The organism is Saccharothrix sp. NPDC042600 (assembly GCF_040647305.1).
Lineage (GTDB): Bacteria > Actinomycetota > Actinomycetes > Mycobacteriales > Pseudonocardiaceae > Actinosynnema > Actinosynnema mutabilis.
This window is the reverse complement of the sequence record NZ_JBEZBW010000063.1, coordinates 1-48,251: the sequence shown is the minus strand read 5'-3', so window position 1 is coordinate 48,251 and position 48,251 is coordinate 1. Positions and strand designations below refer to the sequence as shown.

Here is a 48,251-nt window from a genome sequence, read left to right as displayed (position 1 = left end):
GGCGTGCGGGGCGGGGCGTGCGGGGCGGGGCGTGCGGGGCGTGCGGGGCGGGGCGGGCGGCGTGGCGTGGGCGGCGTGGCGTGGGCGGCGGCTCAGTGCACGTGTCGGGCGTGGTTGGCTGGCGGCGAGTTGCGCATCGAGCGGGCCCGGACTAGTTGCGGGCCGGACTAGTTGCGCGCCCAGGCTGGGGTGGTGGCCTTGGTGCGGGTTGCCGTTGTGCCGCGCTCCTTGTTTACGGGACGCGTGAGATGGGGTTTGGTCGCGGATCCTGTATGTCGCTCGATTTGGGTGATGTGTCGAGCGCGCGCTAGTAGGGGGTGGGGTAGGGGTAGTGGGGGTGGGTGGGCATGCCGCACGGCCCGCCCTCCGGGGAGGGCGGGCCGTGGGGGCAATGGCTTCCTACTCGTCCTCTAGGCGACGACGGAAACGCTCTTCCATCTTCTGGGAGAACGAGCTGCGGCTGGGGCGGCTTCCCTCTTCGCTGGGCTCGTCGGCACCCTGGTCACCACGACGCAGCGTCGTCACGGTGAGCAGCACGCCGAAGAACATCAACAAGAAGCCGACCACGCTCACCACCGGGATACCAGCGAGCTTCGGCAACATCACACCCGTCACCAGCAGAGCCACACCCACGGCGAACAGCGCGATGCCCTGGATGCGACGCCGTCGGGACGGCTTGCGCAGCTTGGCGCCGCGCACAGTGGATGCGAACTTCGGGTCCTCGGCGTAGAGCGCGCGCTCGATCTGGTCGAGCAGTCGCTGCTCGTGCTCGGAGAGTGGCATGGCTCCTCCTCCGGCACAGCGGTCGCGGGCGCCGGGTGTTCACGGTTGCCGCCGGTCCCGGCGGACGCCCCACCCTGGGGGCGTCACAACCAGGATACGATTCGCGAGGCTTGGCGACTACCCAGTCCGCGCCCCTAAGCGGTTCGTTCGGTCACCATCATCCTCACGGGTCAACGGTAGGACCTTCGTGAGGTCACGAAACGGACCACCCGGAGTCGCCGACGACGCCCAAGGTCAACTGTCAACCCCCTGCGCGACCGTCCGCGCCCGCCGACTCTATTCGGAACTCCGAAGTACCGGTGGGTGAGGGGTGTACTCGCAGCGACGGTCGAGGCACGGCGGTTCTGCCCGGCGGGGTTGGTGTGGCCGGTGGAGCGTCCGCGGCGGGCGAGGGCGAGGAGGCCTTCCCGGGGTGGGTGGCGGTGCGGGGGTGGGCTGCCGTGCGGATGCGGGTGGGGCCTGTCGGCGTGGTGGGGCGGGTGGGGGTGAGGGTGGTCAGGAAGTGTTTGATCTCTTCCCCTCGTTTTGACAGCAGGCGGGCGAGGTCTGACGGCGGGATGCCGCCTCGGTGAACGGCGTCCCGCAGGACAGCGCGGCGCGCGTGTGGGCACGTCAGGTGCCTTGTGGTGTCGGCTACCGCCCTCAGCAGCGGGGCCGTGGGGAAGCCTGCTCGCAGGCACGGCTCGACCGTGGTTCGGGGGCGTAGGGCCTTGACCTCGTCGGTGGGTTCCATCGGGCGGGGCGTCAGGAGCAGGACCTGACCGGTTGCCGGGACTGTGCGCAGGCCGTGCAGGTGCAGGGCGTCCAGACCGGTAAGCAGTGCGCCCGGGCCGGCGTAGCGGAGCGCCGCCTGCACCCGTTGGCGACGGGTCGCGGGTTTCCGGGTCAGCAGGAGGACGCCCGGGAGCAGGGGTTGCCACTCGCCGGACTGCCGCCTGGTCACCAGTTCCTCGTGGTCCAGCCCCAGGGTGATCAGGTCGGCCGCGGTCGCCACCTGGTGCGGGAACAGGGTGGCCAGGGCTTCCACGGTGATGCTGGTTCGGGTTTTGGTGTGCATGGGTCCACGATCGGGCCCGACGAACGACTCGGCGAGCAGCGAATGCCGGATTGTGGACAACTCCGGGGCTGTGGACAAACAAGCGGAAGAGGCCTTCTGCGGACCCGACCGCCCGCAGAAGGCCTCTGGGAGACGACGACCGCCCCTCGTCGGCCGCCGTGTGGCCCGCTAAAGCCGGACCAAGTCCTCGCGGATCTCCTCGTCCAACGTTCGCCGCCCCGCCCGCACGGTCTGCCACGCGTCGTAGACGGCGACCAGCGCACCCGACACCACCACGGCCACGGCCAGCGCGACCAGGCCGTTCGTGTCCAACTGGGTGATGATCACGGCCGCGGCCCACAGCTGGACGGCGGTGAAGACCAGGGTGCAAGCGAGGCGTTCGGTGAAGCGGCGGCGCGACCGGGCGGGTTCCTCGTTTCGGTTCATCTCTCCCCCTTCAGCTCGTCATGGCTCATTTGTAAGGGGAATGACGGACGCCTTCTGCGTCAGATGACGCACAACGAGGGGAATTCAGGTGGTCAGGTCGTACAGCCGGCTCACCTGGAGGATGTCGATCTTCTTGCGACCTGTCCTGATGATGCCCTGTTCGCGCAGTGATCGCAGCACCCGGACCAGCGATTCCCGGGACGTCCCGGCGATGCCCGCCAACTCCTCCTGGCTGAGCGACACGGCTCCCTGGTCGGCTATCCCGCGTTGCAGCGCCACGTCGATGAGCACGGCCGCGACGCGCTGGGTGGCGGTGCCGCTGAACTGGATGCGCTGCCGGTCGGTGTCCCGCTGCCGCGCCACGACCACCGTCAGCACGGCCCACGCGATGCGCGGCCGGCGTTGGCACAGGTCGGCGAACGCCGTGTCGGTCAGCACCAGCGCCCGCACGTCCACCAGGGCGCGCACGGTCGCCGACCGGGGTCGCCCGTCGATCGCGGACCGCTCCCCCACGATGTCGCCCGCGCCGCGCACGGCCAGCACCTTCTCGCCGCCGTTGGCGGTGGCGGCGGTGACCCGGAGCAACCCGCGCAGGACGACCAGGACGTGCCGGCTGACCTCGCCCTCGTGGCACACCACGGCCCCGCTGGCGTAGTCGCGCTCGGTGCCGGTCGCGGCCAGCACCGCGTGCTCGGCGGGCGTGAGGAGACCCCAGAAACGGTCCACGCCCGACAGGGTGGCCCATGATCGCCCCCGCTGTCCGGCACGACCACCCGAACGGCGCGCCTAGCGGTCCGGTTTGGGTTCGGGCAGGTTCGGCTGGGCCGGGGCGGAGGACAGCAGGGACGCGGGTTTCACGGCCGCCCGGCCGAAGCGTGTTCGCGCCTGGTCGGCGGCCTGCTCCGCCTCGCGCCAGCCGCGTTCGGGGGCGTCGAACATGAGCTGCTCGCCGTCGTCGCCCTCGACCAACTGCTCGATGCGCACGCCGATGAGGCGCACCGCGCCCGGCGGCACCTGCTCGTCGAGCAGGGTCGAGGCCGTCTGGTAGACCTCGCGGGTCACGTCCGTGGCCACGCGCAGCGTCTTGGACCGCGTGATGGTGGTGAAGTCGGCGAACCGCACCTTGATCGACACCGTGCGCCCGCGCAGCCCGCGCTGCCGCAGGGTGGCCGCCGACCGCTCGGACAGCCTCAGCAGCTCCCGCCGCAGCACCTCGCGGTCGTAGTGGTCGACCTCGAACGTCTCCTCCGCGCCGATCGACTTCTCCCTGGTGGACGGCACGACGGGGCGGTCGTCCAGGCCCTGCGCCAGGGCGTGGAGGTGCTCGGCCAGCGCCACGCCCAGGACGCGGCGCAACCGGGGCAACGGGGTGGCCGCCACGTCCGCCACCGTCTCCAGCCCCACGCGGTCGAGCTGCTCGGCGGTGCGCTTGCCGACGCCCCACAGCGCCGACACGGGCAGCGGGTGCAGGAACTCCAGCACGTCGGAGCGCGGCACCACCATCATCCCGTCCGGCTTGCACATGCCCGAGGCGAGCTTGGCCAGGAACTTCGTGGGCGCCACGCCGACCGAGCAGGTGACCCCCTGCGCCTCCTCCACCTGCCGGCGGATCAGTGCCCCGATCTGGGCCGGTGTCGCCTTCAGCCGCCGCAGCGCCCCGCTGACGTCGAGGAACGCCTCGTCCAGGCTCAGCGGCTCGACCAGGGGGGTGATGTCGCGGAAGATCGCCATCACGCCCCGGGACACCTCCTGGTAGCGCGCGAAGTTCGGCATCACGAACACCGCGTGCGGCGCGAGCCGCCGGGCGTGGGAGGTGGGCATGGCGGAGCGCACGCCGTACTCGCGCGCCAGGTAGTTCGCCGACGACACGACACCGCGGTTGGCCGTGCCGCCGACCACCACGGGCTTGCCGGCCAACTCCGGGTTGTCGCGGATCTCCACGGACGCGTAGAAGGCATCCATGTCGACGTGCAGCATCGAGCAGCCGGTGTCGTCCGGCCAGACGTCGCCCCGCGCCCGGAACCGGTCGACCAGGCCGCGCGGCAGGTTCGCGCTGCGGCCCATGAACCCTCCCCCCGGTCCGAACGCTTGTTCGACAGTCTAGTCCAAACGGTAGGCCCGGCGCGCGTTCTCCCACCCGATCAGGTGAGCGATGCGCACGGCGTCGGCCTCCGCGAAAGCATGCCTGCGCAGGGCCGAGAGCAGGAAGTCCGACAGCGCGCGCCGGAAGAACAGCGCGCCCAGGTGGTACAGCTCGGCCAGCGCGAACGCGTCCGTGGAGAACAGGAACTTGCCGTAGGGCACGATCTCCAGCGCCTCGGCGAGCACCCGTCCGGCCTGGTGACCAGCGTTGTGGGTGGCCAGCCCGACGTCCACGAACACGTGCGGGAACACCTGCGCCAGGTACCCGGCGGTGCGGTGGAACGGATAGTTGTGCAGCAGCATGATCGGCACGCCGAGCGGTTCGGTGGCCCGCAGCAGCGGCGTGAGCAGGGACGGGTCCGCCCGGTGCAGCGTGACGTCCCGGTCGCCGTAGCCCACGTGGAACTGCACCGGCAGCCCACGCTCCAGCGCCTCCCACACCAGGAACCGCGACAGCACCTCGTCCGCGCACCGACCGTTCCCGGCCCACCGCTCGCACGCGGCCACGACCTCCGCGTCGGACGGCCGTTCGGGGGCCAGGTCCAGGCCCACCCGGTAGGCGGCGATCGACTTGGCGGCCACGGCCGGCGTGCGTTCCAACGCGGCGCGGACCGCGTCCGGGAACGCCTTCGGGCCCTCCCCCACCGCCTCCTCGGCCAACCGCTCCAGCCGCAGCACCGGGAATTCACGTGATCCGGTGAACACCGACGGCCCGGACAACCGTTCCGGCCACAGGCCGCCGTCCACCAGGAACACCGAGATCCCCGACGCGACCAGGAACGCCCGGTTCACCTCGGCGGCCCCCAAGGACAGCCGCCGCGCCATGTACTCGTCGGCGGGCGCGTTAGGCGCCAAGTCGAGCAACGGGGCGCACCAACGGCGCACCGCGAGGCCCACGGCCGAGTCGAACAGCGATGTGCCCCACGGGCTGACCACGTCCGCCTCGGTCAGCAACTCCTCGAACCCGGTGCGGTCCACGTCGTCCCGCAGCACCCCGTGGCAGTGGTGGTCCACGAGGTTCAACTCGGCCACATAAGGCAGCAGCGGCTCCACTTGTTGAAGAGTAGTGACCTGGTGTAACCACGCACCTCATGGACACGGACGAACGGCAACGCCGGTACGACCGGGCCGCCGACCTCGTGGACGACCTCGCCGACCGGGACGTCATCCTCGTCGCGATCACCTGGGTCGACCACAGCGGCATCACGCGCGTGAAGTCCGTGCCGCTGCGCAGACTCCCGGACGCCGCCGCGCACGGCGTGGGCGCGTCCCCCGTGTTCGACGCCTTCCTGCTGGACGACTCGATCGTGGCCGGTCGGCACGCCGGCGGCCCGGTGGGCGACCTGCGGCTGCACCCGGACCTGGACCGGATCACCGTGCTGGCGGGCCAGCCGGGCTGGGCGTGGGCGCCGGCGGACCGCCACGACCAGGACGGCGTGCCGCACCAGCGGGACGAACGCGGTTTCGCGCGGGCGATGGCCGACCGCCTGGCCGTGCACGGCTACGACGTGCGGGCCGGGTTCGAGGTGGAGTGGGCGGTCGGGCAGCCCGGCACCGACGACTTCGTGCCCGCCGCGACCGGTCCCGCCTACGGGCACACCCGGCAGGTCGAGCTGTCGGACTACTGCGCCGACCTGGTGGCGGCGCTGGGCGAGCAGGGCGTGGAGGTGCTCCAGTTCCACCCGGAGTACGCGCCGGGCCAGTTCGAGGTGTCCACCGCGCCGGAGGACCCGGTGCACGCGGCCGACACGGCGGTGCTGGTGCGCGAGACCGTCCGGGCGATCACCGCGCGGCACGGGCTGCGGGCGTCGTTCTCGCCGAAGGTCGTGGCGGACGGGGTGGGCAACGGCGGGCACCTGCACGTCAGCCTGTGGCGGGACGGGCGGAACCTGGCCGGGTCGCCGGACGCGGAGTCGTTCGCGGCCGGGGTGCTGCGGCACCTGCCGGGGCTGTGCGCGATCGGCTGCCCGTCGGTGGCCAGCTACCTGCGGCTGGTGCCGTCGCACTGGGCGGGGGCGTTCGCGGCGTGGGGCGTGGAGAACCGGGAGGCGGCGCTGCGCGTGGTCGAGGGCCGCGACCTGGAGGTCAAGTGCTACGACCCCGCGGGCAACCCGTACCTGGTGGTCGGGGCGACGCTGGCCGCCGGGCTGGCCGGGATCGTGGACGGGTTGCGGCTGCCGGAGCCGGTGGACGTGGACCCGGTGCACGTGGCGGGCGTGCCCCGGCTGCCGCGGTCGCTGGAGGAGGCGGTGCGGGCGTTCGAGGCGGACGACGTGCTGGTGGAGGCGTTCGGCCCGGAGTTCGCGGCGACCATCGTGGACGTGCGGCGCGGGGAGGTCGCCCGGTTCGCCGGCGCGTCGCCCGAGGAGGTCGCGCGCGTCACCCGGTGGCGGCACTGAAGCGGGACATCTCCTTGCGCAGCCGCGACAGCGCGCGGTGTTGAGCGACCCGGACCGCGCCCGGCGAGGAGTCCACGACGGCCGCCGTCTGTTCGGCGGACAGGCCCACGACCACGCGGAGCAGCAGGATCTCCTGTTGCTTCTCGGGGAGGACTTTCAGCAGGTCGCCGACGTGGCGGGCGAGTTCGTCGCGCAGGGCGGCCTGCTCGGGGCCGTCCTCGTCGGTGGGGGCGTCGGGCAGCTCGGGGACGGGGTCGGCGCGGTTGCGCAGGGAGGCGCGATGGGCGTCGGCGACCTTGTGGGCGGCGATGCCGTAGACGAACGCCAGGAACGGGCGGCCGTGGTCCTTGTACGTCGGGAGCGCCGTCAGGACGGCTACGCAGACCTCTTGCGCGACGTCGTCGGCGGAGGCGAAGGACCGTTCCTGGCGGCCGACGCGGGCGCGGCAGTAGCGCACGACCAAGGGGCGGATGGCGCCGAGCAGCCAGGCGGTGGCGGTGCGGTCGCCCGCGACGGCCTTGCGGACCCCGTCGTCGAGGTCGGGGGTGTCGGCCATCAGGCGGCCTCGGCTAAGTGCGGGTCTCCCACTGCGGGCTCCTCGCGGGTAGGCGGCGGTTGCCTCCCGCGTTTCTACCGCAAGTTCGACGCCCCCGGTGGGTGGATGGCCGCCCGCGGCCGGGGGTCAGGCCGGCTTGCGGGCCAGGACGTGCAGGCGGGCGGCCACGTCGCGCAGCGGTGGGCGGGTGGCCGCGGCCAGTTCCAGCTCGGCCAGGGCGTCCGCCGCGCCGGGGTTCGACTCCAGGACCGCGCCGGGGACCAGGTCCGCCACCACGCCGTGCCCCTGCAGCAGCTCGATCTTCAAGCCGGCGTCCAGGACCAGCGCCTCCAGGCCCGCCACGTCGAAGCGGCGCTGGACCGGCTCCCGGGAACCCGCAAGCTGGCCCGCCTCGTCGTCCAGCAGCCTGCGGGCGTCCACCAGGCGGCCGGCGATGGCCCGGTGCAGCACGGCCGCGTAGCGGTTCGCCACCAGGATCGACACCGCCGCGCCGGGGGCCGCCGCCGCCGAGAGGGCGGCCAGGGCCGCCGGGGCGTCGTCCACGACCTCCAGCAGGCCGTGCCCGAGGACCAGGTCGGCCGAGGCGTCCGCGTCCAACGCGTCGGTGTCGCCCTGGATGGCCGTGATGCGGTCCAGGACGCCCGCCTCGGACGCCCGTCGGTTCAGGGTCGCCAGGGCGTTCGGGCTGGGCTCGACGACGGTCACCGTGCAGCCCGCCACGGCCAGCGGCACGGCCCACACGCCGCTGCCGCCGCCCACGTCGAGCACCCTGGGGGGTTCGCCGCCGCGGCGGTCGCGTGCGGCGGCCAGCTCGGTGTCGAGCACCCTGTGTACGGCGTCCGGTCGCATGGACGTAGAGCCTAGAGACCGTAGGCTGCACCCCGTGCATACGGTGGCGGTGCTCAGCCTCAAGGGTGGCGTGGGCAAGACGACGGTCGCTTTGGGTCTCGCGTCGGCCGCGCTCCGGCGCGGCGTCCGGACGCTGGTCATCGACCTGGACCCGCAGTGCAACGCCACCTCGACGCTGGAGCCCGAAGACACCGACGCCAGCATCTACGACGTCCTCCGGGAACCCACGGTGGACAAGCTGCGCGCGGCCGTCTCGACCAGCGCCTGGGGTGACGGCGTGGACGTGCTCTCGGGGTCCGAGGACGCCGAGCTGCTCAACCACCCCGATCCGGGCGAGTCCCGGCTGGGGCGGCTGCGCGAGGCGCTGCGGGTGCTGGCCGAGGAGGACGAGGAGCCCTACCAGCTCGTCCTGCTGGACTGCCCGCCGTCGCTGGGCCAGCTCACCCGGTCGGCGCTGGTCGCGGCCGACCGCGCGTTGCTGGTGACCGAGCCCACCATGTTCGCCGTCGCGGGCGTGCAGCGGGCGTTCGAGGCGGTCCAGGCCGAGCGCGCGCACAACGCCGACCTCCAGCCGCTGGGCGTCGTGGTCAACCGCGTCCGGCCCCGTTCGCACGAGCACCAGTTCCGCATCGACGAGCTGCGCGACATCTTCGGCCCGCTGGTGATGCCGGTGGCGCTGCCGGACCGGCTCGCGGTGCAACAGGCGCAGGGCGCGTGCATGCCGATCCACGAATGGGGCACCCCGGGGGCGCGGGAGGTGGCGTTGGCGTTCAACCTGCTGCTGGCGCGGATACTGCGGATCAGCCGCAGCCGCCGCCGGCCGGTGCACGCCGACTTCGACGACGAGGAGATCCAGGAGGCGGTGGAGGCGTGAGCACGACCGCCCTGCTGGCGTTCACGGTCGCCGCGCTGCTGCTGACCATCACGCCGGGCCTGGACACCATGATGCTGTTGCGCATGGTGCTGGGCGGCGGGCGCAAGGCCGGGATCGTCGGCGGGTTCGGCACGACCCTGGGCTGCCTGGTGTGGGGTGCGGCGAGCATCGCGGGCCTCACGGCGCTGCTCGTGGCGTCCCGCTTCGCCTACGACGTCGTGCGGTACGCGGGCGCGGCCTACCTGCTGTGGCTGGGCGGGTCGGCGCTGTGGCGGTCGTGGCGCGGGCGGGGGGTCGAGCGGCCCGCGGACGCCCCGGAGATCACGCCGGGGCAGGCGTTGCGGGTCGGGTTCACCACGAACCTGCTCAACCCGAAGATCGGCGTGTTCTACCTGTCCCTGCTGCCGCAGTTCCTGCCGACCGCCGGGGACCCGACGGGGTGGGCGGCGCTGCTGGTCGGCGTGCACGTCGGGCTCGGGCAGGTGTGGCAGCTCGGTGTGGTGTGGCTGGCCGGGCGGGCGGCCGTGGCGCTGACCAGGCCCCGCGTCCGGCGGTGGACGGAACGGCTGACCGCGTCCGTGCTGGTCGGCTTCGGCCTCAAGGTGGCGTTCGACACCGGTGCCCGAGGGTGACACGGTCTTCCTGACCGGCCGGCGGCTCAACGAGGCGCTGGCCGGGAAGACGCTGCTGCGCGCGGAACTGCGCCACCCGCGCCTGTCCACTGTGGACCTCGCCGGGCGGGAGGTCCGCGAGGTGGCGACGGTCGGCAAGCACATCCTCACCCGGTTCTCCGGCGACCTCACGCTGCGCAGCCACCTGCGCATGGACGGCTCGTGGCACCTGTACCGGCCGGGCGAGCGCTGGAAGCGGCCCGGTCACCAGGTGCGCGTGCTGCTGGAGGTCCCGGAGCGGTTCGCGGTCGGGTTCAACCTGCACGACCTGGAACTGGTGCCGACCGACCGCGAGGACACCCTGGTCGGTCACCTCGGGCCGGACCTGCTCGGCGACTGGACCCCCGAAGCCGAGGCGGAGGCCGTGAGGCGTCTCACGGCGCAGCCCGACCAGGAGATCGGCCAGGCGCTGCTGGACCAGCGGATCATGGCCGGCGTCGGCAACGTCTACAAGTGCGAGGTGTGCTTCCTGATGGGCGCCTCGCCGTGGAGCAAAGTGTCCGACGTGGACGCTGTGAAAGCCGTCAAGCTGAGCCGGAAAGTGTTGCTGGCCAACGCGAACACCGTCTTCCGCAACACCACCGGGCTCATGGGTCGCGGCAAGGAGTCCTGGGTGTACGAACGGGCCGGCCGGCCGTGCTTCCGCTGCGGGACCAAGATCCGCGCGGCCGGTCAGGGACCGGGCGTGCAGGAGCGGCCGACGTTCTGGTGCCCGCGCTGCCAACCGGGGCCGATCGCTTAGAGTTGCCGCCGTGGTCTACAAGAGCGTGGTGCGCAACGTCCTGTTCCGGATGCACGGCGGGGACGCGGAGCGCATCCACGAGACCACCCTGCGGGCGTTGAGCGCCGTCAGCCCGCTGGCGAAGGCGGTCCGCCGCAAGCCCGCCGCCGAGCGCACGGTGTTCGGCGTGCGGTTCCCCAACCCGGTCGGCCTGGCCGCCGGCCTGGACAAGAACGGCCGCGCGCTGCCCGCGTGGGGCGCGCTGGGGTTCGGGTTCGTCGAGGTCGGCACGGTGACCCGGCACCCGCAGCCGGGCAACCCCAAGCCGCGCCTGTTCCGCCTGCGCGACAGCGAGGCGATCATCAACCGGATGGGCTTCAACAACGACGGCGCGCTGGAACTGGCCAACCGGCTGGACCGGCTCGGGCCGCTGTCGGTGCCGCTGGGCATCAGCCTGGGCAAGTCGAAGGTGACGCCGGTCGAGGAGGCCGTCGAGGACTACCGCGCCTCGCTGCGCGCCCTGTACCGGCACGGCGACTACTTCGCGGTCAACATCAGCTCGCCCAACACCCCGGGCCTGCGCAGCCTCCAGGACCGGGGCGCGCTCACCGAGCTGCTGTCCGCGCTGGACGAGACGTCCGGCGAGCTGGCCGGTGCGGGCCGGCGCAAGCCGCTGCTGGTCAAGATCGCGCCCGACCTGACCGACCAGGCGATCGGCGAGGTGCTGGAGGTGTGCTCGGCGCACGGGGTGGCCGGGTTGATCGCCACCAACACCACCCTGTCGAGGGACGGGCTCACGCCGGCCGACCAGCCCAGGGCGGCCGAGGCGGGCGGGTTGAGCGGCCGTCCGCTGGCCGTGCGGGCGCGCGAGGTCGTGCGGTTCGTGAGCCGGGAGACCGACGGGAAGCTGCCGGTCATCGGCGTGGGCGGGATCTTCGGCCCGGACGACGCCAAGGCCATGTTCGACGCCGGGGCGAGCCTGGTGCAGGTCTACACCGGGTTCATCTACGAGGGTCCGGGGCTGGTGCGCCGGATCGTCAAGGCGCTCTAGGGCTGGGCGGGGCGCGCGGCGCGCAGCCAGCGCATGATCGGGTGCAGGATCACCACGAGCAGCGAGCCCCAGACCAGGCCGCCCAGTTCCAGGTCGCCCAGCTTCAACGTCAGGTCGCCCACGCCCGCCACCAGGGCCGCGCCGCCGACCAGGGCGTTGCCGGGGTTGGTCAGGTCCACCCGGTTGTCCATCCAGATCCGCACGCCGACCAGGCTGATCAGGCCGAGCAGGACCAGCGTCGCGCCGCCGACCACGCCCGCCGGGATGGTGGCCAGGGCCGCGGTCGCCTTCGGCGAGAACGCCAGGAGCACGGCGAACATGCCGGTCACCGCGTAGGCGGCCGTGGAGTACACCTTCGTCACGCCCATGACGCCGATGTTCTCCGAGTACGTCGTGGTGCCGGTGCCGCCGCCGAAGCCCGCCAACGTGGTGGACAGGCCGTTGGCGATGATCGAGTCGCCGACGCTGCCGTCCAGGTTGCGCCCGGTCAGGCCGCCGACCGCCTTGACGTGGCCGACGCTCTCCGCGACCAGGACGATCACCACCGGCAGGACCAGCAGGGTCACCGACGGGCGCAGCTCCGGCGCGTGGAAGTCGGGCAGGCCGACCCAGGCGGCGTCGCCGACGGCGTCGGTGTTCACCACGCCCAGCACGAAGCCGAGGACCCAGCCGACGACCACGCCGAGCAGCACCGAGAACCGGAAGAACAGGCGCCGGCCCAGCACGCCGCACAGCAGGATGATGCCCATCGTCACCACGGCGGGCAGCGGCTGCTCGGAGAACGAGTCGGTGGCCCGGTGGGACAGGTTGAGGCCGATGAGGATCACCACGGCCCCGGTCACGACCGGCGGCATCACCGACTCCAGGAGCCGGACGCCCAGGGCCTTGACCGCCACGCCGAGGATGATCACCAGCAGGCCGGCCGCGACGACCCCGCCGAGCTGGGCGGCGACGCCCTCGCTGCGCGCGGCCTCCAGCGGGGCGATGAACGCGAAGGACGCGCCGAGGTAGCTGGGGACCCGGTTGCGGGTGATGAGCAGGAACAGCAGCGTGCCCACGCCGGAGAAGAGCAGGGTGGTGCTGACGGGCAGACCGGTGGTGGCGGGGACGAGGATCGTGGCGCCGGCCATGGCGGCCAGGTGCTGGGCACCGAAGCCGATGGTGAGCGGCCAGCTCAGCCGCTCCTCGGGCGCGATGGCGTCACCGTCGGTGGTGCGCCCATCGCCGTGCACGGTCCACAACGCCACTCAATGCCCTCCCCGGCGACCCGGCCGAACGCCGTTGTCCGACCCACGGATCCTGCCACGCCATGTAGTGGGCGAGGCCAGATAACAGTCTGATAATCACACGATTGCAGCAAGGGATACCAGGCCCACTGCCACTTCAGCTCAACTCGACTACGCAACGTGATCCAACACCCGTTCGTGCGGATGGCCCCATGATGGCGCGACCGGGAACTTGACCTTCCACCAGGGGGAGGACCCAGGGTGGACCCCATGAGCGGCGACAACTCCCTCACCATCGGTGACCTCGCGCGACGCAGCGGCCTGTCGGTCAAGGCGGTCCGGTTCTACGCCGATCGTGGGATGGTGCCGCCGACGCACCGCGGACCGACCGGCCACCGCCGCTTCGACCACGCCGCCGCTGCCCGTCTGGACCTCGTTCGGACGCTGCGCGCCCTGGACGTGGACCTGGCGACCATCCGCCGCGTGCTGGACCGGGAGACGACCGTCGCCGAGGTCGCCCAAGCGCACGCCGACGCGCTCGACGCCCACCTCCGGGTGCTGGTGCTGCGCCGGGCGGTGCTGCGGAGGTTGGCGACGAACCCCGAGGAGATCGACGTGGTGCACGACCTGGCCCTGCTGTCCGCCGACGCCCGTCGGGAGTTGGTAGCGGGTTTCGTGGCGGAGGTGTTCGCCGGCCGGCCGGGCGTGGAGGGCGTCGCGCGGACCCTGACGCCCGAGCTGCCCGACGACCCGGAGCCCGCGCAGGTGGCGGCGTGGGTGGAGTTGGCGGCCCTGACCCGGGACGCGGACTTCCGGGCGCTCCTGGCCCGTCTGGCGGCCCGCTACGGGCACGGTGGGCTGCGGCCCGACGCGGTGGCCGTGGTCCGCGACCGCGTGCGCCCGCTGCTCGCGCTGGACCCGACGACACCGGAGGCGGGCGAGGTGGTCGCGGAGATCACCGACCGCTTCGGCGATGGCCTGGTCGAGCACCTGGAAGCCGCGAACGACCCGCGCCGCGAGCGCTACCTGACCCTGTTGGCCCAGATCAACGGCTGGGCCGCGCCGGAGAGCACCCGAGCCGAGGTGAGCTGGTTCCTCCGCGCCTCCCGCCACCACACGCGGTGAACTGTCGGTGCCGCGTGCGACGATCGAGCCGGGGGCCGGAGGCCGCGCCCAAACACGACGAACCGCCCGCCCCGCGCTCGACTCACGCCGCCCGCGCCGCGCTCGACGCAAGCCGGCCACACCGTGCTCAGCGCAAGCCGGCCACACCGTGCTCAGCGCAAGCCGGCCACACCGTGCTCAACGCAAGCCGGCCACGCCGCGCTCGACGCAGGCCGCCCGCGGCACACGACGCCAGTCGTCCAGCCGGCCGCGCGCCCCGGCAACAGGCGCCGGGCTCAGTTCCAGCGGGGTAGGTCGCGCATGGCCGAGGCCAGGCCGGCCAGGTGGTCGGTCGCCTCGCCCAGCACCTGCCGCGGGTTGGACGCCGTGCTCTCCGCCAGCACCCGCCCCGCCGCCGCCACCAGCCCGCAGTAGCCGTCCACGCCCTCGTCCAACTGCTCCCGCAGCCGCCGCACGCCCTCCACCAGCGGCGCGCGGTCCAGGGGCGGGGCCGTGTCGCGGGCGCGTTCCACCGCCTGCAACTGCTGGGACACCGCGCGCAGGGCCGACGCCGCCTCCGCGCCGGTCGCCCGCGCCTGCACGACCGAGTCGGTCGGCACGGACGTCAGCGCCGCCGAGTCGATCTGGTGCAGCAACTCGCGCAGCGTGTCCTCGGCCTCTTCCAGGCGCTCCATCGGGGCGCGGGCCGCCGACGACCGCGCTGGCAGGGGCGTGCGCACCGGGGCGATCGCCAACTGCTGCCGGGCCGTGTCGATCTCGCGCATCCTGGCGCGCGTGCGCAGCGCCAGCACGCCCGTGCCCGCCGCGCCGCCGAAGGCCACCACGGCGAAGGCCGCGTGCAGGCCCACCGCCAGCGCCAGGCCACCGACGACGGTCAGGATCGACAGCACGATCAGCCAGAACGTGAGCGCGCGGCTCGACCGGCGGTAGCGCCGGTCGAGCTTCGCGCGCGGGTCGTTCCACGCGGCGAACCGCCTCTTGACCTGGTCCGCGAGTTGACCTTGCAGCTGGGCGCCGACGATCTGGGCGATCTCGCCCGCCGCCTTCCGCGCGGGGTGCTCCATCGCGGACCCCACGCTCAGCTCTGGCTCGCGGGCGGGTTCTGCTGCGGCGCGTTCTGGGCCTGCTGCACGCGCTGCGCGATCTCCTGCTGGATGCTCGCCGCCGCGCTCTGCGACTGGCCGCTGGTCACCTCACCGGCGACCTGCCCGCCGCGCATCGACGCCCGGATCTGCTCCAGCCGCGACGAGCCCGCCATCTGCGTGGTGGACTGCTGGACCTCCAGCATCCGGCCCTGCACCGAGTTCTGCGCCAGCTCCGCCGACCCGAGCGCCGTGGTGTAGCGCTTCTCGATCTTGTCGCGGATCTCGTCCAGCGACGGCGTGTTGCTCGGCGCGGCCAGCTCGGTCATCTGGCGCAGCGAGTTGGACACCTGCTCCTGCATCTTCGCCTGCTCCAGCTGCGAGAGCAGCTTGGTGCGCTCGGCGAGCTTCTGCTGCAGCACCATCGCGTTGCGCTCGACCGCCGCCTTGGCCTGCTGCGCGGCCTGCAGGGACTGGTCGTGGAGCGTCTTGAGGTCCTCGATGCTCTGCTCGGCCGTCACGAGCTGGGTCGCGAACGACTGGGCCGCGTTCTCGAACTCCTGCGCCCGCTGCTCGTCGCCCTTGGCCCGCGCCTCGTCGGCCAGGACGAGCGCCTGGCGCGCGGACGCCTGGAGCTTCTCGACCTCACCGAGCTGCCGGTTGAGCTTCATCTCCAGCTGGCGCTGGTTGCCGATCACGGCGGCAGCCTGCTGCGACAGGGCCTGGTGCTGCCGCTGCGCCTCCTCGATGGCCTGCTGGATCTGCACCTTCGGGTCGGCGTGCTCGTCGATCTTGGACGAGAACGCCGCCATGAAGTACTTCCACGCCTTCACGAAAGGGTTGGCCATCTCCTACGCCTGCCTTCTCCGCACTTCCCTGGCTCGCGCTCGTGACTGGCAACGACCCGGTGCCGGTGTTGGTTCCATCGTGTCAGTTGTCCCGTGCCGCTTCCACCGACCTGGGGAGATATCCGGGTTCACCCTGAGTCACCCCTGAAACTTCGGCGTCGACATGGTCATCCTGCCGCTCCTGTGCCGGGGTGGACGCGGCGACCCCGCCCCCGGTTGCCAACTCGTTGCAGTGTGACGAAACCCATGCCGGGACGCAGCGCCGGCGCGCATGCGACGAAGCCGAGCCGGTGTGCCCGGCTCGGCTTCGAACGAGTGGTGCTCGGCTTACGCCGCCACCACGGCGCCGCGCGGCTCGATCGACGTGGACAGCCGGTGCGTGAGCATCGGCTGGATGCGCAGATCGGACAGGTCGTTGCCGATGACGGTGGGCACCAGGGTGCCGCCTTCGAGGCTTGGCGCGGTCGGACGCTCGGTCCGCTCGGCCAGCTCCGCGGGCGTGGGCACCGGCTGCGTCACCGCGCCGATGTCCGACGCGACGAGGTGCAGCAGCTCCGACAGGGGCAGGTCCAACGCCTCGCAGATGGCGGCCAGCAGCTCGCTGGACGCCTCCTTGCGGCCACGCTCCACCTCGGACAGGTACCCCAGGCTCACGCGGGCGGTCCTGGAGACCTCGCGCAGCGTGCGGCGTTGGGTGGTGCGGGCATGGCGGAGCCGATCACCGATCGCCTCGCGTAGCAGCACGGTCATCGCGCGCCTCCTTCCGGCCGGCCGTGCCACCACGTTACCGACCCGTCCCGTCGACGGGCAGTGACTTCGATGCACGTCCGCCACAAGCGAACGACCGAACCGGCCCCGTTGTTCCCGCGGGGCCGTCCCGGTGTGACCGGGATTGCGCTGCTCAAGTCACGCCTGAGCGATCTTCAGGTGGTCCTCCAGGAGATCGAGCGCCGCGATCACGGAAGCGTGGCGGACTTCGTGACGATCACCACCGACAGTGATGGTTTCGACCGCTGAACCGGACGGACCGGACAAACCGATGTGGACCGTACCCGCTTCGACCCCGTCCTGCGGGTCGGGCCCGGCCACCCCGGTCAGCCCGAGGCCCCACGTCGCCCCGCAGCGCGTCCGAGCGCCCTCGGCGAGCTGCCGGGCCACCTCGGGGTGCACCGCGCCGTGCTCGGCCAGCAGCGCCGCGTCCACGCCCGCCAGGGACGCCTTCAGGTCGGTCGCGTAGACCACGAGCCCGCCGCGCAGCACCGCGCTGGCCCCCGGCACGGTGGTGATCTCGGCGGCCACCAGCCCGGCCGTCAGCGACTCGGCGGTGGCCACGGTCTCCCCCCGCGCCTTGAGCGCGGCGACGACGTCCACGGCGCTCACGCCCCGGCCACCGCCCTCTTCCCGCGGGCGCGCAGCCGGAACGCGCGCACCACGTAGTCCACGCCGGTCACGACCGTGAGCACGACCGCCGCGTACATGGTGACCACCGCGACCAGCTCCAGGTTCGCGGGCAGCGGCAGCAGGTAGAGGCCGATCGCGACGATCTGCACCAGGGTCTTGGCCTTGCCGCCCCGGCTGGCCGGGATCACGCCGTGGCGGATCACCCAGAACCGCAGCAGCGTGATGAACAGCTCGCGCACCGCGATCACCACGGTGATCCACCAGGGCAGCTCGCCCAGCAGGCTCAGGCCGACCAGGGCGGCCCCGGTGAGCGCCTTGTCCGCGATCGGGTCGGCGATCTTGCCGAAGTCGGTGATCAGGCCGTGCTTGCGGGCGAGGTTGCCGTCCACGTGGTCGGTGACCGACGCGACGGCGAAGACGCCGAACGCCGCCAGCCGCCACCAGTAGGAGCGGCCGTCCTCGGCGAACAGCAGGTAGAGGAACACCGGCACGAGCACCAGCCGGGACATCGTCAGCACGTTGGCGATGTTCAGCACCGGCACGCGCGCGGGTTCTGTCACCTTTGGAGCACCTCGATCGCGGTGACCACCAGGTCCACGCCCTCGGCGGCGTCGACGCGGCAGCGCACCAGGTCACCGACCCGCAGGCCGTCGGCGTTGGTGATCACGCACTCGCCGTCGACCTCGGGCGCCTGGTGGGCGGCCCGGCCGACGCAGTCGTTGTCGTCGTCCTCCTCGGTCTCGACCAGGACGACGACCTCCTCGCCGACGCGGTCCTCCGCGCGCTGGGCGGTCAGCTCCTCGACCAGGTTCGAGATCCGCGCGACCCGCTCGGCGACGGTGTCGGCGTCGAGCTTGCCGTCGAGGGTCTCGGCCTCGGTGCCGTCCTCGTCGGAGTAGCCGAACACGCCCACGGCGTCCAGGCGGGCCTCGGTCAGGAACCGCTCCAGCTCGGCCACGTCCTCCTCGGTCTCACCCGGGAAGCCGACGATGACGTTGGAACGGATGCCGGCCTGCGGGGCGAGCGCCCGGATCTGCTCGATGAGCCCCAGGAACGACTCGGTGGACCCGAACCGGCGCATCCGGCGCAGCACGGCCTCGCTGGAGTGCTGGAAGGACATGTCGAAGTACTGGGCGACGTTCGGGGTCGTCGCGATGGCCTTGACCAGCGACGGCTTGGTCTCGGCGGGCTGCAGGTAGGAGACGCGGACGCGGTCCACGACCTGCGCCAGGCGCTCCAGCAGGTTCTCCAGGCCGCCCAGCTCGCGCGGCAGGTCCTTGGCGTAGGAGGTGGAGTTCTCCGAGACCAGGAACACCTCGCGCACGCCCTGCTCGGCCAGCCACCGCGCCTCGGCCACGACCTCGTCGGGGTGGCGGGACACGAACGCGCCCCGGAAGCTCGGGATGGCGCAGAACGAGCAGCGGCGGTCGCAGCCGGAGGCGATCTTCAGCGGGGCGACCGGGGTGTCCTCCAGGCGGGTGCGCAGCACGCGCGGGCCCCACCCGTGGCCCGGGACCTGCACGTCCTCGGCCGCCTTGGGCCGCTGCACGGGCGTGAGCGGCAGCAGCGTGCGGCGGTCGACCGGCTTGTGCGACTCGATGGTCTTGCCGTCCAGGACGTCGTCCAGGCGCTCGGCGAGCTTGTCGTAGTGGTCGAAGCCCAGCACGGCCTGGGCCTCGGGCAGGCTGTCGGCCAGCTCCACCCCGTACCGCTCGGCCATGCACCCGACGGCGACCACCTTCGCGCCGCTGTCGGCGGCGGCGAGCAGGGTGTCGACGGAGTCCTTCTTGGCCGACTCCACGAAGCCGCACGTGTTGACCACGACCACGTCGGCGTCGTCACCGTCGACCAGCTCCCAGCCGCCGGCGGTGAGCCGGCCGGCGAGCTCCTCGGAGTCGACTTCGTTGCGGGCGCACCCGAGGGTCAGCATGGCGACGCGCTTGGCCGTGGTGGGGGAAGACACGGTGCTCAGGGTAGCCGCCCCGGGTGTGAACGCCGGACGTCAGCGCCCAACTGCCGCTCACCCGATCACCGCCATCGGCGACCCCGATGCCCACGAGCGGCACGACGGGACCGCCGGGAGCTACGTTTGCACCGTGAACGACCCGATCAACGTGCGCCGGGCGCGCACCGGTGACGTGCGGGCCATGAAGGCGCTCATCGACCTGTACGCGGGCAAGGTGCTGCTGTCCAAACCGCTGGTCACGCTGTTCGAGGACATCCAGGAGTTCTGGGTGGCCGAGGAGGGCGGCGAGCTGCTCGGGTGCGGGGCCCTGCACGTGCTGTGGGAGGACCTGGCGGAGATCCGCACGGTGGCCGTGGCGCCGCAGGCGCTGGGGCGCGGGATCGGGCACCGGCTCGTCGGGCGGCTGATCGACACCGCGCGCGAGCTCCAGCTGTCGCGGGTGTTCGTGCTGACGTTCGAGACCGAGTTCTTCAGCCGGCACGGGTTCGTGGAGATCGACGGCACACCGGTGTCGCCGGAGGTCTACGAGGAGATCATGCGGTCGGCCGACGAGGGCGTGGCGGAGTTCCTCGACCTCTCGTACGTGAAGCCGAACACCCTGGGCAACTCGCGGATGCTGCTCCACCTCTGATTGTTCGAGTGTTCACTCGAACAGTGTTGACTCGTTGAGCCGCGCGCCGGAAGGATGGGCGCGTGCAGCTCACCGTGGACGAGCTGGCGGTCCGGGTCGGGCTGCCGGGCAGCACCATCCGCATGTACCAGACCAAGGGCGTCCTGCACCCGCCGCGCCGGCAGGGGCGGGTCGCCTACTACGACGAGTCCCACATCGAGCGGTTGACGCTGGTCCAGCGGTTGCAGGCGCGCGGGTTCTCCCTGCCCGCGATCGCCGAGCTGGTCAAGGCCCGCGAACAGGGCGCGAGCGTCGCCGCGGTGCTCGGCGTCGGGGACACCGAGGGTCCCGACGACTGGGTCCGCGTGCGGGTCCGCGACCTCAAGCGGCTGGTGCCGACCGGCGACATGCGGCCGGCCGTGCTGCGCCGCGCCATCCAGCTCGGGCTCGTGCGGTGGCGGCGGGGGTGGCCGCACACGCGGCGCTGGGCGCTGGAGGCCGGGAACCGGCTGGCGGGGCTGGCCGTGCCCGCCGAGGACGTGCTGGACCAGTTCGCCGGGCTGCGCCGGGCCACCGACGGCATCGCCGCGGACTTCGTCGAGGTGTTCGAGCGGCGGCTGTGGCCGCGGCTGGACGGCAAGTCCGCCGAGGAGGACCAGCTCGACCGGGTCCGCGCGCTGCTGGTGGAGCTGACCTACACCGCCGAGACGGTGGTCGTCGGCACGCTGCGCGAGTCGATCCGCGAGGCCGCCGAGGAGTTCGCGCGGCGGCACGGGCTGCTGCCCGGCGGCGACTTCCGACCCGCCTGGGCGGAGGAACCCGTGCCCATCGCCGAACGTCTCATCGACACCGAGAACGAGATACCGGACGAGACCACCATCCGCCGGTTCCTCGACCAGGGCGACGAGCCCTCCTGAACGTGCCAGGGGCGCACGAGCCGGTTCGGAGGGGTTCGGCTCGCGCGTCCGACGACGCGGCACGACGGTGCCCGGCGGACCGCGAGAGGCCCGCCGGGCACCGCGAACGTTCACCCGGTGTTGCCGTGGCGTGAGCCCATCGGGGCTGTCGGATGTCGATCAGCCACCGGTAGGAACGTTTTCACGGCCTTTCCTCACGAGGGGGAACACCTGTGAAAACCCTGCGCTCCGCCGCCACCGCGGTCCTGGCCACCGCCGCCTTCCTGCTCGGCGCGGGCAACGCCCAAGCCGCCATCGACGCGCCGGCCGTGACCGACGACTACCTGTTCAACCGCACGCTGGCCCAGTTCGGCTCGATCCGGTCGCAGGCCCCGTACGCCGACCAGCTCGACTGGTCCTCCGACGGCTGCTCCTGGTCGCCGGACAACCCGTTCGGCTTCAAGTTCCTGCCCGCGTGCCACCGGCACGACTTCGGCTACCGCAACTACAAGCGGCAGTCCCGGTTCACCGAGACCACGCGCCTGCGCATCGACGACAAGTTCAAGGCCGACCTGTACCACCAGTGCGCCGGGAACTGGGCGTGCAACCGGACCGCGGACCTGTACTACCAGGCGGTCCGCGAGTTCGGCGCGAGCTGAGACCGGGGGCGGGTCAGTCCTCGTCCGGGGCCGGCCCGCCCTTGATCAGGTACACCACCGAGTCCAGCTCGTCGGGCTTGATCAGCACCTCGCGCGCCTTCGACCCCTCGGAGGGGCCGACGACGCCGCGCGTCTCCAGCAGGTCCATCAGCCGGCCCGCCTTGGCGAAGCCCACGCGCAGCTTGCGCTGGAGCATCGACGTCGAGCCGAACTGGGACGTCACGATCAGCTCCGCCGCCTGCAGCAGCAGCTCCAGGTCGTCGCCGATGTCGGCGTCGATCTCCTTCTTCTCGCCCGCCTTCGCCGCGGTCACGCCGTCGGTGTACTCCGGCTGCGCCTGCAGCTTGGTGAAGTTGACGATCTCGGCGATCTCCTCGTCGCCGACGAACGCGCCCTGGATGCGCACCGGCTTGGACGCGCCCATCGGCAGGTACAGGCCGTCGCCCATGCCGATCAGCTTCTCCGCGCCGGGCTGGTCGAGGATGACCCGCGAGTCGGTCAGCGACGACGTGGCGAACGCCAGCCGCGACGGCACGTTGGTCTTGATCAGGCCGGTCACGACGTCCACCGACGGCCGCTGGGTCGCCAGCACCAGGTGGATGCCCGCCGCGCGCGCCTTCTGCGTGATGCGGACGATGGCGTCCTCGACGTCGCGGGGCGCGGTCATCATCAGGTCGGCCAGCTCGTCGACGATCGCCATGATGTACGGGTAGGGCCGGTACACGCGCTCGCTGCCCGGCGGCGCGGCGATCTCGCCGGAGCGCACCTTGCGGTTGAAGTCGTCGATGTGGCGCACCCGGTTGACCTGCATGTCCTGGTAGCGCTGCTCCATCTCCTCCACCAGCCAGGCCAGCGCGGCGGCGGCCTTCTTCGGCTGGGTGATGATGGGCGTGATCAGGTGCGGGATGCCCTCGTACGGCGTCAGCTCGACCATCTTCGGGTCGATGAGGATCATCCGGACCTCGTCCGGCGTCGCGCGGGCGAGCAGCGACACCAGCATCGAGTTCACGAAGCTCGACTTGCCCGAACCGGTGGAGCCGGCGACCAGCAGGTGCGGCATCTTGGTCAGGTTCGCCGTGACGAAGTGGCCCTCGATGTCCTTGCCCAGCCCGATGACCATCGGGTGGTTGTCCTTGACCGTGCTCGGCGAGCGCAGCACGTCGCCCAGCCGCACCATCTCGCGGTCGCTGTTGGGCACCTCGATGCCGACCGCGGACTTGCCCGGGATGGGCGCGAGCAGGCGGACGTTGTCGGTGGCGACGGCGTAGGCGATGTTCTTGGTCAGCGCGGTGATCTTCTCGACCTTCACGCCGGGGCCGAGCTCGACCTCGTAGCGGGTCACCGTCGGGCCGCGGGTGAAGCCGGTGACCTGGGCGTCGATGGAGAACTGGTCGAGGACGCCGGTGATCGCCTCGATCATCTGGTCGTTGGCCTTGCTGCGGGCCTTGGGCGCGTCGCCGTCCTTGAGGATGGTGGGCGGCGGGAGCTGGTAGTCGCCCTCGACCGCGCGCACGGCCATCGTCGGCTGCGGCTTCTCGGGCTCCGCCTTGGGCTTGGGCTTGGGGGTCGGGCGCGGTGGTGGCGGCGGCTGCTCCTCCGCGGGCGCCTCGTCCAGCGGGAGTTCGGGTTGCTCGTCGGTGACGGCGGCCTGGCGGCGGCGCGACGGGCGGCGCAACCGGGCCGGCTTCTCCTCCTCCGCCGGCTGCTCCTCCTCGCGCCCGAACCCTTCGAGCTGGTCGTCGGTCTTGCGGCCGGCGAGCAGCGAGCCGAGCTTGGCGGGCACCTCGCGGATCGGCAGGTGCGCCAGGACCAGCACGCCGTAGGCGAAGATCAGCACCAGCAACGGCCCGGCGACCCACGGCGTCAGGCCCTGGGCGAGGAACCCGCCGGCGAGGTAGCCCAGCGCGCCGCCCGCGCCGCGCCGCTCGACCGGGTCGGTCGGGAGCCCGCCGACGAGGTGGAACATGCCGAGGAAGCCGACCGCGACCAGCACACCGCCGATCACCAGGCGGGGCCGGGCCTCCGGCTTGGGGTCGGTGCGCATCAGCGTGACGCCGACCGCGAGCAGGACCAGCGGCACGATCATCGCGGGCGCGCCCACCGAGCTGCGCACGGCGACGTCCACCCACTGCCCCACCGGACCGCCGGCCTGCCACCACACGCCCGCGCCGGTGATCACGGCGGCGGCGATCAGCACCAGGCCGAGCCCGTCGCGCCGGTGCTCGGGGTCGAGGTCCTTGCCCCGGCCGACCGCGCGGACCACACCGCCCACGCCGCGGCCGAGCAGGCCCCAGGCCTTGCCGACCGAGCCCGATCCGGCGGGCTTGCGGGGTGCGGGGCGGGACCGGGACGTGCGCGCCCGGGGCTTCGACCCGCCTTTCCGGGTCGTGCCCTTGCCACGCGGGGATCCGGTTCGGCCAGCCATGGTTTCCAACGTTAGTCGCTCTGGTCCCACCGGCCCCAACGGTCACGGCAGGACGTGACTTGCGCTGCTCGTCGTCCATAGTTGCCCGGAATCGGTTACAGCCACACCTCGACACGCCGTAGCCTTCCCCGCTGTGTCCACACCACTGCTGTGGCGCGTGCTGACGACCATCGACCGCGGGTTCGTAGGTCTCAGCGGACGGCTGCAAGTCACCGGCGACATCCCGGCGGACCTCAAGGGCCGTCCCCTGCTGCTCGCGTCCAACCACATCGGCAACCTCGACCCGTTCGTCCTGATCGCGGCGTGCCGCGAACTGGGCGTGCACCCGCGCTTCCTGCTCGCGGGCGGCCTGCTCGACGCCCCGGTCATGGGGCCCGCGCTGAAGGCCTCCGGCCACCTGCGGGTGGACCGGGCGTCGGCGTCGGTCGGCGAGGCCTACCACCGGACGGTGGAGGCGTTGCGGCGCGGCGGCGACCCCATCGCGGTGTACCCGGAGGGCAAGATCAGCCTGGACCCCGGGCTGTGGCCCGAACGCGGGAAGACCGGGGCGGCGCGGCTGGCGTTGAGCGGTGGGGTGCCGGTGATCCCGGTCAGCCAGTGGGGCGCGCACGAGGCGGTGTGCTGGGGGAACACGCACGTGAACGGGTGGGCGGACTTCAAGCCCTACCTGACTTCCTACGTGCGAGGGCTGCGGCGGCGTCCGACGTTCAAGGTGCACTTCGGCGCGCCGGTGGACTTGTCGGACTTGCGCGACGGACGGCCGGGGGACGCGCGACGGGCGCACGAACGGATCATGCGGGCCATCACGGCGGGACTGGTGCCGTTGCGGCCGGACGAGCCCGACCTGCCGAAGTTCCACGACCCGACCCGGCCCACGACGGGCACCAGTCCTTGGCGACCCGAGGCGGCGTAGAACACCGTGCCGCGCGGCGAACGCTCGCCGCGCGGCACGGTGTCGGTCAGACCGGGATGATCGTCGGCACGATCATCGGGCGGCGGCGGTAGGTCTCGGCCACCCAGCGGCCCACCACTCGGCGGACCGCCTGCGCGATGCGGTGCGAGTCGGTGATGCCCTCGACCTCCGTGCGCGAGAGTTCCATCTCCACCAACGAGATCGCCTGGTCCAGCGCCTTCGGGTCGTCGGAGAAGCCGCGGCCCGACACCGTCGGCGGGGCCACCGCGCGGCCGGTGTTGGAGTCCACCGCCACCGTGATCGCGATGAAGCCGCCCTCGCCCAGTACCAGGCGGTCGGACAGGGTGGACTCGCCGACGTCGCCCACCGAGAGGCCGTCCACGTACACGTGGCCCACCTCCACGCGGCCGGTGATGGAGGCCTTCCCGTCTACCAGGTCCACGACCACGCCGTCCTCGGCGATCACCACCCGGTCCTCGGACACGCCCGTCGCCACGGCCAGCGCCGCGTTCGCCCGCAGGTGCCGCCACTCGCCGTGCACCGGCATGACGTTGGACGGCCGCACGGCGTTGTAGAGGAACAACAGCTCACCCGCCGGCGAGTGCCCCGACACGTGGACCTTCGCGTTGCCCTGGTGCACGACCGTCGCGCCCAGGCGGGACAGGCCGTTGACCACGTTGAAGACCGCGTTCTCGTTGCCCGGGATCAGCGACGACGCCAACACGATGGTGTCCCCGGCCCGGATCGAGATCTGGCGGTGCTCGCCGCGCGCCATGCGGGACAGCGCCGACAGCGGTTCGCCCTGCGAGCCCGTCGAGACGAACAGGACCTCGTTCTCCGGCATGTCCATGGCCTCGTTGAGGTCCACGAACAAGCCGTCCGGCACGCGCAGGAAGCCCAGCTCGGCCGCGATGCCCATGTTGCGCACCATCGACCGGCCCACCAGCGCGACCCGGCGCTTGTACTGCACCGCCACGTCCAGCACCTGCTGCACCCGGTGCACGTGCGAGGCGAAGCACGCGACGATCACGCGCTGGTTCGCCTTCCGGATCACGTTCTCCAGGACCGGGCCGATCTCCCGCTCCGGCGCGACGAAGCCGGGCACCTCGGCGTTGGTGGAGTCGACCAGGAACAGGTCCACGCCCTCGTCGCCCAGGCGCGAGAAGCCCGCCAGGTCGGTCAGCCGGCCGTCCAGCGGCAGCTGGTCCAGCTTGATGTCGCCGGTGTGCAGGATCAGGCCCGCGGCCGTGCGGATGGCGACCGCGACCGCGTCCGGGATGGAGTGGTTGACCGCGAAGAACTCCAGCTCGAACGGCCCGAACGTGCGGCGCTCGCCGTCGGCGATCTCCACCAGCGTCGGCGTCTGCCGGTGCTCGCGGCACTTCGCCGCCAGCAGGGCCAGGGTGAACCGCGAGCCCACCACCGGCAGGTCGGGCCGCAGCTTGAGCAGGAACGGCACCGCGCCGATGTGGTCCTCGTGCCCGTGGGTCAGGACCAGCGCGTCGATGTCCTCCAGGCGGTCCTCGATCGCCCGGAAGTCCGGGAGGATCAGGTCCACGCCCGGCTGGTCGTCCTCGGGGAACAGCACGCCGCAGTCCACGACCAGCAGCCGGCCGGCGTGCTCGAACACGGTCATGTTGCGGCCGACCTCGCCGATGCCGCCCAGTGCGACGACGCGCAGACCTCCGTCGGGCAGGGCGGGCGGGGGTGACGTCGGGTTGATCACGCGTTGACTCCCAGTTCGGCCGTGACAGCGGAGACGGCCTCGATGTCCTCGGTGGATGCGGGTACCAGGGGCAGACGTGGGTTACCCACGTCGAGGCCCTTCAGACGCAGAGCGGTCTTGGCGTAGGTGACGCCGGGCATGCGGGTGAACGGCCGCAGCAGGGGCAGCAGTTCGTGGTGGATCGTCCGGGCCGCGGCGACGTCGCCGGACTCGTACGCGTCGAGCATCGCGCGCAGCCGGTCGGCGGCGACGTGCGAGATCACGCTGACGAAGCCCACCGCGCCGACCGACAGCCACGGCAGGTTCAGCGGGTCGTCGCCGGAGTAGTAGGCCAGGTCGGTGGCCGCGATGACCTTGCTGCCCGCCGTCAGGTCGCCCTTGGCGTCCTTGACGGCCAGGATCCGCGGGTGCTCGGCCAGCCGCAGCAGCGTGTCCACCTCGATCGGGGTCACGGCGCGCGGCGGGATGTCGTAGAGCATCACGGGCAGGTCCGTGGCGTCCGCGACGGCCTTGAAGTGCGCCTCCACGCCCGCCTGGGGCGGCCGGGAGTAGTACGGGGTGACCACGAGCAGGCCGTGGGCGCCGGCGGCCTCGGCGGCGCGGGCCAGGTGGACGCTGTGGGCGGTGTCGTAGGTGCCCGCGCCGCTGACCACGGTGGCGCGGTCGCCCACGGCCTGCACCACGGCGCGGATGACGTCCGCCTTCTCGGCGTCGGTGGTCGTCGGGCTCTCACCCGTGGTGCCGTTGACGACCAGACCGTCGTTGCCCAGGTCGACCAGGTGTTTCGCCAGCTCCTGCGCCTTGTCCAGGTCCAGCGCCCCGGAGGCGTCGAACGGCGTGACCATGGCGGTGAGCACGCGGCCGAAAGGTCGGCCGGGTGAGGCGGTCGGGCATCCGGTCATGGCCAAACGCTACCGCCTGCGGTGCCCGCAACCCCCTTTGGGCTGGGCTTACACGCCCCGGTCGAGGCTCTTCACGGCGGTGACGGCGTCCCGGTCGCCGTCGTACTCGACCTCGGCGCGGGCCCGGCCGAAGGCGTGCATCAGCAGTTCCGAGACCTGACCGGACAGGATCACCGGGTTCGGACCGGCCTTCGCGGTCACCGCCCCGCCGTCCGGGCGGCGCAGCACGACGCCCACCGGGCTCGCGCGGTAGGTCAGCTTCGCCACCCGGGCCAGGCCCTTCCACAGGGCGGCGTCGCGGCGCGGGTCGGGCGAGCGGGGCGACCAGTCGTCGGCCGCGCGCCGCACGTCCTCGTGGTGGACGAAGTACTCGACGGTGTTGAGCACGTCGTCCAGCAGGGCGAACGGGGACCACGCGGGCGGGCCCGAGCGGACCAGGTCGACCAGCTCGGCCCACGGCTTGGCGGCGTAGTCGTCCTGGACGCGCTGGGCGTGCGCGGCCAGCGGCTTGGCCACGATGCCCAGGGCCGCGTCGAACCGGCGTTCGCGCAGGACCAGGTGGGCGGCGAGGTCGCGGGTGCGCCACGGGTCGCACAGGGTGGGCGCGTCCGGCCCGAGTTCGGTGAACAGGTCGCTGAGCAGCCTGCGTTCGTCCTGTGCGACGCCCATGCGCCCCACCCTACTTCTTGGCGTGCACCCGCTCGGTCAGCTCGACCCGGTTCTTGTCCCACAGCACGCAGAACACCTCGCGCGAGCCCTTGGACGCGGAGTAGCTCTCCTTCCACTCCGCCTGGGTCGGCACGACGGCGACGTAGCGCAGCTTGGCGTCCTTGCCCTCCAGCGGCACGCGGTCGGACTTGAAGACCAGCGTGCAGAAGTTCTCGGCGTACTTGCGCAGCCACTCCTCGCCCGGGTAGGCGACCTTGTCCGAGCTGCCGAACGGGCCGCCCTCCCAGTACACCTCGATGCTGTGCGCCTCGTCGCACTCGGCGCTGCCGACGCGGACCGACGGGGCGAGGAAGTTGTCGCCGCAGTAGCCCGCGTTGAGCTTGAACTCGGGCAGCGTGCCGCCGCTGCCGAAGGTGACGGTCTCGGCCATCGCGGCGGGCGGCTTGTCGGTGAACAGCCACCGGTCCACCATGACGCCGAGGACCAGCAACGCCACCGCGCTGATCGCGGCCACCGCCGTGAGCAGCGGTTTCAGCCACGGCTTGCGCTGCGGCGGGATGGTCGGCGGCTGGTACTGCATCGTGGGGCCGCCGGGACCGGCGAACCCGCTCGGCGGCGTCGGCTGGGCGACCGCGCGGTCGAGCATGGCGCGGGCCTGCGGGCCGGTGAGGCGGGCGTTCGGGTCGGGCATGAGCAGGCCCGTGATGACCGCGCCCAGCGCGCCGTGCGCCCTGGTCAGGCGCGGCATCTCGTTCATGATCGCGTGCAGCGTGGACGCGGTGGACGAGCGCTCGTAGGGGTTGAGGCCCTCGACGGCGTAGCAGAGCGTGGCGCCCAGCGCCCACAGGTCGGAGGCGGGCGAGGCCTCGTGGCCGTGGATGCGCTCGGGCGACATGTAGGCGGGCGAGCCGATGAGGCTGCCGCTGGTGGTCAGCCGCGGGTCGTCCATCGCCTGGGCGATGCCGAAGTCGGTGAGCTTGACCCGGCCGTTGGGCTGGACCATGAGGTTGCCGGGCTTGACGTCCCGGTGCACGATCCCGGCCTTGTGCGCGGTCTCCAGGGCGGACAGCGCCTGCAGGGCGATGGAGATCACGCGGTCCTGCGGCATCGGCCCGGACTGGGCGATGATCGTGGACAGCGTGGCCGCCTCGACCAGCTCCATGACGATGTAGGTCATGCCGTTCTCGGCGACCACGTCGAACACGGTCACCACGGCGGGGTCGTTGAGCCGGCCCGCGGTGCGCGCCTCGCGCAACACCCGCTCCTCCAGCACGCGGCGCTCCTCGGCCGCGATGCCGTCGGGCAGGTGCAGCTCCTTGATGGCGACCTGGCGCCCGATGACGTTGTCCTGCGCGCGCCACACCACGCCCATGCCGCCGCGACCCAGCTCGCCGAGCAGCGCGTACCTGCCCGCGATGACGCGTGGTTGGGCACTCACACCTTGTGGACCTGTCACCGCTGCGCAACTCCTCGAAGCCTGGAACGGCCGAACGCTACTTCAGACCGTCGCGCGGCCCACCCGGTTTCACGGATTCGTGATTTCGCCGGGGAACACGCCCGATCAGGTCGGGAGGTTCACCTCGTGGCCGGAGTTGCGCAGGGCCTGGGTGGCGCGGCCGAGGTCGGCGGCCTTCACCAGCAGGTGGTCGGTGTCGTAGGTGGACAGCGCGTACAGGCTCACGCCGGCCGCCGCCAGTTCACCGGACAGCGCCGCCATGATGCCGGTCAGCGTGAACTCCAGCGGGCCGCGCACGGTGAGCAGCCGCCAGCCCGGCTGCGCGTCGCCGCCGCCGGGGGCGTGCTCGCTCGGGCACACGATGGACAGCTCGTCCGGCGTGCGCGTCACCGACACCAGGCCCGCCCGGTCGAGCAGGCCGGGCGGGACGGCCGCGTCGGCGGGCAGCCGCGCGACCGTGTACTCCCCCGGCTGGACGTCGACAATCAGCCGCTTCACGCCGGCGCCTCAGCCCTCGGTGACCAGCGGGCTGGACGCGACCTCGGTGCCGTCGGCCAGCGCGGAGATGGTGAAGTCGGCGAACACGTTGGCCGCCGCCTTCTGCAGCTGGCGCAGGCACTCGACCGCCAGGGCGCGGATCTCGACGTCGGCGTGCTCGGTGGCGCGCATGGCGATGAAGTGCCGCCACGCGCGGTAGTTGCCGGTCACGACGATGCGCGTCTCGGTGGCGTTGGGCAGCACCGCGCGGGCGGCCTGGCGGGCCTGCTTGCGGCGCAGGGTGGCGCTGGGGACGTCGGAGAACTTCCGCTCCAGGCCCTTGAGCAGCTCGGTGTAGGCGTCCACGCTGGCCTGGGTGGCCTTGAGGAACAGCTCGTGCAGCTCGGGGTCGGCGGCGATGACGTCCGGCTCGACCATGGCGGCGTCGCGCTCGGGCACGTACCGCTGGGACAGCTGCGAGTAGCTGAAGTGGCGGTGCCGGATCAGCTCGTGGGTGAGCGACCGGGACATCCCGGTGAAGTAGAAGCTGACGCTGCCGTGCTCCAGCACGGACAGGTGGCCGACCTCGATGATGTGCTTGATGTAGCCGGCGTTGGTGGCCGTCGCGGGGTTCGGCTTGGTCCACGACTGGTAGCACGCGCGCCCGGCGAACTCGGCCAGCGCCTCGCCGCCGTCGGCGTCGGTGGACCACGGGACGTCCGCCGGGGGGAAGAACTCCGTCTTCGCGATCAACTGCACCTTCGGCGACACCGTCTCAGCCATGCCGGGAACCCTAACTCAGACGCCCGTCCAGAATTGCGCCGCATGGAGCTTGTGCTCGGCGCCGGGGGCGGGAACGGCCGAGGACCGGGCGGGGCGTGGCGGAGACCGCGCGGCGATCGCGAGCCGCCCGTTCAACGCTGTGGTGTCATCGTGATGTCAGAGTTTCCTTGACTGGTGTCACATGTGGCGGCATGGTGGTGTCATGGATCTGTCGCCGTACATCGCGCAACTGCGTGAGGACCTCGCGACGGCCGCCTCCGCCGGGGACGACGACACCCGGCGCACCGCGGCCGTGCTGTCCGCCGCGTTGGAGCCGGCCGCCCGGCTGGCCCTCATGAACGCCCTGTCCGACCTGGCCGCGGAGGTGACCGTCGCGCTCGACGGGCCCGTCGTGCAGGTCCGGTTGGACGGCCGGGACGTCCAGGTGGTCGTCACCGGCGCGTCCTCCCCCCGGGACCACGAACCGGAGCCGCGGGAAGTTCCCCGGCCCACCGGCGGTGACGCCACGCGCATCACGCTGCGGTTGCTGGACGAGCTGAAGTCGAAGGCCGAGCAGGCCGCCGCGGCGCAGGGGATGTCGCTCAACACGTTCGTCGCGCAGGCCGTGCAGGGCGCGGTCGGCGGGCGGCGCGGGCACCACAAGAACTGGCACGACACGCACCAGCAGCCGCCGAAGGACGACCAGGGGTCCCGGGTGCGCGGCTGGGTGCAGGGCTGAGGGGGGACGTCGTGGACTCGGAAGTCGTGCGGCAGCAGAGCTTCGAGGTCGAGGGCGTGGTGGAGGTCGACATCGCCCTGCTCGCCGGCCGCGTGCGGGTGCACCTGGTGGACGAGCCCGGGGTGCACGTCGAGGTCCGGCACGAGGCCGCGCCGGGCGACTCGTGGACCGCGGGCCTGACCGGCTTGCTGAGCTGGGTGAACGACCAGTTCGGGCAGGGCGGTGGCGGCGCCGCGCCGCCGGACGCCGTGCGGGACGCCCGCGTCGAGCTGACCGGGCAGCGGCTGAAGGTGCACTCGTCCAAGGCGCTGCCGCTGCGCGCGGTGCCGCTGGGCGTGACCGTGCGCGCGCCGATCGGGTCGCACGTGATCGCCAAGTCCGGCGCGGCGGACGTGACCGTGACCGGCACGGCGGGCCGGCTGGAGATCCAGACCGGCACCGGTGACGTCACCACGGACGGCGCCGACGCCGCGTCGCAGGTCAACTCGGGGTCGGGCAAGCTGCGCCTGGGCCCGATGCCGGGCGGGCTGCGGGCGAAGACGGGCAGCGGGGCCATCGAGGTGGCGTCCATCGCGGGCAACACGGTGCTCTACAGCGGCACCGGGCACGTGTGGCTGGGCGCGGTGCGCAACGACGTGCAGGTGCGCACCGGCAGCGGTGACGTGACCATCGCCGACGCCGCCGCCGGCCGCATCCAGATGGGCACCGGCTCGGGCCACGTGCGCGTGGGCGTGCACCCCGGCGTGGCGGCCGAGGTGGACCTGCTCTCGACGGCCGGCACGGCCCGCAGCGACCTGGACGTGTCGGGGACGCCGCCGACCGAGACGCCGGCACTGGTCATCACCGGCCGAACGGGCACCGGCAACGCCCTGGTGACCACGGCCTCGACCGCGGGCTCCGCCTGAGACCGACCGCGGCGTGCGCACCCCCGATGCGCGCGCCGCGGTCCTCCAGCGCCCGTCGGTCTGGCCGCGCGCCGCGGTCCTCCAGCTCTTGGCGACGGCGGCGGTCAGCGCACCACCGCCTTCAGCGCCGGGGCCAGGTCGCCGCGGGAGGTCACCGCCACCTTGTCCAGTTCCAGCCAGTCGGCCATGTGGCGCAGCTCCGCGGCCAGCTCCACCGCCACCCGGCCTAGGTCGGCGGTGGGTTCCGAGTGCGCCGCCTGCACGCGCAGCACGCCCGCCTGCCGGTCCGCCTTCAGGTCCACCCGCCCCACCAGGTGGCCGTCGAGCAGGAACGGGAACACGTAGTAGCCGTGCACGCGCTTCGCCGCCGGCACGTAGATCTCGATCCGGTAGTAGAAGCCGAAGATGCGTTCCGTCCGGTCGCGTTCCCAGATCAGCGGGTCGAACGGGCACAGCAGCGCCCGGCCCGGCACCGACCTCGGCACGCGCGCCGACGCGTGGCGGTAGCCCACCGACGTCCACCCCTGCACCTGCACGGGCTCCAGCACGCCCTCCTCGACCAGCTCCCGCACGGCCTGCCGGCTGCGCGCCGGGGCCAGGCGGTAGTAGTCGCGCAGGTCCGGCTCGGTGGCCACGCCCATCGCCGTCGCGGCCCGCGCCACCAGCTCCCGCGCGCCCTCCTCCGCCGTGACGCGCCGCGACACCACTTCCGGCGGCAGCACCCGCTCGGTCAGGTCGTAGAGCCGCTCGAACCCGCGCCGCGTGCCCGTGGTGAGCTGCCCGGAGCCGAACAGCCACTCGCAGATCTTCTTGACCTCCGACCAGTTCCAGCCCCAGTGGTCCTTGCGCCGCGGCCCGCCGCCCGCCAGCGCCTTCTCGATCGCGCCCGCGCCGACCGGCCCGAGTTCCTTCACCACGGCCAGGATGTCCTCGACCAGGCCCGGGTCGCGCTCGGCGATCGAGGTGTAGTTGTGCCACCAGCCGGGCCGCTTCGCGCCGGAGTGCAGCAGCGGCCAGTCCTCGACCGGCACCAGGCTCGCCTCGTGGGCCCAGTACTCCACCAGCATGCGCGGCTTGCGCGAGCTGTGGGACCAGGCCGCGTCGTCCACCAGCGACGGTGTGTAGGACCCCAGCCGGCTGAACACGGGCATGTAGTGCGCCCGCACGGCCACGTTGACCGAGTCGAGCTGGATCAGCCGGACGCGCGAGAGCACCCGCTGGAGGTGCCGCCGCGTGGGCGGCGACTCGGGCCGCGGGTCGGCGAATCCCTGGGCGCCCAGCGCGATCCGGCGGGCGACGTCCGCACTCATGTTCTGCACGGTTCGGATGTTCCCACGGGGGTACGACACTTCCGCTCGGCCCGCACCACGAGCACCACCGCGACCACCACCAGCAGGCCGCCGGCGAGCTGGAACGCCCCGAACCGCTCGTCGGCCAGCCACACCCCGAGCAGCACGGCGATCACCGGGTTCACGTACGCGTAAGTGGCCACTGTCGAGACGGGCAGCTGCCCCAGCACGTAGACGTAAGAGCTGAACGCCAGCAGCGACCCGAACACCACCAGGTAGCCCCACGCGGTCCAGGACCGCGCGGACACCGCCGTCACGTCCAGCCGCTCCCCCGACGCCAGCCCGACGACGGTCAACGCCACCCCGCCCGCCACCATCTCCACGGCGGACAACGCGAACGGGTTCGCCGGCGCCGGCAACCGCCCGCTCAGGTACGTCCCCAGCGCCCACCCGAACGCGGACAGCAGCACCAACCACGGCCCCCACCACGTCGAGCCGCCCACGTCGTGCAGCAACAACACGCCCAGGCCGACCAACCCGACCACAACGCCCACATAGGTCACCGCCGGCGGCCTTTCACCGCCCACGCGCCGCATCACCACCACGTACAGCGGCACGGACGCCACCATCAGCGCCGCCAACCCGGACGCCACGGACTGCTCCGCCACCACGACCAACCCGTTGCCCCACGCGGGCAACAGCAACCCGAGCAGCACACCGGTCCCCACCTGCGGCCACGTCATGCGCATCCGACGCCCCACCACGAGCATGAGCACCACGCCGGCCACTAAGAAGCGCAACCCACCCGACAACAGCGGCGGCATGGTCTCAATGGTGAATTTGATGGCCAGGTACGTAGACCCCCACACCACGTACACGACACCCAGAGCTGCCCAACGCATGCCCGCACGCTTTCACGGGACACCCGTCCGGTTCACGCGGGTTTCGGCCACTAGGGTCTTTCCCATGGCCGACGCCGCAGTCCGGGCAGCGACACCCGACGACGTCCAGGAGATCGCCCGCCTCCATCGCGACACGTGGCGCACCGCGTACCGCAGCCTCCTGCCGGAGGAAGTGCTGGGCGGCCTGGGCGACACGACGCAGGCGTGGGCGGAGGCCGTCGAGGAGGGCCAGGTCCTGGTCGCCACCGAGGGCAAGTACCTGGTGGGGTACTGCGTGGTGGGCCAGGCGCCGGCGGACGAGGTCGCCAAGGCGGACGGAACGCTCCCACCGGACGCCGCCACCACCGGCCTGGTCAGCATCCTGGTCGAACCCCGTTGGGGTCGGAGGGGGCACGGCGGACGCCTGCTCGCCACCGCCGCCGGGACGTTGCGTGACAAGGGGAACACGCGTGGTATCGCCTGGGTCCCGGAAGCGGACCGGGCGTCCACGGGCTTCTACGCCAGGGCCGGGTGGGAGGCCGACGGCACGGTGCGCACGCTGGACGCCGGAGGGCGACCGTTGCGCGAAATAAGGGTTTCCGGGGGGTTGACCCTACTGTTGGCCGACTGAGGTGTTGCTAGCCTCGAACGGGTGTGGGCATTGCTGGGGTGGCTCGGCCTGACGTTCGGAGTGGCGTTCGGGTCCGCGATCATCCCCCTCATCAGCATCGAGGTCTTCGTCATCGGCCTCGTGACGCAGCAGCCCCACATCTCGTGGTGGTGGATCGGCCTCGCGGTCGCGGTGGGCCAGGTCCTGGGCAAGATGTTCTACTTCCTGGCCGCGCGCGGCTCGCTGCACCTGCCGGCGTTCATGCACCGGACCCGGAAGGAGAAGCCGCCGTCGGCGCGGCGGCTGAAGTGGAAGGCCCGCCTGGACCGCATCCGGGACCGCTGCCACCGGCACCCGCACTGGATGTTCGGCACGCACGCGATCAGCTCGGTGGTCGGCTTGCCGCCGTTCATGTTCACCACGGTGCTCGCGGGGTTGGCGGGCATGTCGTCGTGGCTGTTCATCACCACCGGCATGGTGGGCAGGTTCGCGCGGTTCAGCGTGCTCGCCGCGTCACCCGGTCTGATGGCGGGGTGGCTGCTCCACTAGGCCGCGCCCGCCGCACCAGCCGTTGCTGGGGGACGGTCAGCCCGTAGTGGTCGTGCAGCCGGACGTGGTCCACTTCGGACACCTCGGGGCCGATCTCGGGCGCGTCCTCGATCTCCCTCTTGTCGACCGGCACGACCAGCCGCCGATCCCGCACCTGGGCGCCCCGGATGGGCACGAGGGTGGTGGCGTGGTCGGTCCGCACGGTCGCCCACAGGGGACGGCCGCCGTCCATCCAGAGCTCCGCCACGGTGCCCACGCGTTCACCGTGACGGTCGAGCAGGTCGCAGTCGAAAAGGCGGTCCACCGCTGTTCGGTCCATGTTCAAGCGGCTACCCGTGTCCAGCACTGATCGCACGCGGAACCACCCGGAGGTGTGACACCTGAATGCCACACGCCGACCGGGCCGGTGGGAGGCCCTGCGGCGTGGAACGGGCGGGGGCGAGCGACGGGAACGGGCGGCCGGCGCGGCTGGTGCGACACCTCGGACAGCGGCGGGGGCGGCGAGGCAGGCCCGCGGCGGCGGGGCGCGGGCGTGCGGGTGGATGCCAGGCGGTCAGGACAGGACGACGGCCGCGCCGAAGGCGACCACGATCAGCAAGCAGGCGACGGTCAGCCGCAGGTTCTGGCATGCGTTCGACACACCACCACGCTATCGACCGTCCACCGGACAATCCAAGGCAAGAAGCCGTTAAGACCGGATGAAGTCCGTCTCACCCGGATGCCTCACGCCCGATTCGTCGGCACTTGGAATAGCTCGATCGCCTTCCGCATGGTCGACCGCGCCCGCCCCCGGTCCCCCGCCAGGTCGTACGCCTGCGCCAGCCGGAACCAGCGCCGCCAGTCCTCCGGCGACTCCTCCACCTCGGCCCGCCGCTCCTCGAACCACGCGTCGGCGGCGTCCCGGTCCACCCGACCCGACGGGCGGCGCGGCAACGACGACGTGTCCGGCAGCCCGCCCTCCTCCGCCAACTGCCGGGCCATGCGCTCGGTGACGAACCCGAACCGCAGGTTCGTCCACGCGACCCACGCGCCGATCAGGGGCAGCACCAGCACGCCGATCCCCAGCCCGACGCCGACCGGGTCGCCCGTGCCGATCAGCACGAACGCCCGGCCGCCGAGCAGCACGAAGTACACCGCCAGCGCGGCGGTGATCAGGAAAGCGACGGTGCGGGTCTTCACAGGTCCATGTACTTGTCGAGCCCCACGGACAGCCCCGGCCGCTCGGGCACGGTGCGCACCGCCAGCAGCACGCCAGGCATGAACGACGTCCGGTCCAGCGAGTCGTGGCGCAGGGTCAGCGTCTCGCCCTCCGTGCCGAACACGACCTCCTGGTGGGCGATCATCCCGGCGATCCGCAGCGAGTGCACCCGCACGTCCCCGACCAGCGTCCCCCGCGCCCCGGGGGCCTCCTGCGTGGTCGCGTCGGGCATCGCCGGCACGCCCGCCGCCGCCCGCGCCTCGGAGATCAGCCGCGCCGTGTGGGCGGCCGTGCCGGACGGCGCGTCCAGCTTGCGCGGGTGGTGCAGCTCGATGACCTCGGCCGAGTCGTAGTACTTGGCCGCCAGCTCCGCGAAGCGCATCGACAGCACCGCGCCGATCGCGAAGTTCGGCGCGATCAGCACACCGACCGAACCGGAGCCGAGCCACTCCTCCAGGGTCTTCAGGCGCTCGCCGTCGAAACCGGACGTGCCGACGACCGCGTGGATCCCGTGGTCCACGCAGAACCGCAGGTTGTCCATGACGACATCGGGGTTGGTGAAGTCCACGACGACCTCGACGCCCGCGTCCACCAAGGCCTGCAACGGGTCACCCGCGTCAACCCGGGCCACGACCTCCATGTCGGCCGCCGCGTCCACCGCGCGGCACACCTCGGACCCCATCCGCCCGTGCGCGCCCAGCACGCCGACACGGATCGCAGAACGCTCACTCAAGAGATCACCTCGTGCACCTGGGACGGCAAATCGTCGGCGTGAGCGTAAGGGCCGACCACGGCCGCGGCGACGGGGCGTCGCAACAACTCGCGGGCCAGCGCCGCGACCTCCTCGCCGGTCACCTCGTCGATCCGGCTCAACGTCTGCTCCACCGACAGGTAGTCGCCGTAGTTCAGCTCGCCCTTGCCGATGCGCGACATCCGGGAACTGGTGTCCTCCAGCCCCAGCACCAGCCCGCCGCGCAACTGGCCCTTGCCGCGCGCCACTTCCGCGTCGGTCAGGCCGCCGGACGCCACGACGGACAGCACGTCGCGCACCACGCCGGCCACGTCGCCGAGCCGGTCCGGCTGGCACCCGGCGTACACCGACCAGGTGCCGGTGTCGGCGTACAGCCCCACCGACGAGTACACCTGGTACGCCAGCCCGCGCCGCTCGCGGACCTCCTGGAACAGCCGCGACGACATGCCGCCGCCCAGCGCCGCGTTCAGCACGTTCAACGCGAACCGCCGCTCGTCGTGCCGGTCCAACGCCCGCACGCCCAGCATCAGGTGCGCCTGCTCGGTGTCGTCGCTGTGCAGCACCAGCTTGCGCGTGGACGCGATGCGCGCCCGCCCGGTGCGCGGCGCGACCGGCGACCCGGACCGCGCCAGGCGGTCACCGATCTGCTTGCGCGCCAACCGCATCACGTGGTTGTGGTCGATGTTCCCGGCGACCGAGAGCACCATCCGCGGCAACGTGTACCGCCGCTTGTAGAAGCTGAACAGCGCATCGCGGTCCATGTCCTGGATGGACCGTTCGGTGCCCAGCACGGACCGCCCCAACGCGTGCTCGCCCAACAACGCGTCCAGGAACGCGTCGTGCAGCAGGTCCTCGGGGTCGTCGTCGCGCATCGCGATCTCTTCGAGCACCACACCGCGTTCGGTCTCAAAGTCCTTGGGCTCGCACAGCGCTTCGAACACCACGTCGCACACGAGGTCCATCGCCAGCGGCAGGTCCTCGTCCAGCACGTGCGCGTAGTAGCAGGTGTGCTCCTTGGCGGTGAACGCGTTCAGCTCGCCGCCGACCGCGTCGATCTCCTCCGCGATGGCGGCGGCCGACCGGTTGGCCGTGCCCTTGAACAGCAGGTGCTCCAGGTAGTGCGCGGCGCCCGCGACCTCCGGCCGCTCGTCGCGCGACCCGACCTGCACCCACAGCCCCACCGACGCCGACCGCACGCCCGGGATCTGCTCGGTGATCACCCGCAGCCCGGACGGCAGCACGCTGCGCCGCACCGTCACCCCGGTCTCGCTGCTCTCCAGCAACCGGGTGCTGCCCGGCCGCTGGAGGTGCCCGAGCCGGCCGCTAAGCGGACGGCCGCGAGTGCTCGAAGCACCCGCGGCCGTCCCGTTGACGCGTCCGGTCACTGCGCCGGGGTCTCCGAGACCTCAGCCTCGTCCTGCGCCGGAGCCTCGGCCGGAGCAGCGGCGTTGTCGTCCTCGTTGACCAGCACCAGGCTGATCTTGCCGCGCTGGTCGATGTCCGCGATCTCGACGCGGAGCTTGTCGCCGACCTTGACGACGTCCTCGACCTTGCCGATGCGCTTGCCGTTGCCCAGCTTGGAGATGTGGATCAAGCCGTCCTTGCCCGGCAGCAGCGAGACGAACGCGCCGAACGCGGCCGTCTTCACCACGGTGCCCAGGAAGCGCTCGCCCACCTTCGGCAGCTGCGGGTTCGCGATGGCGTTGATCATGCCGATCGCGGCCTCGGCGGACGGGCCGTCCGCCGCGCCGACGTAGATCGTGCCGTCGTCCTCGATGGAGATGTCGGCGCCGGTCTGCTCGGTGATCGAGTTGATCATCTTGCCCTTGGGCCCGATGACCTCGCCGATCTTGTCGGTCGGGATCTTCACCGACGTGACGCGCGGCGCGAACGGGCTCATCTCGTCCGGGCTGTCGATGGCCTCGGCCATGACCTCCAGGATGGTCAGGCGCGCGTCGCGGGCCTGACCCAGGGCCGCGCCGAGCACCTCGGACGGGATGCCGTCCAGCTTGGTGTCCAACTGCAGCGCGGTGACGAACTCCTTGGTGCCGGCGACCTTGAAGTCCATGTCGCCGAACGCGTCCTCGGCGCCGAGGATGTCGGTCAGCGCCACGTACTCGGTCTTGCCGTCGACCTCGTCGGACACCAGGCCCATGGCGATGCCGGACACCGGCGCCTTCAGCGGCACACCGGCGTTGAGCAGCGACATGGTGGACGCGCAGACCGAGCCCATCGAGGTGGAGCCGTTGGAGCCCAGCGCCTCGGAGACCTGGCGGATCGCGTAGGGGAACTCGTCGCGCTTGGGCAGCACGGGCATGATCGCCCGCTCGGCCAGCGCGCCGTGGCCGATCTCGCGCCGCTTCGGCGAGCCGACGCGGCCGGTCTCACCGGTGGAGAACGGCGGGAAGTTGTAGTGGTGCAGGTAGCGCTTGTGCGTCTCGGGGGACAGCGAGTCGATCTGCTGCTCCATGCGCAGCATGTTCAGCGTGGTGACACCCAGGATCTGGGTCTCGCCGCGCTCGAACAGCGCCGAGCCGTGCGCCCGCGGGATGATCTCGACCTCGGCCGACAGCGACCGGATCTCGGTCAGGCCGCGGCCGTCGATGCGGACCTTGTCGCGCAGGATGCGCTGGCGGACCAGCTTCTTGGTCAGCGAGCGGAACGCGGCGCCGACCTCCTTCTCGCGACCCTCGAACTGCTCGGCGAGCTTGTCCAGCACCGACGCCTTGATCTCGTCGAGCTTGGTCTCGCGCTCCTGCTTCGGGCCGATGGTCAGCGCCTGGGCCAGCTCGCCCGACGCCGCCGCCTCGACGGCCTCGAACGCGTCCGGCTGGTAGGCCGGGTAGGTCGGGAACTCGCCGGTGGCCTTCGCGGCGACCTGCGCGAGCTGCGCCTGCGCCTCGCACAGCACCTTGATGAACGGCTTGGCCGCCTCCAGGCCCGCCGCGACGACCTCCTCGGTCGGCGCCTGCGCGCCCTCGCCGATCAGGTCGATCACGTTCTCGGTGGCCTCGGCCTCGACCATCATGATCGCGACGTCGTCACCCACGACGCGGCCGGCGACGACCATGTCGAAGACGGCCTTCTCCAGCTGCTCGTGGGTCGGGAACGCCACCCACTGGCCCTCGATCAGCGCCACGCGGACGCCGCCGATGGGGCCGGAGAACGGCAGGCCGGCCAGCTGCGTGGACGCGGACGCGGCGTTGATCGCCACGACGTCGTACAGGTCGGCCGGGTTCAGGCTCATCACCGTGATGACGACCTGGATCTCGTTGCGCAGACCGTCCACGAAGGACGGGCGCAGCGGGCGGTCGATCAGGCGGCAGGTCAGGATCGCGTCGGTCGACGGGCGACCTTCGCGGCGGAAGAACGAGCCGGGGATGCGGCCCGCGGCGTACATGCGCTCCTCGACGTCCACCGTGAGGGGGAAGAAGTCGAAGTGCTCCTTGGGGTGCTTCGACGCCGTGGTCGCCGACAGCAGCATGGTCTCGTCGTCCAGGTAGGCGACGACGCTGCCCGCCGCCTGGCGGGCGAGCCGACCAGTCTCGAACCGGATGGTGCGGGTGCCGAAGCGCCCGTTGTCGATCACGGCGGAAGTCTCGTGGACCTCGGTGTCCGTCATATGTTCTGAAGCTCCTCGTCATGCGGGCCGCAGCGCGCGTTCGGGCGCGGGGTCGCGGTCCGGACGAGGCCGGTCTTCGATCGAAGTCCCCTGGTCTCTTCACTGCCAGGGGGCCACTACCGAGGACCGGCGAACTGTCGTCCCGTGCGCCGCGCGTGCGTTGCGTCCCTATCCTCTTTGTTTCGTCGTACTGCGGTACTGCACCGAGGGGGAGCGACCGGACCGGTCACTCCCCCTCGGCGGTGGTCACCGGCGCAGGCCGAGCCGCGAGATCAGCGACCGGTAGCGCTGGATGTCGACCTTCTGCAGGTAGTTGAGCAGCCGGCGGCGACGGCCGACCAGCAGCAGCAGACCACGACGCGAGTGGTGGTCGTGCTTGTGCTGCTTGAGGTGCTCGGTCAGGTCCGCGATGCGCTTGCTCAGCAGCGCGACCTGGGCCTCGGCGGAGCCGGTGTCCTTGTCGTGGACGCCGTACTCGGCGAGGATGGTCTTCTTCTGCTCGGTGGTCAGTGCCACGTTCCCGCTACTCCTTGTTACCTTGACGTGTTCCGTGCGGCCCCCGTTGCCGGGGGTAGTCGGTCATGGCCGCCACGGACCGCAGCCAGACCCAACTGTCGAGGTTACCAGTACTCGCTAGTCCGGGGCGTTCGACGTGCTCAAGGGCACCCGGTCGAGCACCTCGTACCCCGTCGCGGGGTCGCTGCGCACCAGCGCCACCTCGCGCACGGTCCACTCACGACCGGTGAACTCCACGTGCGGCCAACGGGTGCGCCGGCCGCGGGCGCGGGCGACCGTCAGATGTGGACGCCAGGTCTCCAGGGGCGTCCCGGCGGCCGCCGCCAGCGGTTCCAGCGGACCCTCGACCCCGATCCACAGCACCCCGGAGAAGTGCCCGCAGCCCGCCAGCCGGACCGTCGGCGCGGGCAGGCCGGCCAGCGCGTCGAGCTGCCCGCCCGGCTCCGCGTCGTCACCGTGGAAGCGGAGCGTGACGTGCAGGCGACCCGGCGCGACCCAGCGCAGCCCGGGGTGCGCGGCGCGGACCGGCGCCAACGCCGCGGTCAGCTCCCGCACCACCGCGTCGGGCGGGAAGACGCCGGTGAACAGCCGCACGTCAGCCGTCGCGGCCCTTGCCCGCGCGGCGCAGCAGCTCGGCCAGCGCTGGGAAGTCGTCGCGCAGCATGTCCGCCGCCTGGGACAGCTCCCGCCGGTCGGCGACGCGGCGCAGGTACGGGAACACGACGGCCTCGTCGTCCGCGCCGTTGACCGGCAGCGAGTCGCGGCTGACCGTGGGCTTGGAGTCGCGCACCTCGTCCAGGGCCCGCTGCAACGCCTCGGGCGCGCCGGTGGCCACGTCGGGGGTCAGGACCTTGCGCTCCAGCATGATCATCCGCGCGAGCACGGACGGGTTGCCGATCTTGGCGCGGCGCCCGCTCATGACCTGGCTGAGCATGGGCGCGCTGATCCCCAGCACGTCGGCCAACTGGGCCTGGGACACCCGGAAGGCGACCACCAACCGCCGCACCCGGTCACCCAGGGGTTCCCCGTACCACTCGCGCTGCAACGCGAGGTTGCGCTGGACGATCTTGTGGTCCTCCACCTTCGCCTCTCCCCTGACCGGCTTGGACGTGACAGGCATCTTGCCAGGTGGGCCGCCGGCCCACGGGTGGTTCCACCCAGCTAGCCCAAAGCCCTCACGCCAGCAACCCGCGGGCTTCTTCGACGTCGCGGTGCATCTGCTCCAGCAGGGCCTCGACGGTGTCGAACTTCTCCATGCCGCGCAGCCGCTCGACGAAGTCCAGCGCGACCCGCTGCCCGTAGAAGTCCTCGTCCACGTCGAGCACGAACGCCTCCACGCGCCGCTCGCGACCGCTGAACGTCGGGTTGGTGCCCACCGACACGGCCGCCTTGAGCCGCCGGCCGTCGGAGTGGACGAACCAGCAGGCGTAGACGCCGTCGGCCGGGACCGCGGCGAACCGGGTCGTGGACAGGTTCGCGGTGGGGAAGCCGAGCTCCTTGCCGCGCCCGTCGCCGCGCACCACGATGCCCTCCAGCCGGTGCGGGCGGCCCAGCGCGTGCGCCGCGGCCTTCACGTCGCCGGCGTCGATGCACGCCCGGATGTAGGTGGACGAGTACGTCACACCGTCGTCGGTCACCAGATCCGCCCCCTCGGTCACGAAACCGAACCGCTGCCCGAGCCGCCGCAGCAGCTCGACGTTGCCCAGCGCCTTGCTGCCGAACGTGAAGTTCTCCCCCACCACGACGGCCGCCACGTGCAACTGCTCCACCAGCACCTCGTGCACGAACTCGTCCGCGGGCATCCGCGACACCTCAAGGGTGAAGGGGATGACGCAGAACACGTCCACGCCCAGCTCCTCGACCAGCTCGCTGCGCCGGCGCAGGGTGGTCAGCTGGGCGGGGTGGCTGCCGGGGCGGACGACCTCGGACGGGTGCGGGTCGAACGTCATGAGGACGGACGGCACCTGCTTGTCGCGGGCGATCGCGACGGCGCGGTTGATGAGCGCCTGGTGCCCGCGGTGCACGCCGTCGAACACGCCGATCGTCACGACGCAGCGACCCCAGCCGCCCGGAAGGTGTTCCAGCCCTCGCCACCGTTGCACGGGGGAAGCCTAGCCGCGGGTGGTGGGCGGCGAGGGGCGGACTCAGCGGTCGCGGTCGAGGCGCACGTCACGTCCGGCCTGGTGGATCGTGCTGCCGTCGTGGGCGGTGGCGCTCTGGTCGACGGTGTTGCCCTGGTTGAGGTTGCCGTGCAGGTAGCCGACCTGGATGACGGGGCCGACGGTGTTGCCCTGGTGGTGGTTGTAGACGGACCGGGGCACCTCGGGCGGCGGGGCGGGTTGTCGCCGGACGGGCGGCTGCGGGGCGGGTGCCGGTTCGGCCGGTGCCACGAGTTCCGACACCGGTTCGGGAGCCCGCTGAGCGGTTTCGCGGTGGCGGTGGTCCGCTCGTTGCGCGGCGATGCCGATCCCGACGCCGAGCGCGGTCAGCAGCACCACGCCCGCCCACGCCAGGACGCTGTCCGCCCGGTCGGTGGCCACGTTGATGACGACCCCGGTGGCCGAGGTCACGACGCCGGCCGCGGTGGGCCACACCCATCTCGCCATGCGACCCACCGTAGGCGCGTCGGCCATGCGCGAGTACCGCCAACGGCGGCTTCGGCACGACGAACCCGACCGTGCGCGAATCTCACCCGTCCGGGTGAGGTCAGCCCGCCGGGGTGAGGACCACCAGCGGCTTGGCGATCGGGCCCTCGTCCTTCGCCAGCGCGACCACGTGGCCGTCCGGGCCGAACACGCCGTAGGTGCCCTCCATGCCGCCGGCCGGCAGGCGCTGGCCGTGCGACAGCGCGACCGCCTCGCGCGGCGCGATCTCCCGGCGCGGGAACGCCTTCGCCACCGCCTCGTCCAGCGACAGCGACAGCCCCGGCTCCTCCGCCAGCCGCTCCAGGGTCCGCGCGACCCGCAGGTCGAACGGGCCGACGCGGGTCCGGCGCAGCGCGGCCAGGTGACCGCCCACGCCCAGGTCCGCGCCCAGGTCGCGGGCCAGCGCCCGGACGTACGTGCCCGACGAGCACTCGACCATCACGTCCAGCTCGGTCGCGCCTTCCTCCCGGCGGATGGACAGCACGTCGAACCGGTGCACGGTCACCGGCCGCGCCGGGATCTCCACCGCCTCACCGGCCCGCACCCGCGCGTAGGCGCGCTTGCCGTCGATCTTCACCGCCGACACCGCGCTGGGCACCTGCTGGATCGGCCCGGTGAGCTTCGCGACGCCCGCGCGGATCGCGTCCTCCGGCACCGCCGAAGCGTCCGAAGTGGACAGGACCTCGCCCTCGGCGTCGTCGGTCGTGGTGGCCGCGCCGAGCCGGATCGTGGACAGGTACGCCTTGCTGTCCAACGCGAGGTGGCCCAACAGCTTCGTCGCCCGCTCCACGCCGAGCACCAGGACGCCGGTCGCCATCGGGTCGAGCGTGCCCGCGTGCCCGACCTTGCGGGTGCCGAGGATGCGGCGGACCTTGGCCACGACGTCGTGCGACGTCATGCCCTCGGGTTTGTCGACGACGACGAGACCTGGCTGCACAGCGGAAGATGATGCGGACACGACCGGACATCTTAGGCCGACGCCAGCACGTCCCAACGCCGGCGACGGATCTGCACCGGCACCTGCTCGCCCCGGTCCTCGGCGGCGAACACCGCGGCCCGCGCCCGGCGCCACCACACGGCCGTCCGCCACACCCCGAGCACCAGCACGGCGACCACGGACAGGAACGCGATCCGGTAGGCCTGCGCGACGGGCATCGGGGGCAGCACGTCCAGCACCACGCCCACCGCCAGGGCGGCGAACGTGATCGCGCCGAACCCGCCGACGTTGGCCACGCCGGTCGCCGTGGACACCCGGTGCAGCGGGTTGTAGTCGCGCACCAGCGCGAACGCCACGCCGGACGCCGGGTTCCCGAACGCCAGCACCGCGAACACCGCGTAGAGCACCGGCGGCGGCAGCACCCCGCCCGGCCACCCCAGCAGCACCGCCCAGCACACCAGGGCCGCCGCGAGGTACCCGCCGACGATCGGCATCCGCCACTCCGGCTTGCGCGCGATGACCGCGCCCATCACCGGCCCGGACGCGATCGCCACCAGCACCAGCACGCTGAGCACGGCGGAGGCCTGCGGCCGGCTCAGCCCTTGGGCCTCGACCAGGTACGGGAAGCCCCACAGCAGCCCGAGCAGCGCGGGTGCGGACATCGACGTGAAGTGCACCCAGAACCCGAGCCGCGTGCCGGGCACCCGCCAGGCGGAGGCGACCCGCTTGGCCACCGTCCGCAGCGGCACCGCCTCCGGGGTCGGCGGCGTCACCCCTTCGGGCACCTCGCGGACCCGCCACAGCACGACGGCCGAGTAGGCGGCGGTCGCCAGGCCCGCGACCAGGAACGTGAGGGTCCAGCCAGCGCTGCGGAGCAGGAGGGTCAGCGGGACGGTCGCCACCAGGTTGCCCGCACCGCCGAGGGCGGCGGAGAGCGTCATCACCACGCTGAACCTGCGCGGCGGGAAGTGCGCGGCGGCCAGGCGCAGCACGCTGACCCACGTCATGGCGTCACCCACGCCGAGCACGGCGCGCGCGGCCAGGCCCAGCGGGTAGGACTCGGCGAGCGCGAACATCAACTGGCCGGTGCCCATGAGCAGGGCGGCGGCGGTGAGCACCCGGCGCGGCCCGAAGCGGTCGACCAGCAGGCCGGTGGGGACCTGCATCAGGGCGTAGAGCCCGATCTGGAGCACGGTGAACGTGCCGAGCGCGGCCGGTCCGACGTGGAACCGGTCGGCGGCCTCCAACCCGGCGACGCCGAGCGAGGTGCGGTGGAAGAGGGCGGCGACGTAGACGACGACCGCGGTGGACCAGATCAGCCACGCTCGCTTCGTGGCAGGATCGACCGGCAAGGTTCGGACTCCTCTGGGTTTCGCGGCGGCACCCCGTTCATCCGGAAACACTTGCCTAGTGTTAACAATTCCGGTACGTGGGTCTCACCACACCGCGCCCACCCGTGCCCACCTGCCCGAACGGGTGCGCAGGAGGATCGTCACCAAGCGCAGCGCCATGAACGCGGACAGCCCGGTCCAGATCCCCGTCAGCCCCCAGCCGAAGGCGAGCGACAGCCAGATCAGCGGCAGGAAGCCCAGCGCGGCGGACAGCAGGGTGGCGGTCCGGAGGAACTTCGCGTCCCCCGCGCCCAGCAGCACCCCGTCGAGGGCGAACACGACACCGGCGACGGGCTGCAACGCCACGAAGAACCACCAGGCGTGCGGCACCTCGTCCAACACCGCCGGGTCGGACGTGAACAGCCCGGGGACCACACCGGACAGCGCCGCGAACAGCAGTCCGAGGACCACGCCGAACACCAGCCCGTAGCCGGTGATCTGCCAGGCGAACCGCTTGGCCTGCTCCTGCCGCGACGCCCCCAGCGCCTGGCCCACGATCGCCTGGGCCGCGATGGCCAGCGAGTCGAGCACGAGCGCCAGGAACGTCCACAGCTGGAGGACGATCTGGTGCGCGCCCACGGCGGCGACCGAGGTCCGTGCGGCCACCGAGGCGGCGGAGATGAAGCACGCCTGGAACGCGAGCCCCCGAAGCACCAGGTCCCGCCCGAGGCCGAGCTGGGCGACCATCAGCGCGGGCTGCGGCCGAAGCGGCACGTTCTCCGCCTTCAAGGCCCGGAAGAACAACCCCGCCGACACGACCTGTGCGACCACGTTGGCCACCGCGCTGCCTTCGAGCCCCCAGCCCGCGCCGTAGACGAGCAGGGGACAGAGCACGGCGGACAGCCCGTTGCCGAGGAGCACGTACCGAAGCGGCCGAACGGTGTCCTCGACCCCGCGCATCCACCCGTTGCCCGCCATGGTCACCAACACGAACGGCGCCCCCAGCACCGCGATCCGCAACCAGGCGACCGCTTGCCCGGCGACCTCGTCCCCACCGAGGAGCCGGGCCACCGGCCAGGCGATGGCCTGCAGGAGGAGCACGGCGAGCACCCCGGCGGCCAACGCCAACCAGGTCGCCTGCACACCTTCCTGCACGGCCTCAGCGCGCCGCCCCGCGCCGAACAACCGGGCGGCGCGGGCCGTGGTGCCGTAGGAGAGGAAGGTGAGCTGGGTGGCCACTTGGGTGAACAGCACACCACCCAGCGCCAGCCCGGCGAGGGGCAGCGCACCGAGGTGCCCGACCACGGCGGTGTCGACCAGGACGTAGAGGGGTTCGGCGGCCAAGACCCCGAGCGCGGGCACAGCCAACCCGACAACCCGCTTCGCAGACACCCGCTCGGACACAGCCACCTCCTCCGGTCATCCCACCTTCTCACGCCCCACCGACAGTCCCATCAGTCGGAAGCGAGGCCCACCCTCCACCCACCGCACCCCTCCGAGCGCAGCGCGGCGCGCTTCGCCGCGCAGCGGCGTGCTTTTGGTTCGGGCTCCCAGCCACAAGGGGCCTTCGTGTTCCCCACCGTATGACCTGCCCGAAGGGCTACCA

At 72.2% G+C, this 48,251-nt stretch carries 51 protein-coding genes; 14 read left to right on the top strand and 37 right to left on the bottom strand.

The features are described from left to right. Nucleotides 1–399 precede the first annotated feature (399 nt). From AB0A74_RS29360 to AB0A74_RS29335, 6 genes are all read right to left on the bottom strand, one after another. Nucleotides 400–783: a DUF3040 domain-containing protein gene (locus tag AB0A74_RS29360; protein ID WP_309116618.1), complete on the bottom strand. Its 384-nt coding sequence runs from the start codon at nucleotides 781–783 to the stop codon at nucleotides 400–402. A gap of 241 nt (nucleotides 784–1,024) precedes the next feature. Beyond that, nucleotides 1,025–1,840 carry a hypothetical protein gene (locus tag AB0A74_RS29355; protein ID WP_358254424.1) on the bottom strand — a complete coding sequence of 272 codons (816 nt, stop codon included), beginning with the start codon at nucleotides 1,838–1,840 and terminating at the stop codon, nucleotides 1,025–1,027. A 168-nt stretch (nucleotides 1,841–2,008) separates the two neighbouring features. Further along, nucleotides 2,009–2,266, bottom strand: a complete 258-nt coding sequence (locus AB0A74_RS29350) for a hypothetical protein (RefSeq protein WP_358254422.1) — start codon at nucleotides 2,264–2,266, stop codon at nucleotides 2,009–2,011. A gap of 84 nt (nucleotides 2,267–2,350) precedes the next feature. Further along, the gene (locus tag AB0A74_RS29345; protein ID WP_343934511.1) at nucleotides 2,351–2,992 is read right to left on the bottom strand and encodes a Crp/Fnr family transcriptional regulator; all 642 of its coding nucleotides are present in this window, start codon (nucleotides 2,990–2,992) and stop codon (nucleotides 2,351–2,353) included. 60 nt (nucleotides 2,993–3,052) lie between these two features. After that, nucleotides 3,053–4,330 carry a DNA polymerase IV gene (locus tag AB0A74_RS29340; RefSeq protein WP_343934512.1) on the bottom strand — a complete coding sequence of 426 codons (1,278 nt, stop codon included), beginning with the start codon at nucleotides 4,328–4,330 and terminating at the stop codon, nucleotides 3,053–3,055. Nucleotides 4,331–4,366: 36 nt separating this feature from the next. Further along, complete coding sequence (locus AB0A74_RS29335) at nucleotides 4,367–5,461, bottom strand: amidohydrolase family protein (RefSeq protein WP_358254420.1); 1,095 nt, start codon at nucleotides 5,459–5,461, stop codon at nucleotides 4,367–4,369. Nucleotides 5,462–5,499: 38 nt separating this feature from the next. Here AB0A74_RS29335 and AB0A74_RS29330 point away from each other — a divergent pair, with 38 nt between their 5' ends. Next, nucleotides 5,500–6,807, top strand: coding sequence for a glutamine synthetase family protein (locus AB0A74_RS29330; RefSeq protein WP_358254418.1), 1,308 nt, complete (start codon nucleotides 5,500–5,502; stop codon nucleotides 6,805–6,807). On the opposite strand, the gene AB0A74_RS29325 is transcribed toward AB0A74_RS29330, so the two are convergent. Then, nucleotides 6,788–7,363 (bottom strand): sigma-70 family RNA polymerase sigma factor, encoded by a 576-nt coding sequence (locus tag AB0A74_RS29325; RefSeq protein WP_358254416.1) that lies wholly within the window; start codon nucleotides 7,361–7,363, stop codon nucleotides 6,788–6,790. The two genes, AB0A74_RS29330 and AB0A74_RS29325, sit on opposite strands and share 20 nt — an antisense overlap. 126 nt (nucleotides 7,364–7,489) lie before the next feature. Beyond that, nucleotides 7,490–8,212 carry a class I SAM-dependent methyltransferase gene (locus tag AB0A74_RS29320; RefSeq protein ID WP_358254414.1) on the bottom strand — a complete coding sequence of 241 codons (723 nt, stop codon included), beginning with the start codon at nucleotides 8,210–8,212 and terminating at the stop codon, nucleotides 7,490–7,492. 34 nt (nucleotides 8,213–8,246) lie between these two features. Here AB0A74_RS29320 and AB0A74_RS29315 point away from each other — a divergent pair, with 34 nt between their 5' ends. Genes AB0A74_RS29315 through AB0A74_RS29300 form a run of 4 tightly spaced genes read left to right on the top strand, consistent with a single transcriptional unit; the run spans nucleotide 8,247 to nucleotide 11,529 of the window. Continuing rightward, nucleotides 8,247–9,086 carry a ParA family protein gene (locus tag AB0A74_RS29315; protein WP_358254413.1) on the top strand — a complete coding sequence of 280 codons (840 nt, stop codon included), beginning with the start codon at nucleotides 8,247–8,249 and terminating at the stop codon, nucleotides 9,084–9,086. Then, nucleotides 9,083–9,718, top strand: a complete 636-nt coding sequence (locus AB0A74_RS29310) for a LysE family translocator (protein WP_358254411.1) — start codon at nucleotides 9,083–9,085, stop codon at nucleotides 9,716–9,718. The genes AB0A74_RS29315 and AB0A74_RS29310 overlap by 4 nt, the downstream gene beginning before the upstream one ends. Next, complete coding sequence (locus AB0A74_RS29305; protein ID WP_358254409.1) at nucleotides 9,705–10,499, top strand: DNA-formamidopyrimidine glycosylase family protein; 795 nt, start codon at nucleotides 9,705–9,707, stop codon at nucleotides 10,497–10,499. Before AB0A74_RS29310 ends, AB0A74_RS29305 begins: the two co-directional genes overlap by 14 nt. A gap of 10 nt (nucleotides 10,500–10,509) precedes the next feature. Next, nucleotides 10,510–11,529, top strand: a complete 1,020-nt coding sequence (locus tag AB0A74_RS29300; RefSeq protein ID WP_358254408.1) for a quinone-dependent dihydroorotate dehydrogenase — start codon at nucleotides 10,510–10,512, stop codon at nucleotides 11,527–11,529. Here AB0A74_RS29300 and AB0A74_RS29295 read toward each other — a convergent pair. Further along, entirely contained in the window at nucleotides 11,526–12,776 is a 1,251-nt protein-coding gene (locus tag AB0A74_RS29295; protein ID WP_358254406.1) for a solute carrier family 23 protein, read from the bottom strand. The genes AB0A74_RS29300 and AB0A74_RS29295 overlap by 4 nt on opposite strands. Nucleotides 12,777–13,025: 249 nt before the next feature. On the opposite strand from AB0A74_RS29295, the gene AB0A74_RS29290 reads away from it, so the two are divergent. Continuing rightward, nucleotides 13,026–13,880, top strand: coding sequence for a MerR family transcriptional regulator (locus AB0A74_RS29290; RefSeq protein WP_358254404.1), 855 nt, complete (start codon nucleotides 13,026–13,028; stop codon nucleotides 13,878–13,880). 275 nt (nucleotides 13,881–14,155) lie between these two features. Here the strand turns inward: AB0A74_RS29290 and AB0A74_RS29285 are convergent, their stop codons facing one another. The 6 genes from AB0A74_RS29285 to rimO all read right to left on the bottom strand — a co-directional run bounded on the left by AB0A74_RS29285 (nucleotide 14,156) and on the right by rimO (nucleotide 19,141). Then, nucleotides 14,156–14,944, bottom strand: coding sequence for a hypothetical protein (locus tag AB0A74_RS29285; RefSeq protein WP_358254402.1), 789 nt, complete (start codon nucleotides 14,942–14,944; stop codon nucleotides 14,156–14,158). 14 nt (nucleotides 14,945–14,958) lie between these two features. Continuing rightward, entirely contained in the window at nucleotides 14,959–15,810 is an 852-nt protein-coding gene (locus AB0A74_RS29280) for a PspA/IM30 family protein (RefSeq protein WP_358254400.1), read from the bottom strand. Nucleotides 15,811–16,137: 327 nt separating this feature from the next. Continuing rightward, nucleotides 16,138–16,560 carry a helix-turn-helix transcriptional regulator gene (locus AB0A74_RS29275; RefSeq protein WP_343934525.1) on the bottom strand — a complete coding sequence of 141 codons (423 nt, stop codon included), beginning with the start codon at nucleotides 16,558–16,560 and terminating at the stop codon, nucleotides 16,138–16,140. Nucleotides 16,561–16,716: 156 nt separating this feature from the next. Further along, complete coding sequence (locus tag AB0A74_RS29270) at nucleotides 16,717–17,190, bottom strand: CinA family protein (protein ID WP_358254398.1); 474 nt, start codon at nucleotides 17,188–17,190, stop codon at nucleotides 16,717–16,719. After that, nucleotides 17,187–17,771 carry a CDP-diacylglycerol--glycerol-3-phosphate 3-phosphatidyltransferase gene (pgsA, locus tag AB0A74_RS29265; RefSeq protein WP_358254396.1) on the bottom strand — a complete coding sequence of 195 codons (585 nt, stop codon included), beginning with the start codon at nucleotides 17,769–17,771 and terminating at the stop codon, nucleotides 17,187–17,189. The genes AB0A74_RS29270 and pgsA overlap by 4 nt, the downstream gene beginning before the upstream one ends. Continuing rightward, a complete protein-coding gene (rimO, locus tag AB0A74_RS29260; RefSeq protein WP_358254430.1) occupies nucleotides 17,768–19,141 on the bottom strand; it encodes a 30S ribosomal protein S12 methylthiotransferase RimO in 1,374 nt (457 codons plus the stop codon). The genes pgsA and rimO overlap by 4 nt, the downstream gene beginning before the upstream one ends. A gap of 166 nt (nucleotides 19,142–19,307) precedes the next feature. On the opposite strand from rimO, the gene AB0A74_RS29255 reads away from it, so the two are divergent. The 3 genes from AB0A74_RS29255 to AB0A74_RS29245 all read left to right on the top strand — a co-directional run bounded on the left by AB0A74_RS29255 (nucleotide 19,308) and on the right by AB0A74_RS29245 (nucleotide 21,342). Then, a complete protein-coding gene (locus AB0A74_RS29255) occupies nucleotides 19,308–19,808 on the top strand; it encodes an amino-acid N-acetyltransferase (protein ID WP_343934528.1) in 501 nt (166 codons plus the stop codon). A gap of 62 nt (nucleotides 19,809–19,870) precedes the next feature. After that, entirely contained in the window at nucleotides 19,871–20,704 is an 834-nt protein-coding gene (locus AB0A74_RS29250) for a MerR family transcriptional regulator (RefSeq protein WP_358254394.1), read from the top strand. A gap of 212 nt (nucleotides 20,705–20,916) precedes the next feature. Next, entirely contained in the window at nucleotides 20,917–21,342 is a 426-nt protein-coding gene (locus tag AB0A74_RS29245; RefSeq protein WP_358254392.1) for a phospholipase, read from the top strand. A 13-nt stretch (nucleotides 21,343–21,355) separates the two neighbouring features. On the opposite strand, the gene AB0A74_RS29240 is transcribed toward AB0A74_RS29245, so the two are convergent. Next, nucleotides 21,356–23,767, bottom strand: a complete 2,412-nt coding sequence (locus AB0A74_RS29240) for a DNA translocase FtsK (protein WP_358254390.1) — start codon at nucleotides 23,765–23,767, stop codon at nucleotides 21,356–21,358. Nucleotides 23,768–23,900: 133 nt separating this feature from the next. Between AB0A74_RS29240 and AB0A74_RS29235 the strand changes: the two genes are divergently transcribed. Next, nucleotides 23,901–24,680 carry a lysophospholipid acyltransferase family protein gene (locus AB0A74_RS29235; protein WP_358254388.1) on the top strand — a complete coding sequence of 260 codons (780 nt, stop codon included), beginning with the start codon at nucleotides 23,901–23,903 and terminating at the stop codon, nucleotides 24,678–24,680. 46 nt (nucleotides 24,681–24,726) lie between these two features. Here AB0A74_RS29235 and AB0A74_RS29230 read toward each other — a convergent pair whose 3' ends face one another. From AB0A74_RS29230 to thyX, 6 genes are all read right to left on the bottom strand, one after another. Further along, nucleotides 24,727–26,406 (bottom strand): ribonuclease J, encoded by a 1,680-nt coding sequence (locus tag AB0A74_RS29230; protein WP_358254386.1) that lies wholly within the window; start codon nucleotides 26,404–26,406, stop codon nucleotides 24,727–24,729. Further along, complete coding sequence (dapA, locus tag AB0A74_RS29225; RefSeq protein ID WP_358254384.1) at nucleotides 26,403–27,308, bottom strand: 4-hydroxy-tetrahydrodipicolinate synthase; 906 nt, start codon at nucleotides 27,306–27,308, stop codon at nucleotides 26,403–26,405. The genes AB0A74_RS29230 and dapA overlap by 4 nt, the downstream gene beginning before the upstream one ends. Before the next feature lie 48 nt (nucleotides 27,309–27,356). Further along, entirely contained in the window at nucleotides 27,357–27,977 is a 621-nt protein-coding gene (locus AB0A74_RS29220; RefSeq protein WP_358254382.1) for a TIGR03085 family metal-binding protein, read from the bottom strand. A 10-nt stretch (nucleotides 27,978–27,987) separates the two neighbouring features. Continuing rightward, entirely contained in the window at nucleotides 27,988–29,415 is a 1,428-nt protein-coding gene (locus AB0A74_RS29215; protein WP_358254380.1) for a serine/threonine-protein kinase, read from the bottom strand. Nucleotides 29,416–29,538: 123 nt separating this feature from the next. Continuing rightward, complete coding sequence (locus AB0A74_RS29210) at nucleotides 29,539–29,931, bottom strand: ACT domain-containing protein (RefSeq protein ID WP_358254378.1); 393 nt, start codon at nucleotides 29,929–29,931, stop codon at nucleotides 29,539–29,541. A gap of 9 nt (nucleotides 29,932–29,940) precedes the next feature. After that, a complete protein-coding gene (thyX, locus tag AB0A74_RS29205; protein ID WP_358254376.1) occupies nucleotides 29,941–30,693 on the bottom strand; it encodes an FAD-dependent thymidylate synthase in 753 nt (250 codons plus the stop codon). A 202-nt stretch (nucleotides 30,694–30,895) separates the two neighbouring features. On the opposite strand from thyX, the gene AB0A74_RS29200 reads away from it, so the two are divergent. Both AB0A74_RS29200 and AB0A74_RS29195 read left to right on the top strand, forming a co-directional pair. Then, nucleotides 30,896–31,411, top strand: coding sequence for a toxin-antitoxin system HicB family antitoxin (locus tag AB0A74_RS29200; protein WP_358254374.1), 516 nt, complete (start codon nucleotides 30,896–30,898; stop codon nucleotides 31,409–31,411). An 11-nt stretch (nucleotides 31,412–31,422) separates the two neighbouring features. Continuing rightward, a complete protein-coding gene (locus AB0A74_RS29195; protein WP_358254372.1) occupies nucleotides 31,423–32,316 on the top strand; it encodes a hypothetical protein in 894 nt (297 codons plus the stop codon). A gap of 104 nt (nucleotides 32,317–32,420) precedes the next feature. Here the strand turns inward: AB0A74_RS29195 and AB0A74_RS29190 are convergent, their stop codons facing one another. Together AB0A74_RS29190 and AB0A74_RS29185 are read right to left on the bottom strand one after the other, a co-directional pair. Beyond that, nucleotides 32,421–33,626 (bottom strand): crosslink repair DNA glycosylase YcaQ family protein, encoded by a 1,206-nt coding sequence (locus tag AB0A74_RS29190; RefSeq protein WP_358254370.1) that lies wholly within the window; start codon nucleotides 33,624–33,626, stop codon nucleotides 32,421–32,423. Then, nucleotides 33,623–34,507 (bottom strand): EamA family transporter, encoded by an 885-nt coding sequence (locus AB0A74_RS29185; RefSeq protein ID WP_358254368.1) that lies wholly within the window; start codon nucleotides 34,505–34,507, stop codon nucleotides 33,623–33,625. The genes AB0A74_RS29190 and AB0A74_RS29185 overlap by 4 nt, the downstream gene beginning before the upstream one ends. 64 nt (nucleotides 34,508–34,571) lie before the next feature. Between AB0A74_RS29185 and AB0A74_RS29180 the strand changes: the two genes are divergently transcribed. Together AB0A74_RS29180 and AB0A74_RS29175 are read left to right on the top strand one after the other, a co-directional pair. Then, nucleotides 34,572–35,117, top strand: coding sequence for a GNAT family N-acetyltransferase (locus tag AB0A74_RS29180; RefSeq protein ID WP_358254366.1), 546 nt, complete (start codon nucleotides 34,572–34,574; stop codon nucleotides 35,115–35,117). A gap of 30 nt (nucleotides 35,118–35,147) precedes the next feature. Continuing rightward, nucleotides 35,148–35,645 carry a hypothetical protein gene (locus AB0A74_RS29175; protein ID WP_358254428.1) on the top strand — a complete coding sequence of 166 codons (498 nt, stop codon included), beginning with the start codon at nucleotides 35,148–35,150 and terminating at the stop codon, nucleotides 35,643–35,645. Here the strand turns inward: AB0A74_RS29175 and AB0A74_RS29170 are convergent. The 13 genes from AB0A74_RS29170 to AB0A74_RS29110 form a co-directional block, all read right to left on the bottom strand. After that, nucleotides 35,593–35,964 (bottom strand): PRC-barrel domain-containing protein, encoded by a 372-nt coding sequence (locus tag AB0A74_RS29170; RefSeq protein ID WP_358254364.1) that lies wholly within the window; start codon nucleotides 35,962–35,964, stop codon nucleotides 35,593–35,595. The two genes, AB0A74_RS29175 and AB0A74_RS29170, sit on opposite strands and share 53 nt — an antisense overlap. 404 nt (nucleotides 35,965–36,368) lie before the next feature. Then, on the bottom strand, nucleotides 36,369–36,824 hold the full coding sequence (locus tag AB0A74_RS29165; protein ID WP_358254362.1) for a hypothetical protein: 456 nt from the start codon (nucleotides 36,822–36,824) through the stop codon (nucleotides 36,369–36,371). Continuing rightward, entirely contained in the window at nucleotides 36,821–37,576 is a 756-nt protein-coding gene (dapB, locus tag AB0A74_RS29160) for a 4-hydroxy-tetrahydrodipicolinate reductase (RefSeq protein WP_358254360.1), read from the bottom strand. Before dapB ends, AB0A74_RS29165 begins: the two co-directional genes overlap by 4 nt. Then, nucleotides 37,573–38,877, bottom strand: a complete 1,305-nt coding sequence (locus AB0A74_RS29155; protein WP_358254426.1) for a pitrilysin family protein — start codon at nucleotides 38,875–38,877, stop codon at nucleotides 37,573–37,575. The genes dapB and AB0A74_RS29155 overlap by 4 nt, the downstream gene beginning before the upstream one ends. 98 nt (nucleotides 38,878–38,975) lie before the next feature. Continuing rightward, nucleotides 38,976–41,216: a polyribonucleotide nucleotidyltransferase gene (locus AB0A74_RS29150; protein ID WP_343934548.1), complete on the bottom strand. Its 2,241-nt coding sequence runs from the start codon at nucleotides 41,214–41,216 to the stop codon at nucleotides 38,976–38,978. Nucleotides 41,217–41,462: 246 nt separating this feature from the next. Next, nucleotides 41,463–41,732 carry a 30S ribosomal protein S15 gene (gene rpsO / locus AB0A74_RS29145; protein ID WP_121226692.1) on the bottom strand — a complete coding sequence of 90 codons (270 nt, stop codon included), beginning with the start codon at nucleotides 41,730–41,732 and terminating at the stop codon, nucleotides 41,463–41,465. A 117-nt stretch (nucleotides 41,733–41,849) separates the two neighbouring features. Then, a complete protein-coding gene (locus AB0A74_RS29140; protein ID WP_358254358.1) occupies nucleotides 41,850–42,326 on the bottom strand; it encodes a 2'-5' RNA ligase family protein in 477 nt (158 codons plus the stop codon). Nucleotide 42,327: 1 nt separating this feature from the next. Next, nucleotides 42,328–42,813, bottom strand: coding sequence for a helix-turn-helix transcriptional regulator (locus AB0A74_RS29135; protein ID WP_343934648.1), 486 nt, complete (start codon nucleotides 42,811–42,813; stop codon nucleotides 42,328–42,330). A 94-nt stretch (nucleotides 42,814–42,907) separates the two neighbouring features. Further along, the gene (locus AB0A74_RS29130) at nucleotides 42,908–43,834 is read right to left on the bottom strand and encodes a bifunctional riboflavin kinase/FAD synthetase (protein WP_358254356.1); all 927 of its coding nucleotides are present in this window, start codon (nucleotides 43,832–43,834) and stop codon (nucleotides 42,908–42,910) included. Between the two features lie 42 nt (nucleotides 43,835–43,876). Further along, entirely contained in the window at nucleotides 43,877–44,338 is a 462-nt protein-coding gene (locus tag AB0A74_RS29125; RefSeq protein ID WP_358254354.1) for a hypothetical protein, read from the bottom strand. Nucleotides 44,339–44,438: 100 nt separating this feature from the next. Then, the gene (truB, locus tag AB0A74_RS29120) at nucleotides 44,439–45,314 is read right to left on the bottom strand and encodes a tRNA pseudouridine(55) synthase TruB (RefSeq protein ID WP_343934552.1); all 876 of its coding nucleotides are present in this window, start codon (nucleotides 45,312–45,314) and stop codon (nucleotides 44,439–44,441) included. A 32-nt stretch (nucleotides 45,315–45,346) separates the two neighbouring features. Further along, a complete protein-coding gene (locus tag AB0A74_RS29115; RefSeq protein WP_358254352.1) occupies nucleotides 45,347–46,666 on the bottom strand; it encodes an MFS transporter in 1,320 nt (439 codons plus the stop codon). A gap of 84 nt (nucleotides 46,667–46,750) precedes the next feature. Continuing rightward, nucleotides 46,751–48,049 carry an MATE family efflux transporter gene (locus tag AB0A74_RS29110; protein ID WP_358254350.1) on the bottom strand — a complete coding sequence of 433 codons (1,299 nt, stop codon included), beginning with the start codon at nucleotides 48,047–48,049 and terminating at the stop codon, nucleotides 46,751–46,753. Between the last annotated feature and the right edge of the window lie 202 nt (nucleotides 48,050–48,251).

Bases quoted from the DNA above. Each gene is read 5' to 3' on its own strand.
- AB0A74_RS29360 (WP_309116618.1), bottom strand. From the start codon at position 783: ATGCCACTCTCCGAGCACGAGCAGCGACTGCTCGACCAGATCGAGCGC.
- AB0A74_RS29355 (WP_358254424.1), bottom strand. From the start codon at position 1,840: ATGCACACCAAAACCCGAACCAGCATCACCGTGGAAGCCCTGGCCACC.
- AB0A74_RS29350 (WP_358254422.1), bottom strand. From the start codon at position 2,266: ATGAACCGAAACGAGGAACCCGCCCGGTCGCGCCGCCGCTTCACCGAA.
- AB0A74_RS29340 (WP_343934512.1), bottom strand. From the start codon at position 4,330: ATGGGCCGCAGCGCGAACCTGCCGCGCGGCCTGGTCGACCGGTTCCGG.
- AB0A74_RS29330 (WP_358254418.1), top strand. From the start codon at position 5,500: ATGGACACGGACGAACGGCAACGCCGGTACGACCGGGCCGCCGACCTC.
- AB0A74_RS29325 (WP_358254416.1), bottom strand. From the start codon at position 7,363: ATGGCCGACACCCCCGACCTCGACGACGGGGTCCGCAAGGCCGTCGCG.
- AB0A74_RS29320 (WP_358254414.1), bottom strand. From the start codon at position 8,212: ATGCGACCGGACGCCGTACACAGGGTGCTCGACACCGAGCTGGCCGCC.
- AB0A74_RS29290 (WP_358254404.1), top strand. From the start codon at position 13,026: ATGAGCGGCGACAACTCCCTCACCATCGGTGACCTCGCGCGACGCAGC.
- AB0A74_RS29285 (WP_358254402.1), bottom strand. From the start codon at position 14,944: ATGGAGCACCCCGCGCGGAAGGCGGCGGGCGAGATCGCCCAGATCGTC.
- AB0A74_RS29280 (WP_358254400.1), bottom strand. From the start codon at position 15,810: ATGGCCAACCCTTTCGTGAAGGCGTGGAAGTACTTCATGGCGGCGTTC.
- AB0A74_RS29275 (WP_343934525.1), bottom strand. From the start codon at position 16,560: ATGACCGTGCTGCTACGCGAGGCGATCGGTGATCGGCTCCGCCATGCC.
- rimO (WP_358254430.1), bottom strand. From the start codon at position 19,141: ATGCTGACCCTCGGGTGCGCCCGCAACGAAGTCGACTCCGAGGAGCTC.
- AB0A74_RS29240 (WP_358254390.1), bottom strand. From the start codon at position 23,767: ATGGCTGGCCGAACCGGATCCCCGCGTGGCAAGGGCACGACCCGGAAA.
- dapA (WP_358254384.1), bottom strand. From the start codon at position 27,308: ATGACCGGATGCCCGACCGCCTCACCCGGCCGACCTTTCGGCCGCGTG.
- AB0A74_RS29220 (WP_358254382.1), bottom strand. From the start codon at position 27,977: ATGGGCGTCGCACAGGACGAACGCAGGCTGCTCAGCGACCTGTTCACC.
- thyX (WP_358254376.1), bottom strand. From the start codon at position 30,693: ATGGCTGAGACGGTGTCGCCGAAGGTGCAGTTGATCGCGAAGACGGAG.
- AB0A74_RS29200 (WP_358254374.1), top strand. From the start codon at position 30,896: ATGGATCTGTCGCCGTACATCGCGCAACTGCGTGAGGACCTCGCGACG.
- AB0A74_RS29190 (WP_358254370.1), bottom strand. From the start codon at position 33,626: ATGAGTGCGGACGTCGCCCGCCGGATCGCGCTGGGCGCCCAGGGATTC.
- AB0A74_RS29185 (WP_358254368.1), bottom strand. From the start codon at position 34,507: ATGCGTTGGGCAGCTCTGGGTGTCGTGTACGTGGTGTGGGGGTCTACG.
- AB0A74_RS29180 (WP_358254366.1), top strand. From the start codon at position 34,572: ATGGCCGACGCCGCAGTCCGGGCAGCGACACCCGACGACGTCCAGGAG.
- AB0A74_RS29170 (WP_358254364.1), bottom strand. From the start codon at position 35,964: ATGGACCGAACAGCGGTGGACCGCCTTTTCGACTGCGACCTGCTCGAC.
- AB0A74_RS29150 (WP_343934548.1), bottom strand. From the start codon at position 41,216: ATGACGGACACCGAGGTCCACGAGACTTCCGCCGTGATCGACAACGGG.
- AB0A74_RS29125 (WP_358254354.1), bottom strand. From the start codon at position 44,338: ATGGCGAGATGGGTGTGGCCCACCGCGGCCGGCGTCGTGACCTCGGCC.